The organism is Streptomyces sp. NPDC001634 (assembly GCF_040298185.1).
Taxonomy (GTDB): Bacteria; Actinomycetota; Actinomycetes; order Streptomycetales; family Streptomycetaceae; genus Streptomyces.
In genome coordinates, this window is the sequence record NZ_JBEOZU010000010.1 from 65215 (window position 1) to 121133 (window position 55919).

Consider the following 55919-nt stretch of genomic DNA (forward strand, 5'->3'; position numbering starts at 1 on the left):
CCCTTCGAAGGCAGCCCCTCCTGCGGGCCGCTCGCGCATCTCGCCGCCGAGTGGCCGGACCCGGGGGGCGTCACTGCATGTTGGTGTGGCGAGCGTGCATCTGCTCGTAGGCGTCATCGTCGTCTGCGGCGAGTTCCATGACGACGGCATCGAGAATGAGCAGGGCCCCTTGTTCGAACAAGCTGCCGCCGAACTGGTCGGTCGCCGCCTTCGGCACGGGCAGCACGATGTCCGCGAGGTCTGCCAGCGTGCTCGCCGGATTCGCGGTCACGACCAGCGTTCGTGCCCCCAGTTCTGCCGCCGTGCGGGCGAAGTGCACGGAGACCGGTGTCTCACCGGAACCCGAGATGACGATGAGCCCGTCGCCCGCCCTCACGGACGGTGCTGTCGCCTCCCCCAGCACGTGCACTTCCCGGCCGAGGTGCATCAGCCGCATGGCCGTCATCGAAGCCACGAGCCCGGAGCGGCCCTGCCCGGTGGCGAACCAACGTCGCCCCGGAGTCCGTAGCTCGGTCACGGCAGCGGTGAAGGAGACCTCGTCGACGTCGTGGAGGAGGTTCGCCACTTCGTGTCGGACGGCCAGCCACATCCGGCGTTCCTGAACCGATCGAGCATTCACTGGGCCACTCCTCTCTGGTCTCGGGTCGAGCATCCGGGCCCCCCGCTCACGCCGGGGCCACAGTGATGAGCACCTTGACCTGTTCGGGGTCACAGGAGGCGGCGAACGCCTTGTCCGCCTCGTGGAACGGGAAGGTCGCGGTGACGAGTTCGTCGACGTCCACCCCTCCGGAACCGATCAGGGACATCGCCTGGGCGAAGTCCTCGGCGACGTACATCAGACTTCCCGCGAGACGGATCTCGCGGTCCTGGATCAGGTCGATACGCACCGGTGTGGTCCCGGGCAGCCCCACCCCTACGACCACGACGAGGCCGCCCTTGGTCACCAGGTCGACGGCCTGCGCCAGCGAGGACTCGCGGGAGACGCAGTCGAAGACCACGTCCGCGGCCCCCTCCAGGGCATCGTGGGCTGCCGTGACCAGGTCGGGGGAGTCGGCGGGGAAGACCGCGTCGGCTCCCAGGCGCAGCGCACGGGCGCGCTTGGATGCGAGCAGATCGGTGACGGCGACCTTTGCGGCGCCTTGGTGCCTGGCGGCGGCGAGCAGCAGCAGACCGATCGGCCCGGCACCGAGAATCGCCACGGTGCGTCCCCGGAGGTCTCCCGCCTTGGCGATGGCGGCCAGTGGCGTGGCGAGCGGTTCGATCAGCGCGGCCTGGGTGTCGGACATGGCGTCCGGCAGGATGTGCACCCGGTCGGCCGGGATCGTGAACAACTCCGCAAGCCCGCCGGGCACTTGGCAGCCGAACACCTTCAGCTGCCGGCAGATGTTGTAGCGGCCGGAGCGGCACTGGAAGCAGGAGCCGCAGTACAGGTTGGGTTCCACGACGACGCGGTCGCCGACGCGCATGCTCTCGACGCCGCTGCCGGTGGCGGCTATGACTCCCACGACCTCGTGACCGGGGCGGTAGGGCAGCTCGATGAACGGGTGCCTGCCGAGCGCCGCATGCGTGTCCGAGCCGCACACGCCCACGAGCGAGGTGCGGACGAGGACCTCGCCCGGTCCTGCAACGGGTGCCGGCGCGGTCTCCCAGCCCACCTCGTCGGCGGTCACGACCACGCGCCTGATGTGTTGCGTCAACGTACTTCTCCGCTTCTCAGTACACGGTGTACCCGCCGTCGGCCACGACGACGGAACCGGTGATGAACGACGCCGCCTCGCTTGCGAGGAACACGACGGTCGGTGCTATCTCCTCGGGCAGCGCATAGCGTTGCTGCGGGGTGTCCTCGATCCAGTGGCGGCGCAGATCAGGACGGTCCACCGGTGCCATCTCCGTCTTGACGTAGCCGGGAGCGACCGCGTTGACGCGGATCCCGGCATCGGCCCACTCGGCCGCGAGGGATTTCGTGAGGTGGTGCACGGCCGCCTTGGAGGCGTTGTACGCGTGCTGCCACTGGGGCCGGTTGACGATGAGGCCCGACATGGACCCGATGTTGACGATGGATCCGCCGCCCGTGTCGGCCATGTGGCGTGCGGCCGCGAGGCTGCACTTCCACAGCGCGCGGACGTTGAGGTCGAAGACCTGCGCCCACTCTTCGTCCGTGGCGTGCCAGGAGTCGTTGTGGAAGCAGGTGCCGGCGTTGTTGACGAGGATGTCCAGGCCGCCGAGCGCGTCGGCGGCCTCGCCTGTCATGCGCTCCACGTCGGCGTCGTCCGTGATGTCGGCCGTGATCGGGTGCAGGCGCAGCCCCTGCTCGGCTGCCTGTTTCACCGCGCCGGCTGTGCGTTCGCCGTCGCGGGCCGCGATTGCGACGTCGGCGCCGGCTTCGGCGAGTGCGGTGGCGAAGGCCAGGCCCAGTCCGCGGTTGCCGCCGGTGACCAGGGCCCTGCGGCCGTTCAGTGCGAACGTGTCGAGGACGCCCATTCAGAGCACCACCAGCGTCTTCAGGGTGCCGGGCACCTTGTCGTTGTTGAGCGCCTTCTCGGTGTCCTCCAGTGCGAACCGGGCGGTGACCACGCTGTCCAGGTCGACCTGGCCCGAGGCGACGAGGTGCGCGGCGAGGGGCCAGGTGTCCGTGTAGCGGAACACTCCGGTGATGATCAGCTCGCGGGCCTGGATCACGGGGATGGGCATCGGGATCTGGTCCGCGCCCATGCCCACGAGGACGACGACGCCGCCCCCGCGGACGGCCTCGATGCCGCTGATGACCGCGGGCGTCGCGCCGGAGGCGTCGATGAAGGCGTCCACGGCCAGGTCGCGCACCGCCTCCTTCGTCGGGTCGAGCGTGCGGGTGGCACCGAACCGCTCGGCCAGGGCCCGGCGGTCGGCCGCCGGGTCGGACACGATGACCTCGGCGGCGCCGAACGCCCTGGCCGCCTGGGCCGTGATGACGCCGATCGGACCGGCACCGGCGATCAGCACCCGGGAGCCGGGCACGATACGGGCCTTGCGGGAGGCCCAGATGCCGACGGACAGCGGTTCGAGCAGCGCGGCGGATTCGTCGGAGACGGCGTCGGGCACGGGGTGGGCGAAGTCGGCCTGGATGGTCACGTATTCGCAGAAGGCGCCGTCGATGGGCGGGGTGGCGTAGAACTCCATCTCGGGGCAGAGGTTGTAGCGGCCCGCCTTGCACTGCCCGCAGACACGGCAGGGACGCTGCGGTTCGATGGCGACCCGCTCTCCGGTCCGGGAGGCGTCGACGTCGTCGCCGACCGCGACGATGCGTCCGGAGACCTCGTGACCGAGGACGAGCGGCGCGTCGACGACGAAGTCACCGATTCGGCCTTCCCGGTAGTAGTGGACATCCGAACCGCAGACACCGACCGCGGCGACCTTGATCAGCACTTCGTCACGCTGCGGCCGGGGAACTGGGCGCTCCTCCATGACGATTTCGCCGACGCCGGTGAGGACGCTCGCGCGCATGGTCTCGGGAATCGCCGTTGACGTGGTGGACATGGTCACACTCCTTCGGAGGGGAGGACGGCGGGAGCCGTGGTGGAGAACAGCGCCCGGCCGGAGACGACGTAGCGGGCGCCGGCACGCAGGCAGGCGGCGAGGTTCGTCTGGTCGACTCCCCCGTCGACACCCGCCGGAAGAACGGGCGCGAGTTGCTCGACCCTGGCCAGCAGGGCCGGATCGGCGGTGTCGGAGCTGCCCGGCTTGATGAGCATGACGAGCACCCCGTCGACGGCTTCCAGGACGTGCTGGACGGCGGTGAGACTGGTCTGCGGCGCGACCGCGAGCCACGCCTCGGCCCCGCTGCGGTGGATCTGCTCGGCGACGGCCGTCGGGTCCGCGCACGATTCGACGGGGAACGTGACGCGGTCGACCTTCGCGGCGCAGACCTCGTCGAGGGGGCCGTCGAGTTCCTCCGCGATGAGGTGGACGTCCAGGGGGCCGAGCCGGCGGTCCTTCAGGGTGCGTACAAGGGACAGGTCGACGCCCCGGTGGGTGAGGTCGTCGACGATCACGTCGGCGTGGATCCAGAGCCGCTCCTTGGCCAGGTGGCGTGCGGCGGCCATCTGGTCGGACTCGGCGACCGCGTAGATGCTTCCGGCCAGGGTGGCGCCGGAATGACCGTCGATCTGCGCGGTGATGGCCGGGTTCAGCGAACCCGTGTAGCCCTTCACGACGTCCTTCCTGTCGCGCCGGAGGTATCGGCGTCCAGGGCGTCCCAGGCGGCGAGCACGTCGTAGCGGGCGGCGGCGTGTGCGCGTGCCGTCTCGGAGCCGGCGCGCGGTGTGGCGGCGACCTGTGTGGTAGGAGCCCACTGTCTGAGGACCTCCCGTACCGGGCGGCCCAAGGCGATGGCGGCGGCCTGGACGCACGCTCCCCGTGCGGACGCCTCCGGGGCGTCGGCGAGGAGGACCTCGCGGCCGGTGAGGTCGGCCAGGAGCTGGGTGTAGGCCGGGGAGCGTGAGCCCCCGCCGGTGGCGATGAGACGTCCGCCGGTGGCGACTCCCGCGGTGTTGAGATGCCGCTCGCCGGAGACCAGCCCGAGGATCACCCCCTCGAAGGCGGCGCGGGCCAGGTCCTCCCGGGTGGTGTGGGAGGTGAGTCCCGCCAGCAGCCCGTGCGCTCCGGGGCGGTTGGGCTTGCGCTCGCCGTCCAGGAACGCCGCGAGGACCAGCCCGGAGTCTTCGGGCGCGGTGAGGGCCAGCTTGGACAGTTCCTCGTGGCCGACGCCGAGGATCCGCGCGAAGGTGTCGGTGACCCGTGCGGCATTGAGCGTGGACACCAGGGGCAGGTAGCCGCCGGTCATGTCGGCGACCCCGTCCACGATGCCGGTCGGGTCGAAGACCGGGGTGCGGCTGGCGGTGAAGACGACACCGGAGGTGCCGAAGGTGTAGACGACGTCGCCGGGCTCGATGCCCAAGCCGAGGGCCGCCGCATGCTGGTCGCCGCCTCCGGGTCCCACCAACGTCCCGAGGGACAGGCCGAGTTCGGTCGCCGCCCGCGGACACAGCGTTCCGACTGCCCGCGAGTCGTCGACCACCTCGGGCAGTACCTCCAGCCACTCGCGCCGATCGTCGACGTGGGCCAGCAGTTCGGGCAGATAGCGGGATTCCGCCGCGTTGTAGTAGCCGGTGCCGGAGGCTTCGGAGCGGTCGGTGACGTAGCGCCCGGAGAGTTTCCAGGTCAGCCAGTCGTGTGGCAGCAGGATCCTGCGCAGCCGCCGGAAGTTGTCCGTCTCGTTCTCGGCCAGCCAGGCCACCTTGCTGAGCGTGAAGGCGGCGGTGGGAAGAGATCCGACGGCGCGGATCCACTCCTGTGCCCCGATGCGCTGCTTGAGCCGTTCGAGCTGCTGTGCCGAGGTGGTGTCGTTCCACAGTTTCGCCGGCCGGATCACCTCGTCCTGCTCGTCCAACGCGACGAGGCCGTGGCACTGGGCATCGACGGAGACCGCGGCGATGTCGCTGCCGGATACGCCGGCCGAGCGCCGCGCGGCTTCGAACGCGGCTTTGAGGGCCGCCCACCACGAGGCCGGGTCCTGCTCACTGCTGGGCGGGAAGGCGGGCGGATGCGGTGCGCTCCCCGAACCGAGCAGGGAACCGTCGTCAAGGTCGCGGATCTCGACCTTGCAGGACTGGGTTGAGGAGTCCACTCCAGCGACGGAGGGCATTTCGGTGTCTCCTTATCAAGGATGTGCGGTCGCGATGTGCCCAGGGGTGTCGGGCACTGCGGCGACCCTTGTCCCTGCGGGCCCGGCGGTTTTCGCCGGGCCCATGCTCGTTCTCAGCAGGACTTGTAGATGTACGGCTTGACCGTGGCGTCGTCGATGTTCTGCTGGGTGATGGCCATCAGTCCGGTGATCTCGGTCTTGGGAACCTGCTTCCCCTTGCCGAGGTCGACGGCGTACTGGACACCCTTGACGCCCATGTCGTACGGGTTCTGCGACACGATGGCGTCGATGTCGCCGCCCTTGAGAGCCTGCACCTGGCTCGGCTGGGCGTCGAACGCCACGATCTTCACGCTCTTGCGCGCGTTGGCGTTGCGCACGCCGATGGGCGCGCCGTCGCCGGTGAAGTTGTCCACCGCGAAGACGCCCTTCAGGTCGGGGTTCGCCGCAAGCACGGAGCTCACCTTGGAGGCGGTGGCCTGCGCGGAGTGATCGGCGTACTGCGTGGTCAGCACGGTGATGTTCGGGTACTTGGACTTCATCCTGTCGACGAAGCCCTTCACCCGCTCGTCGTCGGTGCTGCTGCCCGGCGGCTCGCTCAGCGCCACGACCTTGCCCTTACCGCCGATGAGCTTGGCCATGGTGTCGGCACCCAGCGCACCGCCCGCGATGTTGTCACTGTTGACCTGGCTGGACAGGTCGGAGGTGTCGGTGAGCTTGGTGTCCACGGTGATGAGGTTGATGCCGGCCTGCTTGGCCTGGTGCATCGGCTGGAACATCGCGGTCTTGTCCGTCGGCGCGATGAGGATGGCCTGGGGGTTCTTGGCCACGACGGAGGAGAGCACCGGCTGCTGCTGGGAGGGGTCGAACGTCCCCGGGGCGGCGTAGCTGTAGCCGACGCCGAGCTTCTTGGCCTCGGTCTTGGCACCGCAGTCGATCGCGGCATAGAAGGGGCTGTCCTTCACGCCTCCGATCAGGGCGACGCTCTTGACCTCCTTCTGGGAGGTCGACGAGGCGGTGGTGGCGGAATTGCTGCAGCCGGTGGCGACGGCAACAAGGCCGGCAGCGGCGACGACGACCGCGGTGCGGCGAGTGGCGCCTTGGAAGACTCTGGGGACGAACGTGGACATGGACACTCCTGTCATGCGGCGGATGACGCGGCTCGGGGGAAGCGGCCGACGACTGTGCGGGAAGGGGATGGGCCGGGGACTGCTCCCCGGTGGGGGTTACCTTCGGTTCTGGTTTCCGCGGCGCACCTGGTCGATGAAGACGGCCAGGACCAGCACGGCGCCGACAGCGAAGGTCTGCCAGAACGGCTGGATGCCGACGATGGTGAAACCGCTCTGCAGCGTCACGGGCACGAAGGTGCCGATGACGGTGCCGAACACGGTGGCCACCCCGCCGAACAGGCTGGTGCCGCCGAGGACCGCTCCGGCGATGGTGGTGAGGTTGTCGCTGGTGTGTCCGCCGATCGTGGTGGTGGAGAACTGGGCGAGGCTCATCGCGCCGGCCACACCCGCGAGCGCGCCGCTGAGGACGTAGACCGAGATCAGATGGCGGCGCACCGGGACGCCCGACCGCAACGCGGCCTGCGCGTTGGAACCGATGGCCTTGGTCCTGACGCCGTACACCGTCTGCCACAGCACCAGGCCGCCCACGGCCGCGACCAGCAGGAAGATCAGGACGAGCAGGGGGATGCCGGCGAAGTTCTCGTAGCCGATGTACGTGGTCATCACGGAAGGCACCGTGCGGATGTCCAGGCCGCTGCTGAGGATCTGCGCCGCGCCGAGCGCCATGCCGAGGGTGCCCAGGGTGGCGATCAGCGCGGGAACGCGCAGACAGGTCACGATCAGACCGTTCACCAGCCCCCATACGGCGCTGGCGGCGACGCACACCAGGACGCCGACGATGACAGCGCCCCATCCGGCGCCGATGCCGCCCATCGCGCCCATGACCTTCGCCGATACGACGGTCCCGAACACCAGGACCGACCCCACCGACAGGTCGATGCCGCCGGTCGCCAGCACATACGTCTGTCCCACGGCGGCGACGCCGATCACGGCGGCCGACAGGGCGATGCTGCGGAAGTTGTAGGCACCGAGGAACGCGTCCGGGCGCAGGACCGAGAAGAGGACCACCATGAGCAGCAGGATGACCAGCATGCCCATGCTGGGCCGGGCCAGCAGACTCTGGGCAAGCCGGGATGTGCGGTCCCGTAGCGCGGACGGGGTACGGTTGGCGATCGCCTCGCCGACCGAGGTCTCGTGGTCGAGCAGGCTCATGAGGTCTCCTCCATGGACGTGCCGCTGGTCATCGCCTGCACCAGATCGGGCACCTGCGCCTCACCACGGCGGAACGCGGCCACCCGCTGGCCCAGGCGCAGGACCTGGATGGAGTCGGAGACTTCCAGGACGTCGGGCATGTTGTGGCTGATGAGCACCACCCCGATGCCGCTCTCGGCAACGCGGCGGATGAGCGCGAGGACGCTCTTGGTCTGCGCCACACCGAGCGCGGCCGTCGGCTCGTCCATGATCACCAGGTGCGACGCCCACATGGCGGCCCTGGTGATGGCGACGCTCTGCTGCTGGCCACCGGACAGCGCGGACACATGTGCCTTGTGGTCCTTGATCCGCACGTTGAGATCCGAGAAGACCTTGGCGGTCTCTTCCCGCATCGTGCGCCGGTCCACCAGACCCACCCGGCCCAGGAGACCGGCCTTGCGCCGCTCCCGGCCCAGGAAGACGTTCTCGTACGGCGTCAGGTCACCGGCAAGAGCGAGATCCTGGTAGACGGTCTCGATGCCGTGGGCCCTGATGTCCTGCGGCGAGGTCGGACGCACCGGCTTCCCGTCGATGAGCAGTTCTCCGTCGTCGGCGGTGTGCACGCCCGACAGCACCTTCACCAGGGTGCTCTTGCCGGCGCCGTTGTCACCGATCAGAGCGGTCACTTCGCCGGCACGCGCCTCGAAGTCTGCCCCACGGAGCGCCTCGACATGGCCGAAGCTCTTGCGGATCCCGCGCGCCTCCACCACCGGGGTGCCCACGGCCACTCCCACGCCCGCGGTCATGACAGACCGCCGTACATCCGGCGACGAGACGCCCTGCCGCTCGCCGCGCATCCTGCGAAGGGGACCCGCATCGGTCCCACCTCCCTTGATCAATTTCACCTCGCAGGTCCTGCGCGGCCTGTTTACGGATCCGTCGCAGTACCCCGGGCAGGAGACCCGCTCTCCGCCCATCTGACAAATTAGCCACCCGTTTGGGCGGGCTAATGGGGGACAGTAGACGGAAGGCTCGGTCACATGTCAATGAGTGCGCCCATATGGGCGCGCCCGCTGCCATGGCACCCCTGATCGCAGCGCACCGGGCTCCCACATGCCGCCCATCCAGCCGAGGCATCGCCCACCTGAGCACATACGCACGACCTGAAGGCGAAATACGTGCCCAGATGAGAAGACTGCGCTCATGCGGGCACATCAGGTATCGTGTGGCTCGCGTACCCGTGCTTCGTGAGGGGGACCTCCATGGGACCGACCGACATGCTGCGAGCCGCAGCCCAGGGCTCCATGGGCCCGACCGAGATGCTGCGAGCCACCACCATCGCCCGGCAGTACTTCCTGGAAGGCCGGTCGAAGGTCGACATCGCCCAGGAGTTCGGCATCTCGCGCTACAAGGTCGCGCGCATCCTCGACGAGTGCCTCGAGAAGGGCATCGTGCGCATCGAGATCGCCACCCCGACCGCAGTGGACGGCGAGCTCTCCGAGCAGCTGCGCCGCACCTTCGACCTGCAACACGTACTCGTCATCAAGACCACCGCATCCGACGCCGCCACCCTGCGCCGCGAGCTGGGGACCGCCGCCGCCGCCCTGCTCACCGAGGTCGTGACCGAGGACGACATCCTGGGCGTCAGCTGGGGCCGGACCCTGCACGCGATGGCCCGTTCACTCACCAGCCTGGCCCCCTGCAGCATTGTGCAGATGACCGGCGTCACCGGCACGGTCAGCGCGAACTCGGCCGATCTGGTACGACGGCTGGCCGCCGTCTCCAACGGCCCCGTCTATCCCATCTACGCGCCCCTCGTGGTCTCCGACGCCGCCACCGCGCAGGCCATCCTCACCCAGCCCGGCATCGCCGCCGCGGTGTCGCGATTCGGCTCCATCACCAAGGCAGCCGTGGCCATCGGCAGCTGGGACGCCGAAGGATCCCAGCTCTACCCGCTGCTGGAACCGAAGACGCTCGCCGCGCTGTCGTCCGAGGACGTGGCGGCCGAGGCGTGTTCCATCCCCCTCGCAGAGGACGGAACGCCCGTCGACCCCGACCTCGCCAGGCGGACCATCGGCATAGGGTTCGACGCGCTCCGCCGCATCCCCGAGGTCATCGCCGTGGCCGGCGGCGAGTCCAAGGCCCGAGCTATCCATACTGTCCTGAACAGCGGACTGGCCCACTCCCTGGTCGTCGACGACCGGGCCGCCCGGCGTGTGCTGGCCCTGCATACCTGACAGCCCCAAGCCGCGTCGGCGAGGCATCCAGCCCTATAAGCAAAGAAGTGTGGGTCCTCCGAGCCAGGAGGTGAACCGTGAAGCCCACGACCAGGGATCATTCCGCGCCCAGCGGGGAGCGGCCGGCCGAGCCCGTCGACGCGGTGCTGTTCGACATCGGCGGCACGATCTACGACGACGAGCGCTACGTTCAGGCGCTGTACCGGGCGGTCGCCGAGTTGGCCGGAGACGTCGACGAGGCCGAATTCTGGGGGCTGTACGACGCCGAACGCGAAGGCGGCAGCAGACTGCTGCGCACCCCATCGCCCGACGGTTCGTGCCCGGCGGGGACGTGGCGCTGCTGCACCGGCACATCGTTCAGCACGGGGAGTACCCGGTCGAGGCGCTCTACCCCGATGTCGGGCCGACCCTGCACGCGCTGGTGCACCAGTACCGGCTCGGCGTCGTCTCCCTCTCCCCGCCCCAGGTGTGCAAGGCGCTACGCCGCGACGGCCTGGACAGGCTGTTCGACGCGATGGTGCTCGGGGGCGAGCCCTTCGAGAAGCCGGATCCCCGCGCGTTCCTTGCCGCGCTGGATCAGAGGGGGGTGCTCCCTGCACGCGCCGCCTATGTCGGCAACCGGCTCCACGCCGGCATCCGGCCCACAGCGCGGCTCGGTATGCGCACCGTGTGGATGCTGCGCGGCGAGGCCCCGCCGGCGCCGACCCGCAGCCAACTCGAGGAGCCCGACGCGGTGATCACCTCACTGACCGGGCTGCCGATGGCTCTGGCCCGGCTGGCGAACCGCCATGCCGGCGGCGACGCGCGTGCGGGGCATGTCGACCGCCGCCGTCGACATCACCGGGCAGTACCGCACCCGGCAGCGGCTGTCCATCGTGAACGCGGGCCAGCGTCCGCATCGGCAGCACACTCAACGTGACGCGGACTGCTCAGGAGCTTGCGGACGTAGCCACCGAACACTTCGCCGACTTCGTCAGCATCGACCTGTTCGAGCCCGTCTTCCACGGCACCGAGCCGGAGCCCCGGCCGGCCGCCGAGCCCGTCGTCCTCCGCCGAGCCGGAGCCCCGGCCGGCCGCCGAGCCCGTCGTCCTCCGCCGAGCCGCACAGCAGTCCGTCCTGCACGGCTGCCCGGAGTCGGTGGTCAAACCCGGGCAGACGGACCGCTGTCCCGAGGACTCTGACGCGGCTGCGCCACACCCTGCACGACGCCCCATCGGCCCTGGAAGACACCTGCGACAAGGTGTTGCAAGCGCTGCTCCCCGACACCCCCTCCGATGACGTCGCCCTGCTCCTCGCCCGCCCCCAGACCCTCGCCGCCTCTCACGTCGCGACCTGGGAGCTGCCCTCGGATCCGGCAGCGGTAGCCCGCGCACGCCGACTGACGGCCGATCAACTCGCCTCCTGGGCACTGGACGAGACATCCTTCATCACCGAACTGGTGGTCAGCGAACTCGTCACCAACGCCATCCGATACGGCCAACCACCCATCCAACTGCGCCTGATCCACGACACCGGTCTCATCTGCGAGGTCTCCGACGCCAGCAGCACCTCACCCCACATGCGGCGAGGCCGCACCTACGACGAAGGCGGCCGCGGTCTGCTCCTGGTCGCCCAGCTGACCGAGCGCTGGGGCACCCGCCACACCACGTCCGGCAAGACGATCTGGGCCGAACAGACCCTTCCCGCACACCATTGAGTCACGTGCGCGGGGCACCGAACTTGTTCGGCAGGACCCGCACGGAACGGGTCGCGGGAGAGGCGCGCCACAGGAACGTGACGGCCAGGTGGTCCTCGCTGCCGAGGCGGTCGGGGCCGGTCAACGGCGTACCCCGGCGGCATACGTCCACCCAGAAGCCGTCCACGCCGCGAGGGCTGTTCATGCAGGCGAACGCCACGCTCGAGTCCAACTGGTCGCTTCATGATCTCCGCCACGCTCTGTCCCGTCATCGATGGACCTCGTGATGTGTCCGAGGGCGGGCGGGGTCGCTCCCCGTCACGCCACGGAGTAGCCGGTGAGCTTGGTGATCCAGGTGAACAGGGCCGGGGCGTCGTAGTTGACCGCGTGGCCACCGTCCCAGTAGAGGGCGGAGTTGACCTCGTCGCCGAGTCGTGTGGTGATCGCTGCCAGGTTGCACACAACGGTGTGTGAGGTGTTGGTGTCCAGGGTTCCGGTGCGCAGCCACCAGTGCCGGGCGCGGGAGGGGTTCTTGTTCTCCAGGTGGTACATCGGGTTCATCTGGTTGAGCTTGGCCGGAAGGTCGCTGTCGAGCCGCGCGCTGCTGTTGCCGGAGGCGTGCCGCAGGCTGTAGAGGGTGAAGTGCCGGGCGTTGGTGGTCGCGTTGCCGTATTCGATGTTCTCCGCGGCGGACAGGTCGAAGGTGTCGAAGGCGGGGGCGGTCTTCATCCGGGTGCCGACATGCTTGAGGAAGTCCTCCCAGGTGAACGTCGCCTTGCCGCCGGACCAGGTGATCCAGGTGTTCTTCTTGAGGTAGGACGTCCGCTCGGATGCGGTCAGGGTCTTCGTCAGCGCTGTGGTGGCTGCGGGGATCAGGTACTCCTTCATCATGTAGGAGGAGTAGTTGTCCGTGGTGAGCGTGCCGAAGCCGTTGATGCCGGGCAGCGCGAGCTGCTGGAGGTAGCTGGTGAACTGCTTCTTGAGCACGCCGGAGATGGTCTGGTCGACGGTGCTGCTCCCGCTGCTCGCGGAGCTGGTGGGACTGCTGCTGGAGCTGCCGGGGCCGCCCATCGACTGGTAGGTGAGGGTGCCCCACATCCACTCGTACTGGCCGTCCGAGTGCTCCAGGTCGGTGATGGGCGAGTAGCAGGCGGACAGGAAGACGTTGTCATCCGCGTCGGCCGCGCCGAGCGCCTTGAGCTCCGCGTCGTACAGGGTGCTGTTGCCGGACGCGCCGACCAGCGCGGACAGCGCGCCGCCGGCGCTGCCGCCGGAGGTGATGATCCAGTCCTTGTTGCCGGGGATGCGGTCCTTGTTGTGGCGCAGATAGCGCAGCGCGGCCTTGAGGTCGACGATCGCGGCCGGGGCCTTGCCGTAGTACGTGCCGTTGGAGCCCGACCACTTCTGGTCGCGGCCGCGGCAGCCCGGCTCCACCACGACGTAGCCGTGGGCCAGCGCCGTCTCGCCGTTGTCGTAGCTGCTCCAGTAGCTTCCCATCGAGCTGCCCAGGCCCGCCGAGGAGGCCCCCGCAGCAGCACCGCCCGCGCCGCCCCCAGGTGGCGCCGAGCCGCTGGGGGCGCCGGATCCGGAGCCGCCGGCCGGCGTACTGCCCGAGCTCGATTTGCCGGAGCCGAAGCCGCCGCCGAACGAGCCGGCGGACATTCCGCCGCCTTGTGCGGTCGCGCCCCACGTGGAGGACGAGGTGTAACCGCCGACGTTGATCGCGAACATGATCGGCGCCCTGGTGGCGTCGACGGCCTTGCCGTCGATCGCCACCGGCACGCTGACGTTCAGCGACTGGTACTTGTAGTTGACCGGGTGCTGGACGTAGACGTTGTTCTTGTAGAAGCGGTACGTGACCTTCTTCGAACCGCTTCCCGTGTTCACCGTCTTGGTCAGCGTGGTATAAGAGCTGGAATTGAAATCCAGCGAATAGGTCTTCGACGAACTCGACGAGGAACTCGGCGAGGACGACCCGGAACCCGAGTCGGTACATCCCGCGACCACCGGGATCAACGCCGCTCCGGTCATCGTCTTGAGCACCGATCTGCGCTGCACGCTGTTTTCCTCTCTGTCTGTGCTTCCATCCGCCGCTCCCCGTGGTGAGGCTGGAGGAGAGATCAGCGTCATCCGAGATTTCATGGCAGGACCTGCAGCCGACTTGAACAGGCCGATTGCGTTCCTTGCCGGCGAAGAGTCAATGCATTTCGCATGAGAATTGATATCTGGCCCAACTGTGCCACCGCTGTTGGAAAACTGTGAGGACGATAAGCTCTCAAGTCGTTGAACCTTTCTCATCCTGATCGCCAGGCGGTCTCGATGGCGTGAACGGCGGCAACGGTCCGGCTGATCCGGTTGGTGCGGGCCTTGCGGAAGATCCGCCATTGCTTGAGGCGGGCGAAGGCGCGTTCTCCTGGTGCCCGCAGCCGGGCGTGGTCGCGGTTGAACTGGGCGTACTTCTCAGGAAGGTCTCGGCCGTAGTAGGGGGTGCGTACGGTGGCTCCGGCTCCGCGGTAGGCCCGGTCGGCAAGGACGAGGAGCTGACGGGACAGGCAGGCCTGGATCACACCGGGTGCGCGGGCCGCGGTCAGTCGTGCGTGCGGCCGGACAGGGCCCGTGAGAACCACAGCGGTGTCCCATCCGGGGCGGCCACGACCTGCACGTTCATCCCGTGGCGGCGGTGCTTCATCGAGTAGTACGGCTCGTCCGCCGTGATGCGGTCGGTGCCGATCAGGGTGCTGTCGAGGATGACGAACCCTGCCGGTGGCAGTTCGCGCAGGGCCTCGTGCAGGCTTGGAGCGTGTTGGCGAGGATCTCGACCGTCTCGGTCACGTACCGGCCGGCGGTGGCGGTGGAGACGCCGAAGGCAGCTGCGACCTGGGCCACGGTCTCGTCTTCTTGCGTAGGTGGACCAGGACGAGCAGGGCCTGCCGGAAGCAGCCGAGTCTGCGCCAGCGGGAGTTCAGCTCACACCTTCGGGCGTAGATGAGCCAGGAAACGTGCTCAACGACCTCATGCGGGACGTCGAGCATGGCTCGATACGGGACCAACAGGGTTCCTGTGTCGAGATGTTGATGAGTGAGATCACCAGCGCAACGACCGGGAGCCCTGCCGCGTTACGAACCCGCCGCCAGCCGACATCACCCATAGACCACAAGATGAGAAGGGTTCAGTAACACGAACTGTATGAGGAGCCGAGCGCGTCATGCGCGCAAGCACAGTCGCCACTAGACGAAGCCCCCACCGGAGTGCTCTGGTGGGGCGCCTTGTCACAGGCGCTGTCACACTGCCCCTATGACGGGGGTTGCGACTGCACAGGTCTGACCAGGTGGAAGACCTCCCGGCCCGCGTAGCGCTTGAGGCTGCGGACTATCTCGCGCCGGGTCTTCCCCTCCCTGCTGCGGCGTTCGTAGTACTCCTGGGTGCGCGGGTCGACGCGCAGGCGGGTCTGCACGATCCGGTGCAGGGCCGCGTTCGCTTGCCGGTCCCCGCCCCGGTTGAGGCGGCGGTGCTGCCGACTGCCCGAGGAACGCTCGACGGGGCTGACCCCGCACAGCGCCGCGAAGGACGCCTCACTGCCCAGGCGTTCCGGGTTGCCCCCGATCGTGATCAGCAAAGTGACGGCCGTGTCCGGACCGATGCCCACCACCTCGAGCAGCTGCGGAGCGTGGTGCTCCACCAGCCGGGTCAGGCGGCCTTGAAGGTCCTGGATCTCTTCGCTGAGCTGCCCGATGCGCCGGGCCAGGAGACACAGCGTCACGTGGGTGGCGTGGAGCACCGATCCCTCGCCGGCCTCGTGGTTCAGGCTGTCGTCGACGAGCCCTGCGCAGGTGCGGAAGAGCTCTGCGTTGCCCAGCCCGGCCAGTTCCTCCCTCAGCTGCGGATCGGCACGGATGAGGACGGCCTTGAGCTGGTTGATCGCCTGGGTGCGGGCCTTGACGGCCGAGTCCTTGGCCAGCTTGTACATCCGGGCGATCTCCACCGGCCCATCGCCCGCCTTGGCCTGAGCACACACCCGCCCGCTCAGCACCGCCCGGGCCGCGTTCTCGGCATCGAGCGGGTCCGACTTGCCGCGCCGACGGCGGTCGGCCCGGTCGAACCGATTCACATCGAGAACGTCCACGCCCTGGGCCAGCAGGTAGCGGGACAGGGCCGCCCCGAAGGAACCGGTCCCTTCCACTCCGGCCCGCCGCACCGTACCCGACGCCCTGGCCCACCCCAGCAGGTCTCGGTATCCAGCCGCGCTGGCCGGGAACTCCTCGGTGCCGATCACCTCCCCCACCAGGGAGAGCACAGCGGCCACATGGGCGTCCCGGTGCGTGTCAACTCCCAGGCACCTCCCTCGCCGGTCGCCGCCGGTGAGGACGCGAAGCGGTGGATGTGCCGGTCATGCTCGTTCCTTTGCAGGCCGACGGCTTATCGCGTAGCCGACACCGGGCCGCGCGGACGGTCAGAATCGTGATGAAGCCTTTCCGGCAAGCCCCTATCGAGACACGCCCGGCCAGCCCGAGACCAGCAACGCACCGTCCCCCGCCGGTGATCGACACAGTGTGAGCAGGACACCCCGGTCAGAGATCTCAGGAGTCAGACCCGCCGCAGGACAGCACCCGCCCATTCTTCTCATCGCCACAGCCCCTCGCCGTGGGCCCGCGCAAGATGCTCAATCCCGTCTCAGAATCAGCCTGAATCGACGCTGGGCCGACCACAACAGATCACGAAGGTCGACATCACGTTCAGCTCTCAGGGGAGGCCGGCCCACGGCGCTGGCGCATGGTGGGGCGTTGGTTCCGACCACCGCGCGGGGTCAGCGCGCTTCCCCCATCAGCGACCTGCCGCTCGGCAGAATCAACGATCAGGTGAACCCCGCCCTCGGGTGCGGCAGTCGATCGCAGCGAATCGGAGTGAGTCGCTTTGGGCTTCATCGATCAGGTACCGCCTGCCTCGGCCTCGCACTATGCCGGGATCACTCAGGCCATGCTGTCGGGTATCTCCCGAACCATGTCGAGGGGGTTTCCGGGTGCAGAAACGCCAACCGGCAGACGGTCTCTGAATCCCAGCCGGTTGTTGCGACAAAGCCGGTCCCATGCGGCCACCCGACCCGGACATGCCGGTGTGCCCGCCCAGGATCGCTGCCTCAGACAGCAAGTGGCATTCGTCTGGTCCTGAGTACGGTGGAGTGCGCCCCGACGATGACGAACGCGAGGATGAACTCCAGGGCACCGAAAGAGAGGAATTCCGCCGGCCGGTCCGGCAGCCCGTTCTGGGCGATGGAGAGCACCCGCCCGAGGGCCCCGAAGAAGATCGGGACAGCAAGGAAGTAGACGAGGACCCCCTGCGAACGGATCGTTACCGCCGCCCAGAAGAACAAGGGAGCCCAGCCGACGTAGACGCCGGCCATGAAACGGTGCACGTGGTCCGCGGTCACATCGCCCCCAGGGGCTCCCCGCACTATCTGCAGCGTGGCACCGGCGAGGATGATGGCAGTTGCCAGCGCCAGACAGACGCGGACGATGGTCTCGGCTCGAGTGAGAGGAGTGAGCCCGGGGGTGGCAGCCATGAAGGTTCCTTGCTGGTCTCGGAGTTGACGGATTTGGTGGTCATGCCTGCTCGGCGGGGCGTACGAGCAGCTCGGCGACGGCCACGTGCCGGGGACGGGTGACGATGTAGCCGACCGTGTCGGCGATGTCCTGGCTCTGCAGCCGCTCGATGTCACCCAGAGAGGAGGCGATGTACTGCTGCACAGCAGCGGGGTTGTGCGTGCGCAGTTCGGTGTCGACGCTGCCAGGCTCGATGACGGACACACGGACATGCTGCTTTGCCAGTTCCTGGCGCAGCGCCTCGCTGAAGCCGGTGACGCCGAACTTCGTGGCGGTGTACACCGCCATCATTGCGTAGGCATTGCGGCCGTTCAGCGAGCTGACGTTGACGATGTCGGCGACCTGGCGCGGTTCCTCGGCGGCGGCCTTGACCAGGTGAGGGACGGCCGCGTGGGTGGTGTACATCAGGCCCATCAGGTTGATGTCGATCATGCGCCGCCAGTCGTTCAGATCCGCACCTGAGGCGGGACCGAGCAGCATGAGACCGGCGTTGTTGACCAGGATGTCCAGACGCCCCAGGCCCTCGACGGTCCGCTCGACCGCCTCCGTGGCGGCCTGGGAGTCGGTGATGTCGGCGGGCACGACGAGGGCCTGCCCGCCGGCGGCGGTGATCTCTCCGGCGAGGTCGGTGAGGCGGTCCTCGCGCCGGCCGACCAGCGCCACGTCGGCGCCCTCGCGGGCAAGCTCCAGCGCGGTGGCGTGGCCGATACCGCTGGAAGCCCCGGTGACCAGGGCAACGGTTCCTTCATCTCGCGCCGTTGCAGTTCAGCACCGGCCTGGGAACGAGTTCTGGGCGACACACCGAAACCATGGCCGCCGGTTGTGGCCTGCAGCACCAATGTCCGGGCGAGCCGTCGCTCGGCGACCGCGAGACGGCGGCCGGCGTTCACTGGGGAACCGCCGGCGAAAACATCGGCGAGGGCGGCCCGGTCGCCGAAACGCAGGCGAACATCACGGGCATGGCCGTCGGGCTCACGAAAGGGATGCTCGCCGAACAGCCCCCAACGACGGACACCGCCGCAACATCCTCAACCCGGACTTCCACCACATAGGAATCACCGTGCTGCGCGACAGCGGGGGAGTGTCTGGATGACCCAGGACTTCTCCGACTAACAACGGCCAAAGTGACGAGCAGAGTTGTCGCCCCGGAGCGGGGAGTCGTCCCCGCCATTGAGCCATGCATCCGACGCGGCCACACTGCGCGGCGATCTCGGGACCGCCGCCGCCTTGCTCACCGAGATCGTGACCGGGGACGACGTCCTCCGGCATCAGCTGGGGCCGGACCCTCTACGCGATGACTCGCCCGCTCACCAGCCTGGCCCCTGCACATCGCCGATGAGCGGGGCCGCCTGGTGTAGATATCGGCCGCCCGCCCAGCCGCACCCACGACATCACCGCCGCACGGACTCGGACACCTGGGCGAGGAAGCTGACGCTCGCATGGCCGGAGGGCGGTTCATCGCCGCGAAGCGAAGGGGCGGGGACAACCAACGGCTCGGCAGCCGGTCTCCCTGACCCTTCGAGGAGCCCACCCCCTGTGCGGCTGGGGCCTCCACCGGCGACCGGCAAACACGCGCTCGGCGCGGGGATCAATGCGTCATTGTCCGTCCGCCGTGATGCCGGTGTCGCGCCGCCTTGGCGCAGTGATAGCCCATCACAAGATCAGCCCGACGTGCAGGTCGTCTGCGAAGCCGGCCGTGTCCGTGAGTCCGAAGGCCACGCGCTGGAGCAGGAGTCCGTGCAGCAGCCCCATCACCACGCGCGCTGCGCGGTCCGGGTCCATGGCGGCGGGCACCGTGCCCGCGGCCCGGCCGCGGCGCAGAGCGTCGGCGACAGTGGCGCGGACCTTTTCGAAGCCCTCCGCGGCCGGGCCGCGTACCTCGTCGTTGCGCAGCACCTCCGCCCACGTCTGCACGACGCAGCGCAGCAGTTCCTCCACTGCGACCTCGTGCCCCGCCGCGTCCTGCACCGTCTCGCCGCTGATCGTGCCGAGCGCGGCGGCCACCAGTTCCGCGACGGACGGGGCGTCCGCACTCTCGGCCAGCCGCTCAACCGGTTCGAAGATCAGCCGGAACGCGTCGCCCGCGATAGCGAGGATGATCTCCTCCTTGCTCGTGAAGTAGCGGTAAGGCGCGCCGGCCGAGACGCCTGCCTCCGCGGCGATGTCCGGCATGGAGGTCTGGTGGAACCCGTCGCGGGCGAAGCAACGACGGGCCGCGGCGACAATCTCCGCACGCTTCGCCTCGCGGCGCTCGGCTGTGATGCGCGGCATGGTCGCCTCCTTCATCGTGAATGAACATTCATCTTGACAGCTCTACCGTTCCGGGAAGACCCTAAAAGTGAACGGTCATTTACGGAAGCGGGCCACTCCGCGGGCTCCCGGAGGGGAGATCCACTGATGAGCACCAAGCTGAGCATCGGCGTCTACGCCTACGAGCACACCGAGGCACTGTTCGACGGCCGGGTCACGGTCGACGGGGTGGACGCGACGTTCGAGACGGCACCGCTCGTGTCGGACATCTTCCGCCGCGCCGTCGAGGGACACTACGACCTCGCCGAGTTCGGTCTCACCTACTTCCTGCGCACCTTCGACCTCGACGACGCGCCGTTCCTGGCGCTGCCGATCCTGCCGAACCGCAACTTCCGCCACTCGGCGATCTTCGTGAACACCGCCGGCGGGATCGTGAAGCCGCAGGACCTGGCCGGCAGGACCGTCGGCGAGTTCGCTCTCTACGGCCACGACGCCGGGGTCTGGCCGAAGGGCATCCTGGCCGACGAGTACGGCGTGACCCCCGACCAGTGCCGCTGGGTCATCGGCGGCACCAACCACCCCATCCCCGCCTTCGACTGGGTCCCGCAGCCCGTCCCGGACGGCGTCGACGTGCGCCAGGCGGAGGACGGCCAGACCCTGGGCGCCATGCTCGAATCCGGCGAGATCGACGCACTGATCTCCGTCGATGTACCGCAGGCGGTGCTGAACGGCTCCCCGAAGGTCGCCCGCCTGTTCCCCGACTACGAGGCCGTGGAGCGTGACTACTACCGCCGCACAGGGATCTTCCCCCCTATGCACATCATCGCGATCCGCAGGGAACTGACACATCGGCCGGGCCTCGCACGGGCCGTGTACGACGCCTTCACGCAAGCCAAGGTACTCGCCGAGCGCAAGTACCTCGACGACGCCACGAAACAGCACATGAGCGTCATCACGCCGTGGTTCAGCACGCTGTTCGAGGAGAACCGTCGGCTGCTCGGCGACGACTGGTGGCCCTACGGCGTCGCCGCGAACCGCAAGGCCATCGACACCTTCTTGCGCTACCACCACGAGCAGGGCCTGTCGAAGCGAAAGCTGACGTGCGAGGACATCTTCGTGCCGGAACTCCTCGACACCTGAGTCGAGCGGCAACGGCGTTTCGGGCTTGTCGATCCGAGAACGCGAGACTGGTCGTCGTCATGGCCGCCTGCCGATTGGCTATGACCAGCACTTTCGCACCAGGCCCTGCGGTACCCCAATGGCGGTGGGCTGACGGCCGAGGAACGGGCTCGGCGTGAGCAAGTCCGGCTCGCAGCCGCCTATCTGATCGAGGCCGGAGCCGGCGACCGGGAGGTGGCCCGACGGTTCAGGGTGACCAGGAGGTCGGCAGGCCCCTGGCCTCCAGGGGCCCCGGCAGTGCCACCTCCAGAGGCGTTCGACTTTGCGGGGGCGAAGGCTATGACCTGTTGGTCGCCAAGGGCCCGGGCCGCATCTATCGCAGGCGTGTGTCATCACTACGCCCTCGCGTCAAGTGCTTGCCGGAGGAGACCCCGGGGGGCGGTGCCACCGCCGGAGCTGCAGCACACCCGCTCGGAAGCGCCCTCCGGCCGCGTCTGCAGGGGCTTGCCGTCGAACGCCTTCCTCAGAGACCCCCCTATAAGGGGGTGAGGCTGGATACCGACCTGACCAGGTTGAAGACTTCTCGGGCGGCATATCGCTTGAGGCATCGAATGATCTCACGCCGGGTTTTGCCCTCCTGAGTGCGGCGTTCGTAGTACGCCTGGGTGCGGGGATCGCAGCGCAGCCGGGTGAACACGATGCGGTGCAGGGCGGCGTTGGCCTGGCGGTCGCCGCCACGGTTGAGCCGGCGCGTGCTCCGCCGGCCCGACGAATACTCGACGGGGCTGACTCCACACAGGGCGGCGAAGGACGCCTCGGAGTTCAGCCGCTCGGGATTGTCCCCCATGGTGATCAGGAGAGTGGCGGCGCTGTCCGGACCGATGCCCACCGGTACGAGTAGCTGTGGAGCGTGGTGTTCGACGAGCCGGGTCAGGCGTTGGTTCAGCTCATCGACCTGCCCGGTGAGCTGTTCGATGCGCTCGGCCAGCATGCGCAACGCCATGTGGGTGGCCTGGGCCACCACGTCATCGTCGCCCTCACCGTCACGTAGGCCGAGGCGCGCACAGGTGCGGAACAAGTCGGCATTGCCCAAGCTCGACAACCGCTCCCGCAGGGCGGGGTCGGCTATGACCAGAACGGCCTTGAGCTGGTTGATCGCCTGGGTGCGAGCCTTGACCGCGGAGTCCTTGGCGAGTTTGAACATCCGGGCGCTGTGCACCGGACCGTCGCCGGTTTTTGCCCGGGCCCCGGCGCGACCGCTGAGCACGGCCCGCGCGGCGGCCTGTGCGTCGATCGGGTCCGACTTGCCAAGTAACCGGCGGGCCGTGCGATCGGGCCGGTTCACTTCATACACCTGGACGTGCTGGGCGAGCAGGTAGCGGGACAGGCCCGCGCCGAAGGTGCCGGTGCCCTCCACACCGGCCCGGCGCACCGTACCCAGCTCGCGGGCCCAGACGAGCAGCCGACGATAGCCGGCCGCCGTGGCCGGGAAGGGCTCGGTGCCAAGGACCTTCCCCAGCGGGGAGACCACGGCCGCAACATGAACCTCGCCGTGCGTGTCCACGCCCAGGACGACCTCGCCCCGAGTGGGAGGATCCGTGCTGGAGGAGGTGCTGCGTTGTCTGGTCGTCATGGTGGTTCGCCTCCCGGGTGATGACGTGCTGGGTGGATGGCACCGGCCTGCGCGGGCGGTCTGAACCGTGATGGCGCCTGAAGATCGGCAAGGCCCCTATTGGGACACGCCCTGTGGCTCGGTACCTGCAGGCGCCATCCCGCAACGACAGTCGACAAGCCCGTGACTGGACACTTCGGTCATAGATCTCATGAGTCAGACCCCCGTCCGGGACAGCACTGCGTAACCGTCCCATTGGCCCCGGCACACCGGCACGAACCGATCACAGCCGCATGGCTTCGAACGAACCGGCGCTCAACGTGGCTTTGACGCGCTGACACTGTGTTGACTACTCGCCCATTCGTCACCGGCATTGACGAACGGCTTGTGGCCCTGCGGAGCACTGTCGCGGGCGCGGGATCGACTTGCCCGACCCGTCGATGCCCGGTCTCGGCGAGCTCCTTGCGCAGCTGAGCGGCCCGCTCCCCCAGCATTGTCCGTGCCTCCCGACTCAGACACTCCACGAACATCATTTCGCTGGGAAAGCGTGAGTGAGCAGCAGGTCCAGCAAGGCTCGGGTGGCGCCCTGGGCGATGCCGGTGACAGCGGCGCGGATGAGCTGCAGGCGTTGACGGCGGGTGAGGGGGTGATGCTTGTCGGACATGGCGGCCTCCACAGGAGTTTGAACGAGGTGATGGGTCGTCCGAGTCACTACTCTGATCGTGCCGAGAGTGTCCTGGACGAGATGCGACCGGTCGCAAGCGCTGGTGCGTCTTCGGGCCGGTGGGGGCTCGTGCGGGCAGGAGCCGGGGAGGGACGGTGCGATGAGTCGCGATGGGGCCGGGCCGTCCAGGGTCCGTCGGGCGCGGCCGGTGGCGCAGGCGCGGGTCGCCCCGGGGCCGTTGCACGATCTGAAGGCTCTGCTGTATCGGCTGTATGTGGAGGCCGGGGCACCCACGTTGGAAGAGATCGCCCGCCTGGCACGGGAGGATCAACGCCTGCCCGGGGCTCCGTCCCGTGACGGCGTACTGCGGGTGCTCTCCAAGCCGGAGGTGCCGGCCAACCAGGCGGACGCGGTGGCGGTGGCGGTGGTGCTCGCCCGCCTGGCCCGCTGGGACGCCGCAGATGCCGCCCGCCGGGTCCGGGATCACTGGGTAGCGGCGCGCCTGCACCCGGCGGAGGCGTTGCGTACGGTCGCGCAGTGGGATCCGGTGCGCCTCGGGGTGCACCCGGCGATCGAGGCCGATGACACCACCCCACACCGGGATGCCGGAGCCATGACGTCCTACGTCGAGCGCGAGCACGACCAGGTGCTGCGTGAGCGCCTCGCGCAGGCGGTCGGTGGGCGGGCGGTGTTCGCGGTGCTGGTCGGGGGTTCTTGCACGGGCAAGACCCGCGCCCTCTACGAGGCGGTGGCGGCGGTACTGCCGCGCTGGCCGCTCCTGGTCCCTGGTCATGCGGCGCAGCTGGTGGAATGGGTGGCGCAGGACGCGGTCGACGCGGACACGGTGCTGTGGCTCAATGAGACCCAGCGTTTCCTGCCTGAAGCGGGCGCGGTGCTGGCGGAGCTGCTGCAGCGGGTGCGTCCGCTGGCCGTGGTCGGCAGTATGTGGCCGCAGTACTGGAACGCGCTGGTCGCCCCGCCGCATCCGGGCGGCCCGGCGGCATCTGTGGACCTGAGGGCGCAGACCAGGACTCTGCTGGAGGCGCACGGCCCCCGAATCGCGGTGCCTGAGCGATTCGATGCCACGGACACTCAGGTGCTGGATGTTCTGGCGCGAGATGACGGCAGGCTGCGTGCGGCCGCTTTGGCCGGGGCTGGGGATGGGCGGGTCATCCAGCACCTGACCGGCGGTCCGGAACTCGTGGAGTTGTTCGAGGACGAGTCGGGCGAGTTCTTCACACCGCTGGAACGTGCCGTGATCAGCGCGGCGCTCGATGCCCGGCGGTTGGGACACGCCTCGCCGATCCCGCCGACGCTGCTGGCCGAGGCTGCGGCAGGGTATCTGTCGGACCGCGGTTTGGTCAGCGACGATCCGCAGTGGGCCGAGACCGCCCTTCGGGCGATCTGCCGTGACCCGCGCAAGCATGTCAACGGCGCGATCACCGCGTTGACCGAGCAACGCGTCGCACCCGGGGTCGGCCCCGCGGACGGCTACAGTCCCGCGGACTACCTCGACCAGCACGCACGGCGGACCCGGGAGCGCAAATGTGCTCCAACCGCGTTCTGGGATGCGGCCGAACGTCATGCTCGCACCACCCGTGACCTCGGTGACCTGGGTGACTCCGCCCGCCGGTGCACCAGACACGACGTGTACGCCGAGCGGCTCTACCTCCGCAGCATCGCCGCCGGCGACGCCCAGGGGCTGCTGCATCTGGCTGTCATGCGGGAGAGCGCCGACGAAGTCGAGGAGGCCGAGCGGCTCTACCGCCAAGCCGTCGATGCCGGCGAATCCTTCGGGCTGGAACAACTGGCACGGCTGCGAATAATCGTGGGGGACTGGGCGGCAGGCGAGGTACTCGCCCGTCAGGCCGCCGCCGCAGGACACACCACAGCGCTGAGGCTCCTGGCTGTGCTGTGGGATGGCAGCGGCAGCGACCCCGACAAGGCCGAGGGCCTGGCTCGCGAGGCGCTCGGTGCCGGAGACGTAGGCGGGCTGGTGGATCTGGTCAGTAGCCGGGCGCGGGCCGGGGACTGGGAGCGAGCCGAACGGATGGCCCGCGAAGCGGCCGGCGCCGGAAATCCCTACGGGCTGGTGAACCTGGCCATGAGCCACGAGAGGGCGGGGGACTTGGAGGCCGCCGCACGGCTCTACCGCCTTGCGGCTGACGCGGGATACAGGGGCAGCCAAGGCCCCGGATCTGAGTGAACCCTGACGCTCGTCGACTCCCGCAACAGGAAGTCGGTGGCGTCAGCTACTGCGGCCCTTGTCACCAGCCGTCCGATCGGCGTCTGGGCCTACTAGGCTCGCGTCATGGCCGACGATAGCGCGGGGCGAGTGGAGGTCGTTCATCGCCCCGGAGATCCGCAGAGTGCGCCGCTGCGGGTGCGGGTCGGGGACGAGGTCGTGATCACGCTGCATGGTTCGCCGGGCTATGGCTGGGCTCCAGTGGAGATTGTCGCCGGACCGCTGACGGTCGTCGCGGCGCAGACGACCGAGGGGACCCTCCGCGCCGTGGTGCGGACGACCGGTCCCGGAGAGGCAGAGCTGCGGTCGACGTCGTCGTTTAGCGGAGACCGGTTCGGGCCGCAGACCCGGTTGTGGCGGCTGCAGGTGCGTATCGATCCGTAGCGGGCGTACGCACGGCTACGGGACGACGGTCAGCGTCAGCTGCCAGGGCCGGGACGGCGGGCCGTGCGGGTCGGGGGTGTAGGTGTCGGCGGAGGTGAGGGTGGCGGTGCCCGGGGAGTCGGCGCGGGCGGTGGCGGAGCAGGTTCCGTCGGGCGCGACCTGGTTGCCGAGGACGGGCACCACGCTCGGGGTGGAGCTGGTGACCGGTGCCCATCGGTAGTTGTCGGGCGGGCGCAGAGTGACCTGGATGCGGGTGCCGACGTGGACGCAGGTGCTGCGCAACGGGTTGTCCGAGGCCGGGTAGAACACAGAGACCGTGCCGCTGAGGCACAGGCCCGTGCCGCCGGCGGACGTGGTGGTCGAAGTACCGGGAGGTACCGAGGCCGTGACCGTGCGGCCGGGCGCTGCGGAGCCGCTGACGGAGGAACCGGAGGCCGCCGACGACGCCGCTGACGACGAACTCGCCGAGGACGGCTGGGCGGAGGAGGATACCGGCGACCCGCTCGGGGCCACGGAACCGGCTCCTGTGCCGGATGCGCAACCGGCCGCCAGGGCCGCCAGGACGAAGGCTGCGAGGAACCGGACGCCGTTGCGGTGCTGTCTCATGGTGCCCCCAGGCGGAGTTCGGGGAGGCAGGGCAGGCGTTGGACGCCACCGTGTTCCAGCGGGTTCCCGGAGGGAGGGACGGCTACGCCGTCGCCTCGTCCACTGTCCGGATACCGCTCTGCCGATACAGGGGAAACCCTATGTCTTTACTGTGAGTTGGCTGTACTCCGTAAATTCTCCGTTGCTTCAGGCCACACGGGCTCCTTCCCTCTTGTTGTGTGACATGTCCGGTGCAAGCATCCCGGATTGCGAACACGCGCTCCATCGGCGTGAACGTCCTTCTCCCCACTGTGCCGAGTGAACCCCGGCCGCCCGAAAGGATGTTCAGTGTCCCGATCCAGACACAGACGCGGCCGGATAGCCGCGCTCACCGCGATCCTCACCGCTGTTCCCGCCCTCTGGCTCTCCGCCCCCGCGGCCCAGGCCGCCCTCCCCGCCCCGGACGCGTCCACCGCTCCGTCGGCCCACCGCTCCGCGGACACCGGTCCCGCCGTCCGGCACGACAAGTCACCCACGCTGCGCTCCATGGCCGCCCACGCCCACCACGGCCACGGCCACGGCGGCAAGAAGCAGCAGGACGACGACCCCGGCGAGGAGCGCCTCCCGCACCCGCCCGCCTCCCACACCCCCGACCCGGTCGTCCAGTCCAGCCCCGGCGGCCCGTCCGCCCCTTCCACCGGCTCGAACTTCGAGGGCATCGGCGCCGGCAACTACTCCATCACCGGCGTCCCGCCGGACCCGAACGCCGCCGTCGGCTCCACGCAGATCGTCGAGACCGTCAACACCGCCTACGCGGTGTACTCCAAGTCCGGTGCCACTGTCCTCGCCCCGACCAACACCAGCACCCTGTGGTCCGGGTTCGGCGGCTCCTGCCAGTCCACCAACGACGGTGACGCCGTTGTCCGTTGGGACACCCTGGCGAGCCGCTGGGTGGTGACGCAGTTTGCGAACGTCTCCTCGTCCTCGGGCCCGTACTACGAGTGCGTGGCCGTGTCCGCGAGCGCGGACGCGACCGGCAGCTACTACCGTTACTCGTTCCAGTACTCCAACTTCCCCGACTACCCGAAGCTGTCGGTGTGGCCGGACGCGTACTACATCACGTACAACATGTTCACCGCCTCCGGCAGCTTCCTGAACGCCGAGGCGTGCGCGCTGAACCGCTCGGCCATGCTCACCGGCGCGAGCGCCGCCCAGCAGTGCTTCACCACCTCGTCCTCCTACGGCGGCCTGCTCGGCGCGGACCTGGACGGCTCGACCGCCCCGCCCTCCGGGGAACCGGAGCTGATGGTGGGCCTGGGCACCACGAGCACGACGCTGGCGTACTGGAAGTTCCACGTCGACTGGACCACGACGTCCAACTCCACCTTCACCGGCCCCTCGACGCTGACCGTCGCCTCGTACACGACGGCCTGCGGCAGCTCCGGCACCTGCATCCCGCAGTCGGGCACCAGCCAGCAACTCGACTCGCTCTCGGACCGGCTGATGTTCCGGCTGGCCTACCGCAACTTCGGCGATCACGAGTCGCTGGTGGTCAACCACGCGGTCACAGCGGGCAGTTCGGTGGGCGTGCGCTGGTACGAGCTGCGGCTTTCGGGCGGCAACCCGACCGTGTACCAGCAGGGCACGTATGCGCCGGACTCGACGTACCGCTGGATGGGGTCGATCGCCGAGGACAAGGTCGGCAACATCGCGCTGGGCTACTCGCAGTCCTCGTCCTCGGTGCATCCGTCGATCCGCTACACCGGGCGGCTGGCCGGGGACACGCTCGGCTCGATGACCCAGGGCGAGGTCACGGCGATCACCGGCGGCGGCTCGCAGACCACCTACAGCAGGTGGGGCGACTACACCTCAATGTCCGTGGACCCGGCGGACGACTGCACCTTCTGGTACACGAACGAGTACATCCCGTCGAACGGGAACTTCAACTGGCACACCAGGCTGGCCTCGTTCACGCTGCCCAACTGCGGCTCCACCGCGAGCAACGACTTCTCGATCGCTGTCAGCCCGGCCTCCTCCAGCGTGGCCGCCGGGTCCTCGGCGAGCACCACGGTCTCCACCGCGGTGACCTCGGGTTCGGCGCAGTCGGTGAGCCTGTCGGCGTCCGGGCTGCCCAGCGGGGCGACCGCGACCTTCAACCCGACGTCGGTCACCGCGGGCGGCTCCTCGACGCTGACGGTGGCGACGTCCTCGTCGACGCCTGCGGGTACGTACAACATCACCGTGACCGGCACGGGCGCGTCGGCCACCCATACCGCGACCTACACGCTGACCGTCACCTCCGGCAGCGGTGGTGGGATCACCAACGGCGGCTTCGAGGCGGGCAGTTTGACCGGCTGGACGTCGGCGGGGACCACGTCGGTGGTCAGCTCCGGGGCGCACAGCGGCACGTATGCGGCCCGGGTCGGCGGCACGTCGCCGACCAATGGTGACTCCTCGATCGCCCAGACGTTCACGGCGCCGTCCGGCACGAGCACGCTCGGCTTCTACTACAACGTGACGTGCCCGGACACGCTCACCTACGACTGGGCCACGGCCACGCTCAAGGACAACACCACGGGCACGACCACCACAGTGCTGGCCAAGACCTGTGTGTCGTCCTCCGGCTGGATCCAGAAGACCGCGTCCATTACCGCCGGGCACAGCTACACGCTCACGCTCGTCAGCCACGACGACAACTACACCGGTGACGCCACGTACACCCGTTACGACGACGTGACCCTGTCCTGATCTGCATCAGGCAAGGGACCTGTTCCTGAAGCGTCGCCCCTGGTGGGCGGACCATCGACCGTGCGTCGGCGGTCCGCCCACCCCAACACCCCCCCATCGACGACAAGGGGTCTCCTCATGTCGCGCACCGCTTTCCGCAGATCCGTCGCGACCGCCACCACCGCCCTGCTCGCTTTAGGCGGCCTGCTCATCGCGTCACATCCGGCACTGGCCGACGTCTCCAACGGCGGCTTCGAGTCCGGCAGCCTGACCGGCTGGACCAGCACCGGCACCACATCCGTGGTCAACTCCGGTGCCCACAGCGGCACCTACGCCGCCCGCGTCGGCGGTACCTCCCCCACCAACGGCGACTCCTCCATCACCCAGACCTTCACCGCACCGACCGGTGCCAATCAGCTGTCCTTCTGGTACAGCGTCACCTGCCCAGACACGCTCACCTACGACTGGGCCACCGCCACCCTCGCCGACACCACCACCGGCACCACAACCACAGTCCTCGCCAAGACCTGCACCAACGGCCAGGGCTGGAAGCAGATCACCTCGGCCGTGACCGCCGGGCACAGCTACAAGCTCACCCTCGTCAGCCACGACGACAACTACGCCGGCGACGCCACCTACACCCTCTACGACGACATCGCCTTCACCACCGCCGCCCCGCCGCCCGGCCTGACCCAGGTCAGCACCGACCCGTTCACCAACACCTCCAGCCAGCACGCCACCGAACTGGAGCCCGACACCTTCGCGTACGGCAACACGATCGTCGCCTCCTCCCAGGTCGGCCGCTTCACCGACGGCGGCTCCTCCGACATCGGCTGGAACACATCCACCGACGGCGGCACCACCTGGCAGCACGGCATGCTCCCTGGCATCACCACCTACCAGGGCGGCGGCAGCTGGGCCCGCGTCTCCGACCCGGCCGTCGCCTACGACGCCAAGCACGGTACGTGGATGGTGGCCGGGCTGGTCATCGACTCCAACGTCAACGGCGCCGGCGTCAGCGTCAGCCGCTCCGCCAACGGCACCACCTGGCAGAACCCGGTGATCGCGGTCGGCAACGACGGCCAGGGCTACGACAAGGAATGGATCGTCTGCGACAACACGTCCACCAGCCCGTACTACGGCACCTGCTACGTCGAGGTCGACATCACCTCCTCCAGCAACGCCGTCGTCATGAGCCGCTCCACCGACGGCGGCGCCACCTGGTCGGCCCCCGCCGCCCCCTCCGGCAGCCCGACCGGTCTCGGCGGCCAGCCTTTGGTCCAGCCGAACGGCACCGTCGTCGTCCCCTACTCCGCGAACGGCAGCGCCATCCGCGCCTTCAACTCGGCCAACGGCGGCTCAAGCTGGAGTAGCAGCACGCTGGTCGCCAACGTCAGCAGCCATGGCGTGGCCGGCAACCTGCGCGACGGTGAGGGCCTGCCGTCCGCCGAGATCGACGGCAGCGGCAAGATCTACGTCGCCTGGCAGGACTGCCGCTTCCGCTCCGGATGCCCGGCCAACGACATCGTGTACTCCACGTCCACGAACGGTACGTCCTGGTCGTCGGTGACCCGGGTCCCGATCGACGCCACCACCAGCGGCGTCGACCACTTCATCCCCGGCATCGGAATCGATCCCGCCACCTCGGGCAGCACGGCGAAGATCGGCCTCTACTACTACTTCTACCCGAACGCCAACTGCACCGCCTCCACCTGCCGGCTGGAGGTCGGCTACATCTCCTCCGCCAACGGCGGCAGCACCTGGAGCACCGCGACCACCGTGGCCGGGCCCATGTCCCTGTCCCAGATCGCCAGCACCACCCAGGGCAGCATGGTCGGCGACTACCTCTCCACCTCCGTCGTCGCGGGCAAGGCCGTCTCCACCTTCGCCGTCGGCAAGGCCCCGACCAACGGCCAAGCCTTCGACGAGGCCCTCTACACCGCCGGCCCGCTCACCGTCACCGGCGGCAGTGCATCTTCCACCACGCGCGGCGCGGCGACCGTCGCCACACCGCACAGGTCATCCGGGCCCCTGCCAGTCCGACACTGACCTCTCCACAGCACGCCCTGAGGTGCGCTCCGGTGTCCGCCGGAGCGCACCTTGGACGATTCGGCGTGGTGAGAACTTGGCTGTTCCGCGCTGTTGCCACCCTCAGACGCCATGACGGCCGACATCCTCCGGGACTGGTGGTTCTTCAGTTTCCTTCACAAGAAGGGAATTCGGACCTCTTTCGATTCCTCTGCCCAGGCTCCTGGCGGGCCTGTGCGGGGATCGCTAGGACGACCGGCCCCTCAGCGCCCGGCTGACCATCACCAGCGGCGATCCCGAACGGACGGTCACCGAGACCACCAGCGACGCCGACGGCCACTTCCACATCCCGCTGCCGCCAGGCACCTACACCATCCGCCCCGTCAACCTCACCGGTGCCGTCACCCCGATCGCCCAGCCGGTGTCCGTCACCGTGACGAGCGGACGGTTCACCACGGTCGTCATCCCCTTCGACTCGGGCATCCGCTGAGGCCCTCCCCCGGCGACGCACCCGCTCCCCGGGATGTTCCGTACCTTTGCTGAGCAGTCCCGTCCCGGACGCGGCGGGAACCGAACTGCGACCGAGGACGTCGCAGTGACGTCCGGTGACGCAAGGGAGTGGTCATGATGATGGAGGACCGCAGACGCGGTCGAGGGTCCTGGCCCGTCGCCCAGGGACTGCCAGTCCTTGGCGTGGCCGCCGGAGTCGACCGCGCCGTTCAGCGGGCGCCGGTAGATACCGCCGTCGTTGCCGACGTAGGCCCACGTCCTGCCCTTGTAGCTGCCGATCGCGACCGCGTGCTGGTCGGAGTGGGTGGTCGGCGAGCAGTCACCGGTCTGCTTGGCCGGATCGATGCTCCAGCAGGGGAAGGGGAAGTTCCAGTACGGGCCCGGTGTGATCCAGCTCTGGCCGCCGTTCTTGGTCTCGAAGACCTCTTCAAGACCGAGGTAGACGTGGTCGGCGTTGGCCGGGTCGACCTGGAGGAACTGGTTGTACCAGGACTGGATGCCCGGCATGTAGCCCGCGCCCTGAAGCGCGGATCCGGACGCCTTCAGCTTGGTGTAGTCCGCGATCAGCGTCCACGGCCCGAACGGCGAACCGTTCTTCGACACGTACACGCCCTTGAGCCCGCTGTCCGGGTTGGCGGCCATCTGCGCCGGCGACTCGTCGACGGCGTACAGACGCGAGCCGTCCGCCGCCGCGGCGAACGTCACGTTGCCGACATCATCACTGCTGGTGGGCAGGTCCCCGAGCCCACTGACCGGCTTCCAACTGCCGTCGCCCTGCTTGGCATACAGCCCGTTGTAAGTGTCGCCGCCGCGCCAGCCGACCGCGAGCCCGGGCAGGCGTTACTGCACCGCTCCCGGGAACCGCTCGTCCAGGCCCCGATCGACCACGTCACTGCCGCCGAACGGGTCGCCCGCCAGCAGCAACCAGACGCCCGAACCGCCGCGGCGGAGCCGACACCATGCGAGACCCCCCAACATTTGGTTCAGCGCGGGGAGTTCCCGTGCCCGTGATACGCATCGGTCCGTACGACACGTGTCGTTACAGTGTCCTTGCTCCGTATGCGCGATAGCGGAGAGCCGGAATGCAACGGTGTCCGCGCCGGACGCTGCATGCCGTCGTAGCCCGCCGCGCGAGGAAGCCCCGCTGGAAGCACTACCGGAGTACGGCCCTTCGCCGTGAGCTGGGTGCGGATGAACTGGGCTCAGTCCTCGTCCTGGGCGCGTCGGTAGAGCTTGGCGATGTCGTCGTCGAAGTACGCGGCGTAGGAGACATCGTCCTGGTCGCCGCCGCCCTCGTGGCCGCCCAGGACGCCGATGACCGTGCCGGTGTGGCTCTGGGGGTCGTAGTCGGTGAGCCAGGGGCTGCCGCTGGTCCCGTCCTCGAGGTCGGTGCACTGGATGCGCAGCTGGGTGTCGCTGAACTTCGTGGTGCGGTTCTGGCATGAGATCGGGGTGTCACGGCTGGTGGGATAGCCGGTGATCTTGACCTTGTTGTCGAAGCCGCGGTCTATGCCGAGGGTGTTGCCGCCCAGGACGTCCTGGATGTCCTTGCCGTCCTTCTGGTCAAGGACGAGGAAGGCGACGTCGAGGTCCTCGTCCTGCGATTTGGCCCAGCGGTCGTCGACGACCACCTTGCTGACCTTCCACAGGCCGGTGGGTTCGTCGCCGTTGCGGTAACCGGGGGCGAAGACCAGGTCGTTCACCGGCTGTCCGGAGTCGGCGTCGAAGGCGCAGTGGGCCGCGGTGATCAGCATGTTCCGGCCCGGACTCTGCACCACGCTCGCTGTGCAGAAGTGGGCGCCCTGGTCGTCCTTCTCGAAGACCGCGCCGATCCGGGCGTTCTCCTCGGTCCTGCGGGGTGTGTACGCGTTGCCGTCCTTGGCCGGGGCCGTCGCGGGGAGGTCCTGGTCCAAGTCCCGCGGGGACTGGCCCGGCTCGCCGGACTTGCCGAAACCGCTGCGCCCGCTGCTTCTGGCCGCATGGGTTTCCCCCGCGGCGTCGCCCATCACTGCGGCTGCCCCGACGATGACCAGCGTCAGGGGCACGATGGCATTCCTGGCTAGCGAGTGCACAAGGTCATTATCGACGCGGGCCGGGAATTCGGGAGGTGCTCCACGGGGAGGTTCCCGTCACAATCCACCGTCCCAAAGGACCGGCCTGTCAGCCCACACCCGCAAAGACCTGGACACCATCACCGCCGAGCTCAATAGCTGCCCACGCAAGGCGCTGAAGTGAAGGAGAACCATGGATCACTTCGAACAGGAGCCGGCGCGGATGATGCGCAACGCCGAGGAGAACACGCTTTCCGCTCGACCAAGCCGTCCTTCTTCAACAGCCTCAGCAGCCCCGACGGCTCGTTCAGGACCGTCCGCATCTCGTGGCCAGGGCGGGGAACACGCGGACACACCAGCATCAACGGCAGGTTCACTCGCTCACCTCGGCAGCCTCACAAGACCTGCATTGGCATGACCTTGACCAGCGGAAGACGGCGGCCGCATGGTGAACCAACCGGCCCGCAGCTGACCTGACATGCCGTCTGTCAATGCTGCTTTTCGCCATGTCCGGCCCTTCCGAACCGCCTCATACCGCACGGAGGCTTGATGCACCGAAGCGAGATACCCTCCGGATCCCTGGTGATCCACCACCGACCGAGACGAGGGGTGTGGCGGATGGCAGCTGCCCTCACCGCGATGCTCACATTCAGCGTCACTGGCCTCACCATCGGCCTGGCCACCGGCGTCCAGGCCGCCGCTCTCTCGTCCGCCCCGCGCGCGTCCGCCTCCGGGGGTACGACGGGCTTCGGCTGCTTTCATCCTTCGCAAGCCGGACAAGCCCGCTGTTTCGGCGTCCTGAAGGCCCATCGCACCACATCGGGCCGCATGTCACCGTTCACCACCGGATCCCCGACCACGATGGGGTATAAGCCGTCCGATCTGCGTTCCGCCTACAAACTGGGCGGCACCTCGGGATCCGGTCGAACGGTGGCGATCGTCGACGCCATGGACGATCCGAACGCGGAATCCGATCTGGCCGCTTACCGCAGCGCCTACGGTCTGCCATCGTGCACGACAGCCAACGGCTGTTTCCGCAAGGTGAATCAGAGCGGTCACGCGTCGCCGATGCCGTCCGGTGACTACGGATGGGCCGAGGAGATCAGCCTCGACCTCGACATGGTCTCGGCCGCCTGCCCTGGCTGCCACATCCTCCTGGTCGAGGCGAACTCAGCGAACGTCCCGGATCTCATGAGGGCCGAGGACACCGCCGCCACCACTTCGGGCGTCGTCTCGGTCTCCAACAGCTGGGGTGGGTCCGAGGACAACACCGTCACCTCCGTCGACTCGCACTTCCACCACCCAGGCGTCGCGGTCACAGCGAGTTCAGGTGACTCCGGTTACGGCGTCTCCTGGCCGGCCTCCTCCCCGTACGTCACCGCCGTGGGCGGCACCTCGCTGAGCAAGGCGTCCAACTCGCGTGGCTGGACCGAGTCCGCCTGGAGCGGGGCGGGCTCGGGCTGCTCGGCGTACGAGGCCAAGCCGTCCTGGCAGCATGACTCCGGATGCGCCAAGCGCGCCGTCGCCGATGTGGCTGCGGTCGCCGACCCGAACACGGGGGTGGCGGTCTACGACTCGTACAACAGCTGCGGCGGCGGGCTGTTGTGCGACACCGAGCTTCAACTCGGTGTCGCACAGGGTGCCGACGGTTGGGTCGAGGTCGGTGGCACCAGCGTCTCGTCGCCGATCATCGCGAGCGTCTACGCACTGGCCGGAAACACCTCTCAGGTCGTCGGCGGCTCGTATCCGTACAGCCACACCTCGGCGCTCAACGACGTCACGTCGGGCAGCAACGGCTCCTGCGGCGGCAGTTACCTGTGCACCGCGCGTTCGGGATACGACGGGCCGACCGGTCTCGGCACACCCAACGGCACCGGTGCCTTCTGACGGCGGCGCTCTCTGACCGACAAGGGCTGGGCTCGCGTCGCACTACTGCGGCGCGAGCCCAGCCCTTTTTTGCCGCGTCTCAGCCCTCCAGCCGGCCGAAGACCACACGCTCCATACCGTGCCTGGCCAGCCGGATACGGAAGCTGCAAGGGCAAACGGTGCCTCGGTCAGCGGTTCACGCCGAGTGCGACCTGATCCACCCCGTCCGTGTCGGCGGCGTCGCTGATCCCGAGGCGCAGGTGCTCGATGTGGTAGACGGCCTGGTCGAGGAGTCCGGCGACGTGGTTGTCGTAGAGGGCGTAGATCACCGAGCGGCCCTGGCGCCGGCCGACGACCAGGCCGAGGTTACGCAGCAGGCGCAGCTGGTGGGAGCAGGCGGACTGTTCCATGCCCACCTCGGTGGCGAGTTCGGTGGCAGCGCAGGGGCCCTCGCGCAGGCGGGAGAGGATCAGCAGCCGGGAGGGGGTGGCGAGGGCCTGGAGGGTGGTGGCCACCCGGGCGGCGCTGTCCGCGTCCAGGCGGCCGTGCGGGACGGGGTTCTTCGCGAGAGCTGCTCCATGGCCCATGGTGGCCATCATACAAGCTACACTTGAAGAGATCTTCATATGTACCTGTATGGTGGTTGAGTCGTTCTGCCCTGCCCTCCCGAAGGGTTCTTCGTCATGCCTTCCACCCTCACCGAGCGGCCCACGCCCGTCGCGGCCGCGCGCCTGGACGCCTCCTCCCGGCGGCGGACCCGGGTCTTCGCGCTGCCCGAGGCCCGCTGGGCCGCAGCGGCCACGGTGCTGTTCCTGCTCGCCCTTCCGCTGCAGCTGACCGGCGCTCCCGCCTGGGCGTGGGGATCGCTGTACGGGCTCGCCTACGCCGCCGGTGGCTGGGAGCCCGCGCTGGCCGGGCTGCACGCGCTGCGGGAGAGGACCCTCGACGTCGACCTGCTGATGATCGTGGCCGCGCTCGGGGCCGCCGCCGTCGGCCAGGTCATGGACGGCGCCCTGCTGATCGTCATCTTCGCCACCTCCGGCGCCCTGGAGGCGCTGGCCACCGCGCGCACCGCCGACTCGGTGCGCGGCCTGCTCGACCTCGCCCCGGCCACCGCGACCCGGCTGCGCGGCGACGGCCGTGAGGAGACCGTGCCCACCACTGAACTGGCTGTCGGCGACACCGTGCTGGTCCGGCCCGGGGAGCGGATCGGCGCCGACGGCCGCGTGCTGGACGGGGCGAGCGAGGTCGACCAGGCCACCATCACCGGCGAGCCGCTGCCCGTCGCGAAGGAGCCGGGCGACGAGGTGTTCGCCGGCACCCTCAACGGCACCGGCGCCCTCCGCGTCCGGGTCGAACGGGACGCCTCCGACTCGGTGATCGCCCGGATCGTGCAGATGGTCGAGGAGGCGTCCGAGACCAAGGCGCCCACCCAGTTGTTCATCGAGAAGGTCGAGCAGCGCTACTCGATCGGCATGGTCGCGGCCACACTGGCCGTGTTCGCCGTGCCGCTCGCGTTCGGCGCCGCGCTGACCGGCTCGCTGCTGCGGGCCATGACCTTCATGATCGTCGCATCGCCGTGCGCGGTGGTGCTGGCGACCATGCCGCCGCTGCTGTCCGCGATCGCCAACGCCGGTCGGCACGGTGTCCTCGTGAAGTCGGCCGTAGTAATGGAGCGCCTCGGCCAGATCGACACGGTTGCTCTGGACAAGACCGGCACGCTCACCGAGGGCACCCCGCGCGTGACCGACGTCCGTCCGCTGTCCGGATCCGGGATGACGGAGGGGGAGTTGCTGCGGCTGGCCGCGGCGGCCGAGCACCCCAGCGAGCACCCGCTGGCCCGCGCCGTCGTGAACGCCGCACACGCCCGGGGTCTCGCCCTGCCTGTCGCGGAGGACTTCGCCTCCACTCCGGGCGTCGGAGTCACCGCCACTGTGGACGGCCGCAAGGTCGCCGTCGGCTCCCCAGCCCGGCTGCTGTCCGGTACTGAAGGCGCGCACACCACCGTCGCCGCTGAGCTGGAGGATGGCGGGCGTACCGCGGTGCTGGCGGTGGTCGACGGCACGCCGGCCGGGGTCCTGGGCATCTCCGACCAGCTGCGGCCGGACGCCGCCGCCACCGTCGCATCGCTCATCTCGCTCGCCGGAACGGCGCCGACGCTGGTCACCGGGGACAATCCGCGCGCCGCGGCCCGCCTGGCCGCCGAGGCCGGCATCACCGACGTCCGCGCCGGACTGCTCCCGCAGGACAAGGTCGCCGCTGTCCGGGAACTGGAGCAGGCCGGCCGCAAGGTCCTGGTCGTGGGCGACGGCGTCAACGACGCGCCCGCCCTGGCCGCCGCCCACACAGGCATCGCCATGGGCCGGGCCGGCTCCGACCTGGCCCTGGAGACCGCCGACGCGGTGATCGTCCACGACGAACTGGCCACCGTACCCGCCGTGGTGGCCCTCTCCCGCCGGGCCCGCCGCCTGGTCGTGCAGAACCTGGCCATCGCCGCCGTCTTCATCTCCGGCCTGGTCGTCTGGGACCTCACCGCCACCCTCCCCCTCCCCCTCGGCGTCCTCGGCCACGAGGGCTCGACCGTCATCGTCGGCCTCAACGGCCTACGGCTGCTGCGCGAGGCCGCCTGGACGCGGGCCCGCGAGGAGGGCCGCCGCTGACCCGCCGAGCCCACGGCCCGTCACACCAGCACTGGTGCGGCGGGCCTTGCCGTCCGATTGCTCCGGCAGCGCCGCGGAAGCGAGGCGTCGCGCAGCAACACATGACCGACCACTCATATGGACATGGATTTCATTTCCATCTACGGTAGAGGTGCCGACCCGGCACGAGCCACAGGGGGTGATGCGCCATGGGCGGCCGGACGACCCGACAACGCAAGGCGATCACGCGGGTACTCGCGGGCTGCCAGGACTTCGTGTCGGCCCAGGAGTTGTACGCCCTTCTGGTGGCCGGCCACCACGCGATCGGCCTGACGACCGTCTACCGCGCCCTGCGCGAGCTGGAGGTGGACGGCGGTGTGGACGTCGTACGCGACGAGACCGGCGGGCGGCTCTACCGGCTGCGTCCGGCCGACGGGCACCGCCACTACCTGATGTGCCGCGACTGCGGCCGCAGCCGGCCAGTGGACTCCGAGGTCGTCGAGGAGTGGGCGGGCCGGATCGCCGTCGCGACCGGCTTCACCGCGGTGGAGCACACCGTCGAACTCACCGGCGTCTGCGCCGACTGTCTGCCCCACACCGACGGAGGCCGGCCGTCCGGCGACGGAGCTGGAGGAGAGGAACAGCCATGCCACTGGGAGCTCACCCCGGGCCTCCGGGGCCCAGTCCGCAGCTGCGCGAGCTGAAAGAGACCGTGCGTGCCCTGCTCGATCTCGACGACGACACCGCCGTCCTGATCCGCCAGCTCGCCTGCACCGAACCGGGCTGCCCGCCGCTGGAAACGGTCGTCGTCGTGCTGCCGATGGAGGGCGACGCCCGCCGCTGGACGCTGCACCGCCCCGCCGACCAGATCACCGAGGACGACCTGCACGACGCTCTCCTCGCCACACCCGAACAGCACGACTAGGAGACTGAATTGACCTCCCCGGAACCCGCCGAACCCCGCGACGAACGGGTCCCCGTCACCGTCCTGACCGGCTTCCTCGGCTCCGGCAAGACCACCCTCCTCAACCGCATCCTCACCGAGAACCACGGCATGAGGATCGCGGTCATCGAGAACGAGTTCGGCGAGGTCGGCATCGACGACGCCCTCGTCCTCGACGCCGAGGAGGAGATCTTCGAGATGAACAACGGCTGCATCTGCTGCACCGTGCGCGGAGATCTGATCCGCATCCTGGGTGCGCTGATGCGGCGCCGCGAGAAGTTCGACCACATCCTCATCGAGACCACCGGCCTCGCCGACCCCGCGCCCGTCGCGCAGACCTTCTTCATGGACGACGAGATCGCCTCCCAGTTGCGGCTGGACGCCATCGTCACGCTCGTCGACGCCGCACACGTGCTCCAGCACCTGGACGAGATCAAGCCGGAGGGCGTGGAGAACGAGGCCGTCGAGCAGATCGCCTTCGCGGACCGCGTCGTCCTCAACAAGACCGACCTGGCCGACGAGGAGACCATCGGACAGGTCGTACGCCGCATCCGGGCCGTCAACGGCGGAGTGCGGATCATCCCCGCACAGCACGCGCGCATCAATCTGCACGACGTACTGGACGTGGGCGCGTTCGACCTCGAGCGGGTGCTCGCCGACGACCCAGCCTTCCTCACCGAGACCGAGCACCAGCACGACACCACCGTCACCTCGGTCGGCATCGAGCTGACCGGGGAGCTGGACGAGGACCGGCTCAACGCCTGGCTCGGCCAGTTGCTGCGCACCAAGGGCGTCGACCTCTTCCGCTCCAAGGGCATCCTCGCCATCGCCGGAGCGCCCAAGCAGTACGTCTTCCAGGGCGTCCACATGCTGCTGGACGGCACCTTCGGACGCGACTGGCGCGAGGGCGAACCCCGCACGAACAAGCTGGTGTTCATCGGCCGCAACCTCGACCGCGACGCCCTCGAACGCAGTTTCGCCGACTGCCTGGCCACGGCGGGGGCAGTCGCGTGAGTACGACCGTGCAGTCCCCGCTCGCCTGGGAGGCCGGCGTCGACGACGCACCCGTCGCCCTCAGCGCGCGGGGCGATCTGGTCGCCGTTGCCGGGGCCGAGGGGACGGTGAAGGTTCTCGACGCGGCGATGGGCGCCGAGATCGGGGCGTTCGAGCTTCCCGGGGGCGCACTCACGGTCGCGCTCTCCCCGGATGCCGGGCACGTGGTGGCGACCGGCCCGATGGGGTACGCACTGTGGCGCCGCTCCGACGGACGTACGACGGTGCGGGAGTCCGGCGCCTGGTCGGCGGCCGCCGCCTGGGCCGACGGCACCCGGGTCGCGGTCGCCTCCGGCCGCCGCGCACTCGTACTCGACGCGGACGGCGGCGAGTTGTGGCGTACGGAGCCCGCCGCGTCCACCGTCACCGACCTCGCCTGGATGCGGCAGGGGCGGCGCCTGGCCGTGGCCGCGTACGGGGCCGTGCTCTGCCACGAGCGGCACACCGAGAAACCGGTCGCCACCTACCCCTACGTGGGCTCCCACCTCGCACTCGCCGTCGCACCCACCGGGAGGTGGATCTGCAGCGGCAACCAGGACGCCTCCATCCATATCTGGAGGGCGCGAGACGGCGGCGAACTCACCATGTCCGGCTACCCGGAGAAGGTCTCCCGGCTCGCTTTCGACGACACCGGCTTCTGGCTGGCCGCCGACGGCGCACCCGACGTGACCGTGTGGGACTTCTCCGGCAAGGGTCCGGAGGGCACCGCACCGCGCTCGCTGCGCTGCCACGAGACGGTGACCGCGCTGGCCTGGCGTCCGGGCGCGGCCGGGCATCTGGCCAGCGGCGGCGCGGACGGCACCGTAGCCCTGTGGCACGCCACGGCCGGGCGGCCCCAGGCGCGCCTGCGCCCGGTGCGCGAACTGGACGGCACGGGCGCGGCGGTCGCCGCACTGGCCTGGGCAGGGCCCCACCTGCTGGCCGTCGCCTGGCGGGACGGCCAGGTCCGGACGTACGGCGTGCCGTCCCGGACCGCGCTGTGAACCGGTCCGTCATCCGGGCGGCCGCTGCCCGCCCCTGCACGCTCGTCGTGTGCCGGGGCTGCTGCTGCGGCAACCCGCGCAAGCACCCCGGCACCGACCACGCCTGGCAACTGGACCGACTGCGCGCCGGCGCGACGGAACGCGGCTTCCAGGTCCGTACGACGGACTGCCTCGGCCCCTGTGACCAGGCCAACGTCATCGTCGTCCAACCCTCCACCGCCGGGCGCCGGGCCGGAGGCCGCGCCGTCTGGGTCGGCTTCGCCATGGACGACGACAGTACCGACGACCTGCTGCGCTGGGCACAGGCGGGCGGACCCGGCATCGCCGAACCACCGCCAGCCTTGGCGCTCCAGCTGATCCGCCCACCGCGCGAGGCCCGCGCCCGTGCACGCCGATGACCTCGACGCCGGCGGCCGCGACATCCTCGCGGCCGCCCGGCTCGACGAAGCCACCGCCGCCTCCGTCGCCACGACGCTCCAGGCCCTCGCCACACCATCCCGCCTGCTGATCCTCACCACCCTGCGGCAACGCCCGTACCCCGTCGGCGAACTCGCCTCCGCCATCGGCATGGAACAGTCCGCCGTCTCCCACCAACTGCGCCTGCTGCGCGCCCTGGGCCTGGTCACCGGCCGCCGCGACGGCGGGCGCATCGTCTACAGCCTCTACGACGACCACGTCGCCCAACTCCTCGACCAGGCCGTCCACCACATCGAGCACCTGCGCCTCGGCGCACGCGACATCGGCTGACGCACAGCATCCAGGAGCAGTGCGTCAGTTGAGGTGTGCCACCTGCTGCGGCGCCGGGGCCGCGCGCAGCCGGTCGGGCAGCGTGCCGTCGTCGGGCATTCCGGCCCGAAGCCACGCCCCCACCACCTCGGCGTCGGCTTCCGTCACCAGCGGACCGAGGCCTACGGCGACACCACTCGGCCTGCGGTCGGCCCCGCACGGCTGCACGGTGGCGTGCAGCCCGCAGCGCCTGCGGCAGTGCAGCACCCTCGCGAGACAACCGGTGGAGACCATCACCCCATGCGGGCACTCCCGGACCGCACGGCGCAGGGCGTCCATCACCCGCCCCCTCGCGGGGGCACGGCATGAGCCGCAGACCACGAGGGTGAAAGGGCGGCTCTGACGGCCGCCTGCGGTATCGCTCATCTCTGAGTCTCCTCCGTGTGGGTGAAAGGGATCCTCCGTTTGCCGCCGCGGCGCCCCAACAGGCCATGGCTATCGGCAAGTTGAAGCCCTGGCGATTTGACAGCACCCGGCCACACCTCCAGCCTATGCTTATGACATCCATTTTCAATAGAGGGAGTGGCTAGCCATGCGCGTTGCCTTCGTCGGCAAGGGCGGCAGCGGCAAGACGACCCTGTCGGCCCTCTTCTCCCGTCACCTGGCGCACTCGGAAGCGCCGGTCGTCGCGATCGACGGCGACATCAACCAGCACCTGGCGTACGCCCTCGGCCTCGACGAGGACGAGGTCTTCGCCGCGCCGCCGCTCAGCGCGCGCACCGGTGAGATCAAGGAGTACCTGCGCGGCACGAATCCGCGGATCCCTTCCATCGAAGCCATGGTGAAGACGACCCCGCCCGGACGCGGGTCCCGGCTGCTGCGGCTGCTCGGCGACGACGAGGTGCACAGCCACCACGTCCAGGAGGTCGGCAGCGTACCGCTCATGGTCACCGGCGCCTTCGCGGAGAGCGACCTGGGAGTGGCCTGCTACCACTCCAAGTTGGGCGCGGTCGAGATGTACCTCAACCACCTCGTGGACGGACCCGGCGAGTACGTCGTCGTCGACATGACCGCCGGCGCCGACGCCTTCGCCTCCGGCCTGTTCACCCGCTTCGACATGACGTTCCTGGTCGTCGAGCCGACCCGCAAGAGTGTCTCGGTGTACCGCCAGTACCGCGACCATGCGGCCGAGTTCGGCGTCCCGGTCGCCGTCGTCGGCAACAAGGTCACCGGCGAGGACGACCTGCTCTTCCTCAAGGAGCACGTCGGCGACGATCTGCTCGCGCACTTCGCGCAGTCCTCCTATGTACGTGCCCAGGAACAGGGCCGCGGTCACGGCGAGTTGGAGCCGCACAACACCCGCACCCTGGACCTGCTGCGCGCGGCCGTGGACGCCCGCCCCAAGGACTGGGCGGCCTTCCAGAAGCACGCCATGGAGTTCCACCTGCGCAACGCCGCCGCCTGGGCCAACGAGGCCACCGGCCAGGACCTCGCCGCCCAGGTCGACCCGGACTTCCGGCACGGCCCCACAGCACTGGCCGCCCTCGTCTGACCTTCACCCCCTCAAGAACAGAACCACAGAACAGGACAGCCCTTCATGTCACTCGACGTCTCCCCGCAGCTGCTCGCCGAAGCCGAGAACGGCGAGGTGCGGGAGCAGGACTTCGTGGAAACGGTGCGCACCTCCCTGCCGTACGCCTACGACCTCATCGCCCGCCTCGCCGAGGAACTGCGGTCCGGCACGGCGGAGTTCGCCGACAACCAGACCCCGCCGCCCTCCGAGAAGGAGCGCGGCCAGCTCCTGCGCGCCCTGTCCAGTGACGCGATCCGGGGCAGCCTGGAACGGCACTTCGGCATCGCCCTCGCCTTCCAGAACTGCCACCGTGTCGCGGCCTTCCACCCCGAGGCGCGCGGCGGCGCCACCCACACCCGCTTCACCTCGCTGCGTGCGCAGATCCTCAACCAGTTGCCGGAGTTCCGCGACTGCTGAACCACTGCCGGTCGCGACCGCCGACTGCCGGAACCGGCGTTCGGCAATCAGGCCGGCCGGCCACTTCGTCCCCTCGGCGGCCGTCGCCCACCAGGACACCCGGTCCTCGTGAGCGACGGCCGCCAGCACTTGTCCCGGCGGCATCCAACCGCACCCCCCACCTGCGCAGCCCCCGAGCAGTCGTACACCCGGTCAAAAGATGGCAACGGTTTTCATCTGGGATTGATCTGAAAATCATTTCCATCTAGCGTCGAAGATGTCGCCACACGGTCGGCGCGTGTCCGCCGCGCGCCCGGCATCGCCCGAAGGAGCTCCCGCATGTCCACCGCCCCCGCCTCCCCTTCCGCCCGGCCGACCGCGAGGATCGCACTGGTCACCGCGACGGCCGCCCTGACGGCCGTGACGGCGACCGCCTGCTCGACCTCCTCCTCGCACACCAGCAACACCGCCGCGACCGGCAGCGCAAGTGGGTCGGGCAGGACGATCCAGGTGGTGGCGGCCGAGAACTTCTGGGGCAGCATCGCCTCCCAGCTCGGCGGCAGCCACGTGAAGGTGACCAGCATCATCAACAACCCGGACGCCGACCCGCACGACTACGAGCCCACGGCTGCCGACGCCCGCACCGTGGCCGGCGCCCAGTACACGATCGTCAACGGCATCGGCTACGACGCCTGGGCCGACAAGCTGCTGGCCGCCAACCCCGGCAGCGGACGCACCCAGCTCAAGATCGGCGACCTGGTCGGCATCAAGCCGGGCGGCAACCCGCACCGCTGGTACTCCCCGGACAACGTCCACCAGGTCATCGAGAAGATCACCGCGGACTACAAGAAGATCGACCCGGCCGACACGGCTTACTTCGACCAGCAGAAGACGGCATTCGAGACGAAGACGCTCGCCGGCTACAACAAGCTCATCGCCGACATCAAAGCGAAGTACGCGGGCACGCCGATCGGTGCTTCCGAGTCCATCGTCACGCCGCTCACCGAGGGCCTGGGGCTGAAGATGCTCACTCCGGAGACGTTCCTGGACGCGATGAGCGAGGGCTCCGACCCCACGGCCAAGGACAAGGCCACCATCGACCAGCAGATCAAGAACAAGCAGGTCAAGGTGTACGTCTACAACTCCCAGAACTCCACACCGGACGTGCAGGCGCAGGTCAAGGAGGCCAAGGCGGAAGGCATTCCGGTCGCCACGGTGACCGAGACCCTCACTCCCTCCGGGGCCTCCTTCCAGCAGTGGCAGACCACCCAGCTGCAGGGCATCGAGCAGGCCCTGGCCAAGGCCACCGGGAAGTGAACTGAAGCCATGAACCCGATAGCGAAGGCCCGCGAAGCCGTCACACACACCAGCAGTCACACCGTCCCCGGCCGCCGAAGCGGGGGTCACGACACGGCCACAGGAGCGGGAAGCGATCCGGTGGTCGCCCTGCGCGGGGCCGCCGTGCGGGTCGGTGGCCGTACGTTGTGGTCGGGTGTGGACCTTCGCATCGGGGCTGGCGAGTTCACCGCCGTGCTCGGCCCCAACGGCGTCGGCAAGTCCACCATGATCAAGGTCCTGCTGGGTGCCCTGCCCGCGGCGGCCGGCGAGGTTCGGGTGCTCGGCGCCCGGCCCGGGCAGGCCAACGACCGCATCGGCTACCTGCCGCAGCGACGCAGCTTCGACGCCAATCTGCGCATTCGCGGTGTCGATGTGGTGCGCATGGGCCTGGACGGTGACCGGTGGGGGGTGCCGCTGCCGTTCCCGAGCGCGCGTCGGCGGGCCGCCCGTGCGCGGGTGGACGAGGTGATCGAGCTGGTGGGGGCGTCGGCGTACGCACACCGGCCCATCGGGCAGTGTTCCGGCGGCGAGCAGCAGCGCCTACTGATCGCCCAGGCACTGGTCCGCCGGCCCGAACTGCTTCTGCTCGACGAGCCGTTGGACAGCCTCGACCTGCCCAACCAGAGCGCCGTCGCGGCGCTGATCGGGCGCATCTGCCATCACGAGGGCGTCTCCGTGGTCATGGTCGCCCATGACGTGAACCCGATACTCCACCACCTGGACCGGGTGGTGTACCTGGCCGAGGGCGGCGCCGCCGCAGGCACACCGACCGAGGTCATCACCTCCGAGACGCTGACCCGGCTGTACGGCACACCGGTCGAGGTGCTGCAGACCTCGGACGGGAGGCTGGTCGTGGTGGGCCAGCCGGAGGCACCGGCCGTGCACACCGACCGGCACGACACCCCGGGGAGCGGTCATGCTGCTGGCTGAGACAGGGGCACCAATCTGGTCGTGGAACCTCCTGACCGACTTCCAGGACATGTGGTCCTACCCCTTCATGGTCAACGCGTTCCGCGCCGGCGCGATCGTGGCCGTGGTCTCCGCGGTCGTGGGGTGGTTCGTGGTGCTGCGGCGGCAGACGTTCGCCGCGCACACCGTCTCCGCCGTCGCCTTCCCCGGCGCCGCCGGAGCGCTCCTACTCGGGTTCAGCGCGGTCTACGGCTACTTCACGCTGTGTGTGGCCGCCGCACTGGTCATCGCGGCCCTGCGAGGCGGCGGTGAGCACGAGGAGTCGGCGCTGACCGGGACCGTGCAGGCGTTTCTGCTCGCGTCCGGGTTCCTGTTCACCGCCCTGTACAGAGGGCTGCTGGAGGGGCCGCAGACCATCCTCTTCGGCACCTTCCTGGGAATCACCTCCTCCCAGGTGACCGTGCTGACGGTGGTCGGTGCGGTGGTGCTCGCGGTGCTGGCGCTGATCGGACGGCCGCTGCTGTTCGCGTCCGTCGATCCGCAGGTCGCCGCCGGGCGCGGGGTGCCGGTCCGCGCCCTGTCGGTGGTCTTCCTCGTCCTGCTCGGTGCGGCCACCGCCGAGGCGAGCCAGATCACCGGGACCCTCCTGGTCTTCGCCCTCATGGTGATCCCGGCCGCCACCGCGCAAGTCCTCACCGCCCGACCGGCGTTGAGTCTGGCCGTGGCCGTCCTGCTGGCCTTCGCCGCGACCTGGCTGGGGCTGACCGCCGCCTACTACTGGCCCTACCCTCTGGGCTTCTTCGTGACGACCATCGCCTTCGCCGGATACATGCTCGCGCTGGGCCGGCGCTCGCTGCGCGAGGTACTCGCTCGCACCCGGTCCGGGGCCACGCCCGCTGCCAAGGAGGTGGTCGCATGACCGTCCTGCTCGCCGCGTCCCCGTTGTCCCACCCCTTCTTCCTGCACGCCTTTCTCGCCGGTACCGCCATCGCCACGGCCTGCGGGCTGGTCGGCTACTTCCTGGTGCTGCGGGCCCAGGTCTTCACCGGCGACGCGCTCAGCCATGTCGCCTTCACCGGCGCGATGGCCGCCCTCGCCTTCGGCGCCGACCTTCGCCTCGGCCTGTTCGCCGCCACCATCGCCATGGCGCTGCTCTTCGGCACCCTCGGCCGCAAGGCGCGACCCGACGACGTGGTCATCGGAAGCGTCTTCTCCTGGATCCTGGGCCTGGGCGCGTTCTTCATCACCCTCTACACGACCTCGCGCAGCACCACGAACGGCACCGCCGGGGTGAGTGTGCTGTTCGGCTCCGTCTTCGGCATCTCCTCCAGCAGCGCGGCCGTCGCCGCCCCGGTGGCCGCCGGGGTCGGCCTGTTGGTGGTCCTCATCGCTCGGCCGCTGCTGTTCGCCACGCTCGACGAGGCCGTGGCCGCCGCCCGCGGGGTACCGGTCCGGCTGCTCGGCTACGGCTTCCTCGCCCTGGCCGGGATCAGCGCCGCAGAGGCCACCCAGGCGGTCGGCTCCTTGCTCCTGCTCGGCCTGCTCGCCGCCCCCGCGGGCGCCGCGATCCGCCTCACCGACCGCCCCTACCGGGCACTCGCCCTCTCCGCCGGGCTGGCGGTACTGGAGATGTGGGCGGGGCTGTTCGCCTCCTACGCGGTGCCGAAGATGCCGCCGAGCTTCGCCATCATGGCCGCCGCCACGGCCGTCTACGCCGCTACCTTCCTGATACGACGCCCGGTCCCCGGTCCTCGTACGCGAACCGCCGTCCCCACCGGCACATGAGCGAAGGCACCCGATGGCACCCGACCGCCAGCGCACCCCCACCCCGTCGCATGACGTCACGCTGATTGGCCGCCTCACCCAGCAACGCACCATCGTGGTCGAGGCGCTCATCCGGGCAGACGGCTTCGTCGGCGCCCAAGCCCTCCACAACCAGCTCGCCGCCGACGGCTCACCGGTCGGCCTCTCCACGGTCTACCGCACGCTGGCCGGACTGGCCGGCGTCGGCCGGGCCGACATGGTCCGCGATTCCAGCGGTGAACGCCTCTTCCGCTACCGCCCGGGACCGGAACACCGCCACTACCTCATCTGCACCGAATGCGGTCTGAGCCGGCCCGTCGACTCCGGCCCGGTGGAGGAATGGGCCGACACCGTCGCACAGACCTCCGGGTTCGCGAACGTCCGGCACACGGTGGAGTTGTCCGGGGTGTGCCCGGACTGCGGCCGACGGCCGGCGGCGGACGAGCGCCGGTGAACTCCGGCGCCACTGCCTGTCCGGAGTGGTCACCGTCAAGGGCAGCAGTCGCATCCCGGAGCACAGCCGCAGGCATCCGCCTTCCGCCCGGGCGCGCCCGGTGCAACGGCCGTCGGCACCGCACAACACCCCTCCCCACGCCGCGCGTCGCGCCCCTCCTTCACCGCGACCGCGGCGATGACCAGGGCCGCGAGCGGATCCGCCCACGACCAGCCGAACACGGCATTGACGACCAGGCCCACCAGCAGCACCGCCGACAAATAGGTGCACAGGAGGGTCTGCTTGGAGTCGGCCACGGCAGATGCTGCGCCGAGTTCCCGACCGGCACGACGCTGGACCACCGACAGGACCGGCATGGCCCCGAGCGGCCACTTCGTAATGGTGTTCATTTTCATGTAGCCTTTAGTCGCTACCCCAACCAGGAGGACTCCCATGGCCGTTCCCAAGCGGAAGATGTCCCGCAGCAACACCCGCCACCGCCGCGCCCAGTGGAAGGCGACAACGCCGACGCTCGTACCGGTCATCGTCGACGGGGTGTCATACCTGGTACCGCAGCGGCTGGTGAAGGCGTACGAGCGTGGCCTGCTGCGACCCGAGGGCTGAGCGATGATGCCGTCCGGCCCCTCCGGCCGACTGCCCGTCACCGTCCTGTCCGGATTCCTCGGCGCTGGCAAGACCACCCTCCTCAACCACGTCCTCGGCAACCGCGAGGGACTGCGCGTCGCGGTCATCGTCAACGACATGAGCGAGGTCAACATCGACGCCGCCCTGGTGCGCGGCGGCGAGGCCGCCCTGTCACGCACCGAGGAACGCCTGGTCGAGATGACCAACGGCTGTATCTGCTGCACCCTGCGCGACGACCTGCTTCAGGAGGTCGACCGGCTGGCCCGAGAGGGCCGCTTCGACAATCTGCTCATCGAGTCGTCCGGCATCTCCGAACCCATGCCGGTCGCCGCGACCTTCGCCTTCGCCCGCGACGACGGCGCCACTCTCGGCGACCTCGCCCGCCTGGACACCATGGTCACGGTCGTGGACGCCGCGAACTTCCTGCCCGAGCTGGCAAGCGGCGACGAACTCGTCGAGCGCGGCCTGGACCAGTACGAGGACGACGAACGCACCGTCAGCGACCTGCTGATGGACCAGATCGAGTTCGCCGACGTCATCGTCCTCAACAAGCTCGACCTCGTGGACAAGGAATCGGCCGACCGGCTGCGGGCGACACTCACCCGCCTCAACCCCGCCGCACGCCTCGTCCCGGCCGTCCACGGCCGCGTGAAGGTGGGCAACGTGCTGGGCACCCGGCTGTTCGACCTGGAACGCGCCCAACAGGCCCCCGGCTGGGTGCGGGAGCTCAACGGCGACCACGTACCCGAGACGGAGGAGTACGGCATCTCCTCCACCGTCTTCCGCTCCGAACTGCCCTTCCATCCCGGCCGGTTGTGGACGTTCGTGACCGAGGAACTCGACAGCGGCGCGTACGGACAGATCCTGCGCTCCAAGGGCTTCTTCACCCTCGCCAGCCGCCCGCACGTGACGGGCCTGTGGTCACAGGCCGGCTCCGTCGCGCGCTTCGAGCCCTCCGCCGCTCGCGACGCCGACAACCCCGAGTGCCAGGAACTGGTCTTCATCGGCACGCACCTGCACGCGGACGCACTGCACGCGGCATTGACCGACTGCCTCATGGCCGACGAGGAGAGCCTGCCGCCCACGGACCCGTTCCCCGCCTGGGACACCTACGGCATCGACGGCACCTGCGAGCATGAGCACCCCGAACTAGTGGCGGGCCCCTGAGGACCCCGGGCCGGGCGGCGAACACAGCCACGGCGCCGCCCGGCCCGGTATGGACACCAAGAGCTCCTGATAAATGCGTTGGGCTGACCGGCCCCCGCTGATAGCGTCTGGGCGGCCGTGAGAGAACGCGAGGAGGTGAGACCCATGAAGGCTGTATCCATGTGGGTGCTCCCCCATGTCGTCACGGTGGGCGATTGACGTAGGTGTCGCCGGGAGCGCCTCGGACAAGGCACTCCTGAGAGGCAACACCTATGAACTTTGTGCATTCCACTCCGGGCACGGACAACCATCCGGTTGTCGTCACGCGGGTCTCGGACACGCAGTGGCACGCTGTGGAGGACGACCTCACGGTCGGCCGCGGCGTCGCTTCGCGTCGGCCCGACGGGCGGCTCTTCGTCAGCATCGACGCGTGGCACGGCGCGGTCTTCGACCGCATCGCCGACGCGATGCCGGCGGACCTGCCGACACCGCTGTACACCGTCGTCGACGAGGCCGACCACGACTCGAGGTCCGCCTGGGAGCGGGCCGGCTTCGCCACCGCACGCCGCGAGTGGGGCTATCTCGTGCCCACGGACCCGCAGATCACCGGGCTCGGCTCGGTACGGCCCCCGTCCGGCGTGACGATCGTGCCCGCCGGTGAGGCGGAAGAGAACCCGCTGCGCGCCCTGGACCGCATCGTCCGCGACGAGATCGAGGCCACCGTCGGATGGCAGACGATGCCGGCCGAGGTGCTGCCCCGCCCGGCGGGGACCACCGTGCTCGACCCGTCGAAGTACGCGGTGGCAAGGCACGTGGACGAGTACGTGGGACTGGTCCGCGTGGCCCCGCTGACCCGGCAGCCACGGATCGGGTTGATCGCCGTCCGGGCCGATCGGCACCGCCGCGGCATCGCCCGGGCGCTGCTCGCCCACGCGCTGGGTTCCTTGCACCACTCCGGAACCGCTACAGCATGGGCCGAGGTGGACGAGTCCAACGCGGCGGCCACCGCCCTGTTCGAGAGCATCGGTGCCCGGCGTGCGGCCAGCACCCTGGAGCTCGTCCGCCACTGACGCGCCACCACATCACACCGAGCGGCCGCTTCCTACTGAATTCGCCGTCACAGAACCGGAGAAGTGAGAGACCATGACAAAGGCAGCAGGGGGCGTAGAAGCCGAAGGCACCGTCATCGAGTGCCTGCGCAACGCCACCTTCAAGGTGGAACTCCAGAACGGGCACACGGTGCTCGCCCACATCAGCGGGAAAATCCGGAAGAACCGCATCAAGATCCTCCCGTACGACCGAGTGTCCGTGGAACTCAGCCCCTACGACCTCACCCGCGGCCGGATCCGCTACCGGTACAGGGCGTAACGGAAGGTGCGGCGCCCATCGCCCTATCGGGAGCCGTAGGGCAGGAGCGCCATCTCGCGTGCGTTCTTGATGGCCTGTGCTATCTGCCGCTGCTGCTGACGCGTCACGTGGGTCACCCGACGGCTGCGGATCTTTCCGCGGTCGGAGATGAACTTCCGCAGCAAGTCGGTGTCCTTGTAGTCGATGTAGGTGATTCCGGCGGCGTCCAGCGGGTTGGTGCGCTGACGCTTGGCTGTCTGGCGCCGGGTGCTTGTGGGGCGGGGCATGGTGAGGTCGGTCCTCTCTTTCAGGTCACGGGGTCGAGCAAGTCGTCGAAAGCGTGCGGGAGTTGCTTCCAGCGGCCCCTGCCCGCCGCGTACTCGTCGTCGGTGAGCAGGCACGAGTCGAGCAGGGCCGACAGGCCGTCGCGGTCCAGGCCGGGCGAGGTGAAGGTGAGGTACTGGCAGCGGTCGCCGTGTTCCGGGTGCCAGTCCACGGAGGCGGCGAGGCGGCGCTCGGCGGGCACCATCTCCCAGGCGGCGTCGGGCAGGGCGGCCAGCCAGGGCCCGGCCGACTCCACGCACAGCGCGCCGCCGGCGGCGTCCCAGGACAGCAGTGTGTCGGGGCGGTCCGCCAGCCAGAACCGTCCACGGCTGCGCGCGGCGGCGCAGGTGAGGTCCTCAAGCGCCGCGTACAGGCGCTGCGGATGGAAGGGCCGTTCGCGCCGCCAGACGAAGGTGCTCACGCCGTGCTCGTCGCACGACTGCGGCAGCAGCGCGCAGGCAGGATGCACACGGGCGGCGGCCGCTGCCACGTCGAAGCCTGCCAACAGCGCTGCTCCCAGGGCACCGTCGCTCTCCACCCGTACGCTTCGTGCGCCTGGTGTGAGCTGGGCGAGCAGCGCGTGGTCGGTGTCGTCGGCGACCTCGTCGCAAGAATCGTCGTCGCCGAGGGCGATCACCGTGGGGTACTCCAGCTGCCGGGCGAAGGTGTCGGCGACCGTGCGCTGGTCGGTCGGAGCGGCGGCCAGGCCGACGTCGGCCAGGTCGTCGCCGTTGGACAGGTACGGCAGGACGAGTGCGGGGTCGACCGCGGTGGCGACCCCGGTCAGGGCCAGCGGTGCGCCCGCGGCGCCGATGACTCCGGCCATGGCCTGGGGCTCGACGGAGTCCCACAGTTCCACGACGGCCAGCCGGTACGTTCCCTCCGCTGCGAGCCGCAGCAGTTCGGGGACGAGATCCTCGCGAAGTGCGCAGCACGCGCAGTCGTTCACCAGGGGTGCGTCGCCACTGCCCAGCAAACCGTCGGCGTCGCGCACCGTCCGGCGCACCGCGCTGTCCACGGCGGACGTCAGATCGTGGTGCAGCGCGACCGAGCCGGGGACTGTACGCAGGATCTCCTCGACGGCGGCCCGGCGGGCGTCCGCGTGCAACCCGCCGACGATCGCCACCGGCAGCCGCGCCTCGTCCCCGTTCACCGCTCGCTCCGTCCGCGTCCGTACCGCCGCTCGAAGCGCTCGACCCGCCCCGCGGTGTCCAGGACCCGCTGGGTGCCGGTGTAGAAGGGGTGGCTCGCCGAAGAGATCTCGACGTCTATGACCGGGTAGGTGTTGCCGTCCTCCCATTCGATGGTCTTGTCGCTCGTGGCCGTGGACCGGGTGAGGAAGGCGTAGTCGGCGGCCCGGTCACGGAAGACGACCGGGCGGTACTCGGGGTGGATTCCGGGCTTCACGGCTCTCAGCGCTCCTCACGGAAGTCGACGTGGCGGCCGGCGACCGGGTCGTACTTGCGCAGGGTGAGCCGGTCGGGGTTGTTACGGCGGTTCTTGCGGGTCACGTAGGTGTAGCCGGTACCGGCGGTGGACCTCAGCTTGATGATCGGGCGCAGTTCGTTACGGGCCATGGACAGCACCATACAAGATATTGGTTTTCATTTTCATCTGGCGCTAGTGTGCTGCTGCATCCACCCCAAGGAGGAACAGCCATGTCCGCCCACTGCCAACTCACCGGCCGACAGCCCGGATTCGGCCATCGCATCTCCCGCTCGCACCGGCGGAGCAAGCGCCGTTTCGACCCCAACGTCCAGAGCAAGCGCTACTGGCTGCCGAGCGAAGGCCGCCACGTCCGACTCACGCTCTCAGCCAAGGGCATCAAGACGGTCGACACGATCGGCATCGAGGCCGCTGTGGCCCGCATCCGCGCCCGTGGAGGGAAGGTCTGATGGCGAAGAAGAGCAAGATCGCGAAGAACGACCAGCGGCGCCTCGTCGTGGCCCGATACGCCGCGCGCCGCGCCGCATTGAAGGCGATCATCGCGTTCCCCGGAAGCTCCGACGAGGACCGCGCCGCCGCCCAGCGGGAACTACGCCGGCAGCCCCGCGATGCCAGCGCCACACGCCTGCGCAACCGCGACTCCGTGGACGGCCGCCCCCGCGGCTACCTGCGCGCCTTCGGCCTGTCCCGCATCCGCGTACGCGAGATGGCCCACGCGGGCGAGCTCCCTGGCGTGACCAAAAGCAGTTGGTGACCCGGCACGCCAGGGGCTCACAACGGGCGCGTCGGCGACGCAGCCCGAATCTGCGCCCGGTTTCGAACGCGCCTTCCGCCACTCTGAACGCCGGGCGGGCGGCGGACCGGCTCGTGGCGTTCTACAACAAGCCGGTGGGTACGGCCCACCCCGCACGCGGACGGCTTCCGCGTGCGGGGCCCGGGGCCGAACCGGAAGATCAGCTGGTCGTCAGGGCGGTGTCGTCCACGACGAAGCTGGTCTGCAGCGAGGAGTCCTCCACGCCGTTGAACTTCAGGGTGACCGTCTGGCCCGCCAGCGAGGACAGGTCGAAGGTCTTCTGCGCGTACCCGGAGTTGTGGTTGAGGTTCGAGTAGGTCGCCAGGGTGGTCGAACCGGCGGTCACCGTCAGCTTGTCGTACGCGGTGCTGCTGGTGGTCTCCGAGGTGTCGATGTGCAGGTAGAAGGTGAGCGTGGCCTTGCAGCCGGACGGGATCGTCACCGACTGGGACAACGTGTCGGTGTGCGAGGAGCCGTAGCCGTCCAGCCAGGCGTAGTACGAGCCGCTGTGCGCCGCTTCACCGGAGTCGTTGGTGATGACACCGCTGGTCGCGCTCCAGCCGGTGCTGCCCGACTCGAATCCCGGGTTGGCCAGCAGCTGGGAGGAAGAGCAGCCGCCACCACCGGAACCGACGGTCCAGGTGAAGGAGGTCGAGCCGGAGGCGCCGGTGGAGTCCTTCGCGGTGACCGTGACCTGGTAGGTGCCCGCGGTGGACGCCGTACCGGAGATCAGGCCGGTGGAGCTGTTGATGGACAGCCCGGTCGGCAGGCCGCTCGCGCTGTAGGTGAGGGAGGCGCCGCCGCTGTCGGTGGCCTTGATCTGCAGGCTGACCGAGCTTCCGGTGGTGGTCGACTGGCTGCCGGGGTTGGTGACGGTCACCGTGTTGCCACCGGTGGAGCCGGAGGTGAAGGCGGTGGTGCCGTTCGGGGTGCCCCATCCGGTCGGGCCGTCGTAGCCGGTGCCCGCGGTGCAGAAGTACGACGGGGAGCAGCTGCCGTTGTTGCCGCTGGTGACGTCGTAGAGGTTGCCGGTGTGCTGGTAGGGGTACTTCGCCGGGTAGTCGCTCGCGCCCGGGGTGCCCGCGAGGGCGTAGACGGAGGCGATGATCGGCGAGCTGGCGCTGGTGCCGCCGTAGACCGCCCAGCCGGAGCCGCCGTAGGTGTCGTAGACCGCCACGCCGGTGGCCGGGTCGGCGACCGCGGAGACGTCGGCCTCCATGCGCTTGGAGCAGCCGGAGTCGGTCTGCCAGCTGGGCTTCGGGTCGTAGGCGGAGCAGCCGGAGCCGGTGCCCTCGGTGGAGTTGGTGTGCCACACCGACTCGCTCCAGCCGCGGGAGTTGGAGGCGGTGGTGAGCGCGGTGCCGCCGACGGCCGTCACGTACTGGGAGGTGGCCGGGAACTCGGCGCCGTAGGCGGAGTCACCCGAGGAGACGGTGATCGCGACGCCCGGGTGCTTGAAGTACGAGGTGTCGTCGCTGGTCTGCGAGGAGGACTCGGAGCCACCCCAGCTGTTGGAGACGAACTTGGCGCCGAGCGCGACGGCCTCGTTCTCGGCGGCGCCGAGGTCGGCCATGGTCGCGGAGTTGGCCTCGACGAGGATGATGCTGCAGTTCGGGCAGACGGCGCTGACCATGTCGATGTCGAGCATCTCTTCACCGGCCCAGCCGGTGTCGTTGGTCGGCAGCGAGGTGGTGGAGCCGGTCTGGCTGACCTGCTTGAAGCAGCCGTTGGCCTTGGTGCAGGACGACAGGCCATACGTGGAGCGGTAGGTGGCCAGATCCGACTCGGCGTTCGGGTCGTTGTACGCGTCCACGATGCCGACGGTCATGCCGGAGCCGGCCGTGGTGGGCAGGTTGTAGGCGCTGTGCAGGTTCGCCGGGGACAGGCCCGAGGGCGCGGCGGCCGCGAGCGCCGAGGCGAGACGCTGCTTGAT

At 69.4% G+C, this 55919-nt stretch carries 54 protein-coding genes and 6 pseudogenes (1 of these 60 running past the window's edge); 31 read left to right on the forward strand and 29 right to left on the reverse strand.

The window, feature by feature from the left end; translation table 11 throughout:
* Window positions 1–70 precede the first annotated feature (70 nt).
* From hxlB to ABT186_RS09020, 9 genes are all read right to left on the reverse strand, one after another.
* Window positions 71–619: a 6-phospho-3-hexuloisomerase gene (gene hxlB, locus ABT186_RS08980; protein ID WP_351224204.1), complete on the reverse strand. Its 549-nt coding sequence runs from the start codon at window positions 617–619 to the stop codon at window positions 71–73.
* A 46-nt stretch (window positions 620–665) separates the two neighbouring features.
* A complete protein-coding gene (locus ABT186_RS08985) occupies window positions 666–1697 on the reverse strand; it encodes a zinc-dependent alcohol dehydrogenase (protein ID WP_351924273.1) in 1032 nt (343 codons plus the stop codon).
* 16 nt (window positions 1698–1713) lie between these two features.
* Window positions 1714–2481 carry an SDR family NAD(P)-dependent oxidoreductase gene (locus ABT186_RS08990; RefSeq protein WP_351224208.1) on the reverse strand — a complete coding sequence of 256 codons (768 nt, stop codon included), beginning with the start codon at window positions 2479–2481 and terminating at the stop codon, window positions 1714–1716.
* Window positions 2482–3513: an NAD(P)-dependent alcohol dehydrogenase gene (locus ABT186_RS08995; protein ID WP_351924275.1), complete on the reverse strand. Its 1032-nt coding sequence runs from the start codon at window positions 3511–3513 to the stop codon at window positions 2482–2484.
* 2 nt (window positions 3514–3515) lie between these two features.
* Entirely contained in the window at window positions 3516–4187 is a 672-nt protein-coding gene (locus ABT186_RS09000; protein ID WP_351924277.1) for a beta/alpha barrel domain-containing protein, read from the reverse strand.
* A complete protein-coding gene (xylB, locus tag ABT186_RS09005) occupies window positions 4184–5680 on the reverse strand; it encodes a xylulokinase (RefSeq protein ID WP_351924279.1) in 1497 nt (498 codons plus the stop codon). Before xylB ends, ABT186_RS09000 begins: the two co-directional genes overlap by 4 nt.
* 113 nt (window positions 5681–5793) lie before the next feature.
* Window positions 5794–6807, reverse strand: a complete 1014-nt coding sequence (locus ABT186_RS09010; RefSeq protein WP_351224216.1) for an ABC transporter substrate-binding protein — start codon at window positions 6805–6807, stop codon at window positions 5794–5796.
* A gap of 96 nt (window positions 6808–6903) precedes the next feature.
* A complete protein-coding gene (locus ABT186_RS09015) occupies window positions 6904–7959 on the reverse strand; it encodes an ABC transporter permease (RefSeq protein WP_351224218.1) in 1056 nt (351 codons plus the stop codon).
* Window positions 7956–8744 carry an ATP-binding cassette domain-containing protein gene (locus ABT186_RS09020; RefSeq protein ID WP_351224220.1) on the reverse strand — a complete coding sequence of 263 codons (789 nt, stop codon included), beginning with the start codon at window positions 8742–8744 and terminating at the stop codon, window positions 7956–7958. The genes ABT186_RS09015 and ABT186_RS09020 overlap by 4 nt, the downstream gene beginning before the upstream one ends.
* Window positions 8745–9200: 456 nt before the next feature.
* Here ABT186_RS09020 and ABT186_RS09025 point away from each other — a divergent pair, with 456 nt between their 5' ends.
* The 3 genes and pseudogenes from ABT186_RS09025 to ABT186_RS09035 form a co-directional block, all read left to right on the forward strand.
* Window positions 9201–10175, forward strand: coding sequence for a sugar-binding transcriptional regulator (locus ABT186_RS09025; protein WP_351224222.1), 975 nt, complete (start codon window positions 9201–9203; stop codon window positions 10173–10175).
* Window positions 10176–10506: 331 nt separating this feature from the next.
* The gene (locus ABT186_RS09030; protein ID WP_351924281.1) at window positions 10507–11094 is read left to right on the forward strand and encodes an HAD family hydrolase; all 588 of its coding nucleotides are present in this window, start codon (window positions 10507–10509) and stop codon (window positions 11092–11094) included.
* A gap of 259 nt (window positions 11095–11353) precedes the next feature.
* Window positions 11354–11872: pseudogene (locus ABT186_RS09035) on the forward strand (ATP-binding protein); the annotation flags it as partial.
* Window position 11873: 1 nt separating this feature from the next.
* On the opposite strand, the gene ABT186_RS09040 reads toward ABT186_RS09035, so the two are convergent.
* The 6 genes and pseudogenes from ABT186_RS09040 to ABT186_RS09065 all read right to left on the reverse strand — a co-directional run bounded on the left by ABT186_RS09040 (window position 11874) and on the right by ABT186_RS09065 (window position 18180).
* Complete coding sequence (locus tag ABT186_RS09040) at window positions 11874–12056, reverse strand: hypothetical protein (RefSeq protein ID WP_351224226.1); 183 nt, start codon at window positions 12054–12056, stop codon at window positions 11874–11876.
* Window positions 12057–12169: 113 nt separating this feature from the next.
* On the reverse strand, window positions 12170–13909 hold the full coding sequence (locus ABT186_RS09045; protein ID WP_351224228.1) for a subtype B tannase: 1740 nt from the start codon (window positions 13907–13909) through the stop codon (window positions 12170–12172).
* Window positions 13910–14145: 236 nt separating this feature from the next.
* Window positions 14146–14942: pseudogene (locus ABT186_RS09050) on the reverse strand (transposase family protein).
* Between the two features lie 201 nt (window positions 14943–15143).
* A pseudogene (locus tag ABT186_RS09055) lies at window positions 15144–16242 on the reverse strand (IS110 family RNA-guided transposase).
* A gap of 743 nt (window positions 16243–16985) precedes the next feature.
* Window positions 16986–17408, reverse strand: a complete 423-nt coding sequence (locus tag ABT186_RS09060) for a DUF4345 family protein (protein ID WP_351224230.1) — start codon at window positions 17406–17408, stop codon at window positions 16986–16988.
* A gap of 40 nt (window positions 17409–17448) precedes the next feature.
* Window positions 17449–18180, reverse strand: coding sequence for an SDR family NAD(P)-dependent oxidoreductase (locus tag ABT186_RS09065; protein WP_351924368.1), 732 nt, complete (start codon window positions 18178–18180; stop codon window positions 17449–17451).
* A gap of 26 nt (window positions 18181–18206) precedes the next feature.
* Between ABT186_RS09065 and ABT186_RS09070 the strand changes: the two genes are divergently transcribed.
* The gene (locus ABT186_RS09070; RefSeq protein ID WP_351924285.1) at window positions 18207–18500 is read left to right on the forward strand and encodes a CAP domain-containing protein; all 294 of its coding nucleotides are present in this window, start codon (window positions 18207–18209) and stop codon (window positions 18498–18500) included.
* A gap of 601 nt (window positions 18501–19101) precedes the next feature.
* Here ABT186_RS09070 and ABT186_RS09075 read toward each other — a convergent pair.
* A complete protein-coding gene (locus tag ABT186_RS09075; RefSeq protein ID WP_351224234.1) occupies window positions 19102–19719 on the reverse strand; it encodes a TetR/AcrR family transcriptional regulator in 618 nt (205 codons plus the stop codon).
* Between the two features lie 126 nt (window positions 19720–19845).
* On the opposite strand from ABT186_RS09075, the gene ABT186_RS09080 reads away from it, so the two are divergent.
* Together ABT186_RS09080 and ABT186_RS47910 are read left to right on the forward strand one after the other, a co-directional pair.
* Complete coding sequence (locus ABT186_RS09080) at window positions 19846–20838, forward strand: substrate-binding domain-containing protein (protein WP_351224236.1); 993 nt, start codon at window positions 19846–19848, stop codon at window positions 20836–20838.
* Between the two features lie 105 nt (window positions 20839–20943).
* Window positions 20944–21096: pseudogene (locus tag ABT186_RS47910) on the forward strand (IS630 family transposase); the annotation flags it as partial.
* Window positions 21097–21352: 256 nt separating this feature from the next.
* Here ABT186_RS47910 and ABT186_RS09085 read toward each other — a convergent pair.
* Together ABT186_RS09085 and ABT186_RS09090 are read right to left on the reverse strand one after the other, a co-directional pair.
* On the reverse strand, window positions 21353–22450 hold the full coding sequence (locus ABT186_RS09085) for an IS110 family RNA-guided transposase (RefSeq protein ID WP_351224238.1): 1098 nt from the start codon (window positions 22448–22450) through the stop codon (window positions 21353–21355).
* A 508-nt stretch (window positions 22451–22958) separates the two neighbouring features.
* Window positions 22959–23093 (reverse strand): hypothetical protein, encoded by a 135-nt coding sequence (locus ABT186_RS09090; RefSeq protein ID WP_351224240.1) that lies wholly within the window; start codon window positions 23091–23093, stop codon window positions 22959–22961.
* A gap of 160 nt (window positions 23094–23253) precedes the next feature.
* Here ABT186_RS09090 and ABT186_RS09095 point away from each other — a divergent pair, with 160 nt between their 5' ends.
* Window positions 23254–25299 (forward strand): tetratricopeptide repeat protein, encoded by a 2046-nt coding sequence (locus ABT186_RS09095; protein WP_351924287.1) that lies wholly within the window; start codon window positions 23254–23256, stop codon window positions 25297–25299.
* A gap of 105 nt (window positions 25300–25404) precedes the next feature.
* Window positions 25405–25722 (forward strand): hypothetical protein, encoded by a 318-nt coding sequence (locus tag ABT186_RS09100; protein ID WP_351224244.1) that lies wholly within the window; start codon window positions 25405–25407, stop codon window positions 25720–25722.
* A gap of 15 nt (window positions 25723–25737) precedes the next feature.
* Here ABT186_RS09100 and ABT186_RS09105 read toward each other — a convergent pair whose 3' ends face one another.
* The gene (locus ABT186_RS09105) at window positions 25738–26328 is read right to left on the reverse strand and encodes a hypothetical protein (RefSeq protein ID WP_351224246.1); all 591 of its coding nucleotides are present in this window, start codon (window positions 26326–26328) and stop codon (window positions 25738–25740) included.
* Window positions 26329–26655: 327 nt separating this feature from the next.
* Between ABT186_RS09105 and ABT186_RS09110 the strand changes: the two genes are divergently transcribed.
* Together ABT186_RS09110 and ABT186_RS09115 are read left to right on the forward strand one after the other, a co-directional pair.
* Complete coding sequence (locus tag ABT186_RS09110) at window positions 26656–29055, forward strand: hypothetical protein (RefSeq protein WP_351924289.1); 2400 nt, start codon at window positions 26656–26658, stop codon at window positions 29053–29055.
* A 117-nt stretch (window positions 29056–29172) separates the two neighbouring features.
* A complete protein-coding gene (locus tag ABT186_RS09115) occupies window positions 29173–31083 on the forward strand; it encodes an exo-alpha-sialidase (RefSeq protein ID WP_351924291.1) in 1911 nt (636 codons plus the stop codon).
* A 642-nt stretch (window positions 31084–31725) separates the two neighbouring features.
* Here the strand turns inward: ABT186_RS09115 and ABT186_RS09125 are convergent.
* Both ABT186_RS09125 and ABT186_RS09130 read right to left on the reverse strand, forming a co-directional pair.
* Window positions 31726–32400: pseudogene (locus tag ABT186_RS09125) on the reverse strand (glycosyl hydrolase); the annotation flags it as partial.
* A gap of 374 nt (window positions 32401–32774) precedes the next feature.
* Window positions 32775–33617, reverse strand: a complete 843-nt coding sequence (locus ABT186_RS09130) for a trypsin-like serine peptidase (protein ID WP_351236385.1) — start codon at window positions 33615–33617, stop codon at window positions 32775–32777.
* Between the two features lie 624 nt (window positions 33618–34241).
* On the opposite strand from ABT186_RS09130, the gene ABT186_RS09135 reads away from it, so the two are divergent.
* A complete protein-coding gene (locus ABT186_RS09135; RefSeq protein ID WP_351924293.1) occupies window positions 34242–35510 on the forward strand; it encodes a S53 family peptidase in 1269 nt (422 codons plus the stop codon).
* A 167-nt stretch (window positions 35511–35677) separates the two neighbouring features.
* Here ABT186_RS09135 and ABT186_RS09140 read toward each other — a convergent pair whose 3' ends face one another.
* Window positions 35678–36076, reverse strand: a complete 399-nt coding sequence (locus ABT186_RS09140; protein ID WP_351924295.1) for an ArsR/SmtB family transcription factor — start codon at window positions 36074–36076, stop codon at window positions 35678–35680.
* A gap of 96 nt (window positions 36077–36172) precedes the next feature.
* Between ABT186_RS09140 and ABT186_RS09145 the strand changes: the two genes are divergently transcribed.
* The 7 genes from ABT186_RS09145 to ABT186_RS09175 all read left to right on the forward strand — a co-directional run bounded on the left by ABT186_RS09145 (window position 36173) and on the right by ABT186_RS09175 (window position 41854).
* Window positions 36173–38149 (forward strand): heavy metal translocating P-type ATPase, encoded by a 1977-nt coding sequence (locus ABT186_RS09145; protein ID WP_351924297.1) that lies wholly within the window; start codon window positions 36173–36175, stop codon window positions 38147–38149.
* A 188-nt stretch (window positions 38150–38337) separates the two neighbouring features.
* Complete coding sequence (locus ABT186_RS09150; RefSeq protein ID WP_351924299.1) at window positions 38338–38832, forward strand: Fur family transcriptional regulator; 495 nt, start codon at window positions 38338–38340, stop codon at window positions 38830–38832.
* An 8-nt stretch (window positions 38833–38840) separates the two neighbouring features.
* Window positions 38841–39053, forward strand: a complete 213-nt coding sequence (locus ABT186_RS09155) for a hypothetical protein (protein ID WP_351236394.1) — start codon at window positions 38841–38843, stop codon at window positions 39051–39053.
* Window positions 39054–39062: 9 nt separating this feature from the next.
* Window positions 39063–40085, forward strand: a complete 1023-nt coding sequence (locus ABT186_RS09160; protein WP_351924301.1) for a CobW family GTP-binding protein — start codon at window positions 39063–39065, stop codon at window positions 40083–40085.
* Window positions 40082–41107, forward strand: a complete 1026-nt coding sequence (locus tag ABT186_RS09165) for a WD40 repeat domain-containing protein (protein WP_351924303.1) — start codon at window positions 40082–40084, stop codon at window positions 41105–41107. Before ABT186_RS09160 ends, ABT186_RS09165 begins: the two co-directional genes overlap by 4 nt.
* A complete protein-coding gene (locus ABT186_RS09170) occupies window positions 41104–41505 on the forward strand; it encodes a (2Fe-2S) ferredoxin domain-containing protein (protein WP_351924305.1) in 402 nt (133 codons plus the stop codon). The genes ABT186_RS09165 and ABT186_RS09170 overlap by 4 nt, the downstream gene beginning before the upstream one ends.
* The gene (locus ABT186_RS09175) at window positions 41492–41854 is read left to right on the forward strand and encodes an ArsR/SmtB family transcription factor (protein ID WP_351924307.1); all 363 of its coding nucleotides are present in this window, start codon (window positions 41492–41494) and stop codon (window positions 41852–41854) included. The genes ABT186_RS09170 and ABT186_RS09175 overlap by 14 nt, the downstream gene beginning before the upstream one ends.
* Before the next feature lie 24 nt (window positions 41855–41878).
* Here the strand turns inward: ABT186_RS09175 and ABT186_RS09180 are convergent, their stop codons facing one another.
* Entirely contained in the window at window positions 41879–42259 is a 381-nt protein-coding gene (locus ABT186_RS09180) for a hypothetical protein (protein WP_351236404.1), read from the reverse strand.
* 166 nt (window positions 42260–42425) lie between these two features.
* On the opposite strand from ABT186_RS09180, the gene ABT186_RS09185 reads away from it, so the two are divergent.
* The 7 genes from ABT186_RS09185 to ABT186_RS09215 all read left to right on the forward strand — a co-directional run bounded on the left by ABT186_RS09185 (window position 42426) and on the right by ABT186_RS09215 (window position 48306).
* A complete protein-coding gene (locus ABT186_RS09185; RefSeq protein ID WP_351924309.1) occupies window positions 42426–43385 on the forward strand; it encodes an ATP-binding protein in 960 nt (319 codons plus the stop codon).
* 45 nt (window positions 43386–43430) lie between these two features.
* Entirely contained in the window at window positions 43431–43823 is a 393-nt protein-coding gene (locus tag ABT186_RS09190) for an SCO5389 family protein (RefSeq protein ID WP_351236407.1), read from the forward strand.
* A gap of 318 nt (window positions 43824–44141) precedes the next feature.
* Window positions 44142–45119, forward strand: a complete 978-nt coding sequence (locus ABT186_RS09195; RefSeq protein ID WP_351924311.1) for a metal ABC transporter solute-binding protein, Zn/Mn family — start codon at window positions 44142–44144, stop codon at window positions 45117–45119.
* Window positions 45120–45128: 9 nt separating this feature from the next.
* Complete coding sequence (locus ABT186_RS09200; protein ID WP_351924313.1) at window positions 45129–46070, forward strand: metal ABC transporter ATP-binding protein; 942 nt, start codon at window positions 45129–45131, stop codon at window positions 46068–46070.
* Window positions 46057–46968, forward strand: a complete 912-nt coding sequence (locus tag ABT186_RS09205; RefSeq protein ID WP_351924315.1) for a metal ABC transporter permease — start codon at window positions 46057–46059, stop codon at window positions 46966–46968. The genes ABT186_RS09200 and ABT186_RS09205 overlap by 14 nt, the downstream gene beginning before the upstream one ends.
* Window positions 46965–47834 carry a metal ABC transporter permease gene (locus tag ABT186_RS09210; protein ID WP_351924317.1) on the forward strand — a complete coding sequence of 290 codons (870 nt, stop codon included), beginning with the start codon at window positions 46965–46967 and terminating at the stop codon, window positions 47832–47834. Before ABT186_RS09205 ends, ABT186_RS09210 begins: the two co-directional genes overlap by 4 nt.
* A gap of 13 nt (window positions 47835–47847) precedes the next feature.
* Window positions 47848–48306: a Fur family transcriptional regulator gene (locus ABT186_RS09215; RefSeq protein ID WP_351924319.1), complete on the forward strand. Its 459-nt coding sequence runs from the start codon at window positions 47848–47850 to the stop codon at window positions 48304–48306.
* Window positions 48307–48341: 35 nt separating this feature from the next.
* Here the strand turns inward: ABT186_RS09215 and ABT186_RS09220 are convergent.
* Window positions 48342–48671: pseudogene (locus tag ABT186_RS09220) on the reverse strand (cation transporter); the annotation flags it as partial.
* A gap of 67 nt (window positions 48672–48738) precedes the next feature.
* Between ABT186_RS09220 and rpmF the strand changes: the two are divergent.
* The 4 genes from rpmF (at window position 48739) to infA (ending at window position 51444) form a co-directional block, all read left to right on the forward strand.
* Window positions 48739–48909 carry a 50S ribosomal protein L32 gene (gene rpmF, locus ABT186_RS09225; protein WP_351228530.1) on the forward strand — a complete coding sequence of 57 codons (171 nt, stop codon included), beginning with the start codon at window positions 48739–48741 and terminating at the stop codon, window positions 48907–48909.
* Window positions 48910–48915: 6 nt separating this feature from the next.
* Window positions 48916–50097, forward strand: a complete 1182-nt coding sequence (locus ABT186_RS09230; protein WP_351228544.1) for a GTP-binding protein — start codon at window positions 48916–48918, stop codon at window positions 50095–50097.
* 251 nt (window positions 50098–50348) lie between these two features.
* A complete protein-coding gene (locus ABT186_RS09235) occupies window positions 50349–51146 on the forward strand; it encodes a GNAT family N-acetyltransferase (RefSeq protein WP_351924321.1) in 798 nt (265 codons plus the stop codon).
* Between the two features lie 73 nt (window positions 51147–51219).
* Window positions 51220–51444, forward strand: a complete 225-nt coding sequence (gene infA / locus ABT186_RS09240) for a translation initiation factor IF-1 (RefSeq protein WP_351228526.1) — start codon at window positions 51220–51222, stop codon at window positions 51442–51444.
* A 23-nt stretch (window positions 51445–51467) separates the two neighbouring features.
* Here infA and rpsR read toward each other — a convergent pair whose 3' ends face one another.
* From rpsR to rpmG, 4 genes are read right to left on the reverse strand one after another with little or no spacing between them, the layout of a single operon-like run.
* On the reverse strand, window positions 51468–51710 hold the full coding sequence (gene rpsR / locus ABT186_RS09245) for a 30S ribosomal protein S18 (protein WP_351924323.1): 243 nt from the start codon (window positions 51708–51710) through the stop codon (window positions 51468–51470).
* 20 nt (window positions 51711–51730) lie between these two features.
* Window positions 51731–52900 (reverse strand): CobW family GTP-binding protein, encoded by a 1170-nt coding sequence (locus ABT186_RS09250; protein WP_351228522.1) that lies wholly within the window; start codon window positions 52898–52900, stop codon window positions 51731–51733.
* Window positions 52897–53154, reverse strand: coding sequence for a type B 50S ribosomal protein L31 (locus ABT186_RS09255; protein ID WP_330337050.1), 258 nt, complete (start codon window positions 53152–53154; stop codon window positions 52897–52899). Before ABT186_RS09255 ends, ABT186_RS09250 begins: the two co-directional genes overlap by 4 nt.
* 5 nt (window positions 53155–53159) lie before the next feature.
* Window positions 53160–53324: a 50S ribosomal protein L33 gene (gene rpmG, locus ABT186_RS09260; protein WP_014150502.1), complete on the reverse strand. Its 165-nt coding sequence runs from the start codon at window positions 53322–53324 to the stop codon at window positions 53160–53162.
* Window positions 53325–53405: 81 nt separating this feature from the next.
* Between rpmG and rpmB the strand changes: the two genes are divergently transcribed.
* Both rpmB and rpsN read left to right on the forward strand, forming a co-directional pair.
* Window positions 53406–53642 (forward strand): 50S ribosomal protein L28, encoded by a 237-nt coding sequence (gene rpmB / locus ABT186_RS09265; protein ID WP_351228517.1) that lies wholly within the window; start codon window positions 53406–53408, stop codon window positions 53640–53642.
* Complete coding sequence (gene rpsN, locus ABT186_RS09270; RefSeq protein WP_351228515.1) at window positions 53642–53947, forward strand: 30S ribosomal protein S14; 306 nt, start codon at window positions 53642–53644, stop codon at window positions 53945–53947. The genes rpmB and rpsN overlap by 1 nt, the downstream gene beginning before the upstream one ends.
* A gap of 199 nt (window positions 53948–54146) precedes the next feature.
* Here rpsN and ABT186_RS09275 read toward each other — a convergent pair whose 3' ends face one another.
* Window positions 54147–55919 carry the 3' portion of a putative Ig domain-containing protein gene (locus ABT186_RS09275; protein WP_351924325.1) on the reverse strand. Its footprint extends 297 nt past the window's final position, so the window shows 1773 of its 2070 coding nt (coding positions 298–2070); its start codon lies off the right edge, out of view; its stop codon occupies window positions 54147–54149.

What these genes read in the sequence shown, in the direction of transcription:
- ABT186_RS08990 (WP_351224208.1), bottom strand. Translation starts at nt 2,481, where the DNA reads ATGGGCGTCCTCGACACGTTCGCACTGAACGGCCGCAGGGCCCTGGTC.
- ABT186_RS08995 (WP_351924275.1), bottom strand. Translation starts at nt 3,513, where the DNA reads ATGTCCACCACGTCAACGGCGATTCCCGAGACCATGCGCGCGAGCGTC.
- xylB (WP_351924279.1), bottom strand. Translation starts at nt 5,680, where the DNA reads ATGCCCTCCGTCGCTGGAGTGGACTCCTCAACCCAGTCCTGCAAGGTC.
- ABT186_RS09010 (WP_351224216.1), bottom strand. Translation starts at nt 6,807, where the DNA reads ATGTCCACGTTCGTCCCCAGAGTCTTCCAAGGCGCCACTCGCCGCACC.
- ABT186_RS09015 (WP_351224218.1), bottom strand. Translation starts at nt 7,959, where the DNA reads ATGAGCCTGCTCGACCACGAGACCTCGGTCGGCGAGGCGATCGCCAAC.
- ABT186_RS09020 (WP_351224220.1), bottom strand. Translation starts at nt 8,744, where the DNA reads ATGACCGCGGGCGTGGGAGTGGCCGTGGGCACCCCGGTGGTGGAGGCG.
- ABT186_RS09025 (WP_351224222.1), top strand. Translation starts at nt 9,201, where the DNA reads ATGGGACCGACCGACATGCTGCGAGCCGCAGCCCAGGGCTCCATGGGC.
- ABT186_RS09040 (WP_351224226.1), bottom strand. Translation starts at nt 12,056, where the DNA reads ATGAACAGCCCTCGCGGCGTGGACGGCTTCTGGGTGGACGTATGCCGC.
- ABT186_RS09060 (WP_351224230.1), bottom strand. Translation starts at nt 17,408, where the DNA reads ATGGCTGCCACCCCCGGGCTCACTCCTCTCACTCGAGCCGAGACCATC.
- ABT186_RS09075 (WP_351224234.1), bottom strand. Translation starts at nt 19,719, where the DNA reads ATGCCGCGCATCACAGCCGAGCGCCGCGAGGCGAAGCGTGCGGAGATT.
- ABT186_RS09080 (WP_351224236.1), top strand. Translation starts at nt 19,846, where the DNA reads ATGAGCACCAAGCTGAGCATCGGCGTCTACGCCTACGAGCACACCGAG.
- ABT186_RS09085 (WP_351224238.1), bottom strand. Translation starts at nt 22,450, where the DNA reads ATGACGACCAGACAACGCAGCACCTCCTCCAGCACGGATCCTCCCACT.
- ABT186_RS09090 (WP_351224240.1), bottom strand. Translation starts at nt 23,093, where the DNA reads ATGTCCGACAAGCATCACCCCCTCACCCGCCGTCAACGCCTGCAGCTC.
- ABT186_RS09095 (WP_351924287.1), top strand. Translation starts at nt 23,254, where the DNA reads ATGAGTCGCGATGGGGCCGGGCCGTCCAGGGTCCGTCGGGCGCGGCCG.
- ABT186_RS09100 (WP_351224244.1), top strand. Translation starts at nt 25,405, where the DNA reads ATGGCCGACGATAGCGCGGGGCGAGTGGAGGTCGTTCATCGCCCCGGA.
- ABT186_RS09105 (WP_351224246.1), bottom strand. Translation starts at nt 26,328, where the DNA reads ATGAGACAGCACCGCAACGGCGTCCGGTTCCTCGCAGCCTTCGTCCTG.
- ABT186_RS09115 (WP_351924291.1), top strand. Translation starts at nt 29,173, where the DNA reads ATGTCGCGCACCGCTTTCCGCAGATCCGTCGCGACCGCCACCACCGCC.
- ABT186_RS09135 (WP_351924293.1), top strand. Translation starts at nt 34,242, where the DNA reads ATGGCAGCTGCCCTCACCGCGATGCTCACATTCAGCGTCACTGGCCTC.
- ABT186_RS09140 (WP_351924295.1), bottom strand. Translation starts at nt 36,076, where the DNA reads ATGGGCCATGGAGCAGCTCTCGCGAAGAACCCCGTCCCGCACGGCCGC.
- ABT186_RS09145 (WP_351924297.1), top strand. Translation starts at nt 36,173, where the DNA reads ATGCCTTCCACCCTCACCGAGCGGCCCACGCCCGTCGCGGCCGCGCGC.
- ABT186_RS09150 (WP_351924299.1), top strand. Translation starts at nt 38,338, where the DNA reads ATGGGCGGCCGGACGACCCGACAACGCAAGGCGATCACGCGGGTACTC.
- ABT186_RS09180 (WP_351236404.1), bottom strand. Translation starts at nt 42,259, where the DNA reads ATGAGCGATACCGCAGGCGGCCGTCAGAGCCGCCCTTTCACCCTCGTG.
- ABT186_RS09185 (WP_351924309.1), top strand. Translation starts at nt 42,426, where the DNA reads ATGCGCGTTGCCTTCGTCGGCAAGGGCGGCAGCGGCAAGACGACCCTG.
- ABT186_RS09190 (WP_351236407.1), top strand. Translation starts at nt 43,431, where the DNA reads ATGTCACTCGACGTCTCCCCGCAGCTGCTCGCCGAAGCCGAGAACGGC.
- ABT186_RS09195 (WP_351924311.1), top strand. Translation starts at nt 44,142, where the DNA reads ATGTCCACCGCCCCCGCCTCCCCTTCCGCCCGGCCGACCGCGAGGATC.
- ABT186_RS09200 (WP_351924313.1), top strand. Translation starts at nt 45,129, where the DNA reads ATGAACCCGATAGCGAAGGCCCGCGAAGCCGTCACACACACCAGCAGT.
- ABT186_RS09205 (WP_351924315.1), top strand. Translation starts at nt 46,057, where the DNA reads ATGCTGCTGGCTGAGACAGGGGCACCAATCTGGTCGTGGAACCTCCTG.
- ABT186_RS09210 (WP_351924317.1), top strand. Translation starts at nt 46,965, where the DNA reads ATGACCGTCCTGCTCGCCGCGTCCCCGTTGTCCCACCCCTTCTTCCTG.
- ABT186_RS09215 (WP_351924319.1), top strand. Translation starts at nt 47,848, where the DNA reads ATGGCACCCGACCGCCAGCGCACCCCCACCCCGTCGCATGACGTCACG.
- rpmF (WP_351228530.1), top strand. Translation starts at nt 48,739, where the DNA reads ATGGCCGTTCCCAAGCGGAAGATGTCCCGCAGCAACACCCGCCACCGC.
- ABT186_RS09230 (WP_351228544.1), top strand. Translation starts at nt 48,916, where the DNA reads ATGCCGTCCGGCCCCTCCGGCCGACTGCCCGTCACCGTCCTGTCCGGA.
- ABT186_RS09235 (WP_351924321.1), top strand. Translation starts at nt 50,349, where the DNA reads ATGAACTTTGTGCATTCCACTCCGGGCACGGACAACCATCCGGTTGTC.
- infA (WP_351228526.1), top strand. Translation starts at nt 51,220, where the DNA reads ATGACAAAGGCAGCAGGGGGCGTAGAAGCCGAAGGCACCGTCATCGAG.
- rpsR (WP_351924323.1), bottom strand. Translation starts at nt 51,710, where the DNA reads ATGCCCCGCCCCACAAGCACCCGGCGCCAGACAGCCAAGCGTCAGCGC.
- rpmG (WP_014150502.1), bottom strand. Translation starts at nt 53,324, where the DNA reads ATGGCCCGTAACGAACTGCGCCCGATCATCAAGCTGAGGTCCACCGCC.
- rpmB (WP_351228517.1), top strand. Translation starts at nt 53,406, where the DNA reads ATGTCCGCCCACTGCCAACTCACCGGCCGACAGCCCGGATTCGGCCAT.
- rpsN (WP_351228515.1), top strand. Translation starts at nt 53,642, where the DNA reads ATGGCGAAGAAGAGCAAGATCGCGAAGAACGACCAGCGGCGCCTCGTC.